Here is a 54,989-nt window from a genome sequence, read left to right as displayed (position 1 = left end):
AGCGCCGCGCCCACCACCTGCTCGACATCGCCCGCGGGTACGCCCAGATAGGTGACGTGGCGAACGCCGGCGAGATGCTGCTGCTCGGTGATCGACTCGCCCCGTCGGAGATCCGCTGCCGGCCGATCGCGCACGAGGTGATGTCCGACATCCTCCGTCGCACACGTGGTGCGCCGCCTTCTCCGGTAGCGGAGTTGGCTGAGCACATGGGAGTAGGGGTATGAGCGCGGAGCCGGTCTGATGGCCGGTGCAGCGCACAACAGCGGGCACCGCGAGGTGCTCTACGTCATCGCCTGCGGTTCGCCGCTGGCCCGGCACGTCGGTCGTCTGGTCGACCTCGCCCAACAGGACGGTTGGGATGTCTGCGTGGTCACCACGCCGGACGGCGCGAAGTTCGTCGACCAGTCGGCCCTGATCCGGCAGACCGGTCATCCGGTGCGGACGCACTACAAGAACCCCGGTGACCCGGACGTGCTGCCGCCCGCCGACGCCATGATCGTCTGCCCGGCCACCGTCAACACGGTCAACAAATGGGCCGCGGGGATCACCGACACGCTGGCGCTCGGGCTGTTGGTCGAGGCCCAGGGCAAGGGCGTCCCCATCGTGGCGGTGCCGTACACCAACGCGGCGATGGCCTGCCACCCGGCGTTCCGTGCCGGGGTGGCCCGGTTGGCCGAGTGGGGCGTCACGGTGCTCTTCGGCGACGATGTGATCGCTCTGCACCCGCCCGGAACGGGGGAACAGCACCTGCACGCCTTCCCCTGGGCGATGCCGCTGGCCGCATTGCCGACCGTCTCCTGGAGCGCCGCCTAGCGCGTCCGGCAGATCTTCCACCCGACGCGGCCGGGCCGGGTGTCACCGCCCGGCCGCCCCGACGCCGGTAAGCTGGCCGGCCGTGAGCACAAGCGGATCCGCCCCCACAGTCAGCGACGTGGTGGCCGCGCTGGAACGGCGCTTTCCGCCGGTCTGGGCGGAGGAGTGGGACCGGGTGGGCCTGGTGCTCGGTGAGCCGGCGGCCCCGGTCCGCCGGGTGCTCTGCGTGGTCGACGTGGTGCCCGAGACGGTCGACGAAGCCCTCGCCGCCGACGCGGACATGATCGTCTCGCATCACCCGCTGCTGTTGCGGGGGGTGTCCTCGGTCGCCGCGACGACCTTCAAGGGGCGGATCATCCACCAGTTGATCCGGGCCGGGGTGGCGCTCTACGCGGCGCACACCAACGCCGACGTGGCCTCCCCGGGCGTCTCCGACGCCCTCGCCGCCCGCTTCGGGCTCACCGGTCTGCGCCCACTTCAACGACCCGCGCCCGGCTCGCCCGCTTACGGCGACGACCGGGGTTTCGGCCGGATCGGCGAACTGCCCCAGCCGATGACCCTCGCCGAGCTGACCCGGCACGCGGCAGCGGTGCTCCCCGTCACGTCCTGGGGAGTTCGCGCGGCGGGGGATCCCGGGCGTATGGTTCGTACCCTCGCCGTCAGCGGCGGGTCGGGGGACAGCTTCCTCGGCGCCGCTACCGCCGCCGGGGTGGATGCGTTCCTCACCGCCGACCTGCGGCACCACCCGGCCGGCGAGCACCTCGCCGCCAGTGGTCCCGCCCTGATCGACGCCGCCCACTGGGCGACCGAACGACCGTGGCTGGACGACCTGGCCGCCTTCCTGCGGGAGGCGCTGGACGTCGAGACGCTGGTGTCCGACCTGGACACCGACCCGTGGACCGTGCACGCCGCCGCACCCGCTGTGGACGACAAGGAGCCCGACCGTGAAGGCTGACCCTCAGGTGCAGCGCCGCCTGCTCGACCTCCAGGCGATCGACACCAACCTCGCCCAGCTCGCGCACCGCCGGCGCTCGCTGCCCGAGCGGGCCGAGCTGGAGTCGCTGGCCCGGGAGCTGTCGTCGATGGAGGACGAGCGGGTCCGCGCCCAGGTGGCGGTGGACGACCTGGACCGGGACATCGCCCGGTTGGAGAAGGACGTCGAGCAGGTCCGGGCCCGCAAGGAGAAGGACGAGAACCGGCTTGCCGCCGGCACCGGCCCGGCCCGCGAGCTGGAGGCGCTCCAGCACGAGCTGGTCTCGCTCAAGCGCCGCCAGGGCGACCTGGAGGACGCCGAGCTGGAGCTGATGGAGCAGCGGGAAACCGCGCAGGGCGTACTGGACGGCGTGGAGCAGCGGCTGGCCGAGACCCGGGACAAGCGGGCCGCGACCGAGCAGCGCCGCGACGAAGCGCTGGCCGAGATCGCCAAGGAGGAGGAGTTCAAGCGGGGCGCCCGTCAGCCGCTCGCCGCCGACCTCCCCAGCGACCTGGTCAACCTGTACGACAAGATTCGCGAGGACACCGGGTTGGGTGCCGCGCTGCTCACCGGGGGCCGCTGCGGCGGGTGCCGCCTGGACCTGTCCGGCGCCGACCTGGCCCGGATCCGCAAGGCCGCCCCCGACGACGTGGTCCGCTGCGAGGACTGCCGACGGATCATGGTCCGCACCAACGAGTCGGGCCTGTAGGTCGTGGCGCCGCGCGTGGTCTCCATGGAGGCCGACGGTGGGTCCCGGGGCAATCCCGGCCCCGCCGGCTACGGCGCGGTGGTCCGCGACCCGGAAACCGGCGAGGTGCTCGCCGAGCGCTCCGAGTCGCTCGGTACGGCCACCAACAACGTCGCCGAGTACCAGGGCCTGATCGCCGGGTTGACCGCCGCCGCCGAGCTGGGTGCCGCCGAGGTGGACGTCCGGATGGACTCCAAGCTGGTGGTCGAGCAGATGTGCGGCCGGTGGCAGATCAAACACCCCGGCCTGCGGCCCCTCGCCGCCCAGGCCGCCGCGCTGGTGGGCCGGTTCACAGCGGTCCGGTTCAGCTGGATCCCGCGCGAGCAGAACCGGCACGCCGACGCCCTCGCCAACGCCGCCATGGACGCCGCCGCGGGTCGTCCCCCGGCGACCGCGGCCCCCGCCCGTCCCGCGACGACGCCGGCCGCCGGCCAGCCCTCGACGACGCCCACCGCCCCGATCGTCGGCAGCGACCCGGCGACCGCGCCGGCCTCCTGGGAGCCACGGCCGACCTTCACCGCCACCCGGCTGATCCTGGTCCGGCACGGCGAGACCCCGTACACCGAGCAGAAGCGCTACTCCGGGCGCGGCGACGTGCCGCTCTCCGAGCGTGGCCGGGCCCAGGCCCGCGCCACCGGCGCCCGGGTGGCCGAGCTGGCCCCGTCCGTCGCGGCCGTGCTCAGTTCACCGTTGTCCCGGTGTACGGCCACCGCGGCGTCGATCGCCCAGGCGCTCGGCGGCGACGTGCCGGTCCGCACCGAGGACGACCTGATCGAGTGCGACTTCGGCCAGTGGGAGGGGCGCACCTTCGCCGAGGTACGCCAGCAGTGGCCGGGGGAGATGGACGCCTGGCTCGCCTCACCCCGGATCGCGCCGCCGGACGGGGAGTCGTTCACCCAGGTCGCTGAACGCGCGCACCGCGTCATCTCGGGGCTGCTCACCGCGTACCCCGGTGAGACCGTGGTGGTCGTCTCGCACGTCTCGCCGATCAAGCTGGTGCTGCGCGACGCCCTCGCGGCCGGTGACGGTTTCCTGCACCGGCTCTTCCTGGACGCAGCCGGCATCTCGGTGCTCGACATGTGGCCCGACGGCGGCGTGGCCGTGCGCACTGTCAACGACACCGCCCACCTCGCCGCGCTCTGATCCGGTCACCCTTCGGCTGGTGGCCCGCGCCGTTCGGCGCAGGCGGCCAGCCGTTCGGCGCAGCACCCTCCGATCGGGCAAGGTGACCGCCATCACAGAGTCGTAGCCTCCGGCCGTTACAGCCAAAGCCTCGACTCCCCGGAGGTGTGTCAGATGACTGCACCCGAACCGGAGGCGCCCACCACGGCGCCGTCCAGGGCGAAGGACCACAGCCCCTGGAACTGGTTGCTCTTCATCCCCATCGTGGTGCCGCTGATCCCGGCGTTCTTCAATGGCGACTCGCCCCGGGTCTTCGGCTTCCCGCGCTTCTACTGGCTGCAACTGGCCTTCATCCTGCTCGGCGTCGGCACCACCACGTTGGTCTACCAGATGACGAAGAAGCGGGGAGGCCGCTGATGTGGCGTGACCATCTCACCGAGATCATCGTCTTCTCCCTGCTGTTCCTCCTGGTCAGCGCGATGGGCTTCGTGGCCGCCCGCTGGCGGGCACCGAAGGACATGGCGCACCTGGACGAGTGGGGGCTGGGCGGGCGCAGCTTCGGCGGCTGGATCACCTGGTTCCTGGTCGGCGGTGACCTCTACACCGCGTACACCTTCGTGGCGGTGCCGGCGTTGATGTTCGGTGCCGGCGCGGCCGGGTTCTTCGCCGTGCCGTACACCATCGTCATCTACCCGCTGGTCTTCCTGGTGCTGGTGCGGCTCTGGTCGGTGTCGCACCGGCACGGGTTCGTCACGCCGGCCGACTTCGTCCGCAACCGGTTCGACTCGCCGGTGCTGGCGCTGCTGATCGCGATCACCGGCATCGTCGCCACCATGCCGTACATCGCGTTGCAGCTGATCGGCATCGAGGCGGTCCTCAAGACGATGGGCGTCACCGGCGACAACGCGCTGGCCCGGCACCTGCCGATCATCATCGCGTTCGCCATCCTGGCCGCCTACACGTACCAGTCGGGGTTGCGCGCGCCCGCGCTGATCGCGTTCGTCAAGGACAGCCTGATCTACATCGTGATCCTGGTGGCGGTCGTCTACCTGCCGTACAAGCTGGGCGGCTGGGGTGACATCTTCGCCGCCGCGGACGCGAAGTTCGACGCCTCGCCGAACCCGAACGACGGCATCCTGCTCAACGGCAACAACCAGCTCCAGTACGTGACGCTGGCGCTCGGCTCGGCGTTGGCGCTCTTCCTCTACCCGCACAGCATCACCGGTGTGCTGGCCAGCCGGAACCGCGACGTGATCAAGCGGAACATGTCGGCGCTGCCCGCGTACAGCCTGCTGCTCGGGTTGATCGCCCTGCTCGGCTACATGGCCATCGCGGCCGGGGTGAAGCCGCTGCCCGGGGCGTCTGCCGGCAGCGTGGACAACAACACCATCGTGCCGCTGTTGTTCGACCAGCAGTTCCCGGACTGGTTCGCCGGTGTCGCGTACGCGGCGATCGGCATCGGCGCGCTGGTGCCCGCGGCGATCATGTCGATCGCGGCGGCGAACCTGTTCACGCGCAACATCTACAAGGAGTACCTGAAGCGGGACGCCTCCCCGGCCCAGGAGGCGACCGTCTCGAAGATCACCTCACTGGTGGTGAAGGTCGGCGCGGTGGCCTGCATCGTCTTCCTCGACCCGCAGTTCTCCATCGACCTCCAACTGATCGGTGGCGTGATCATCCTGCAGACGCTGCCGGCGGTGGCGCTGGGCCTCTACACCCGCTGGTTCCACCGCACCGGCCTGATCGTCGGCTGGGTAGCCGGCATGGGGTTGGGCATGTGGATGCTTTACCAGGTGGCCAGCCCGACCCGGAAGCACTTCGGCGGCTCCGCGTTCCCGCTGTCGGAGTTCGGGTTCGACACCACCCGGACGATCTACGTCGGCATCGTGGCGGTGGCGGTCAACCTGGCCGTGGCGGCGCTGGTGACGCTGGCGCTGCGGGCCGCGAAGGTCGAGGAAGGAGTCGACGGTACCGAGCCGGACGACTACTTCGCCGACGAGGGCGACCCCCGGGTCACCCCGGGCACCGACCGCGACGCCGACTCGGCCCGCGAGCCAGTCGCCTGACCTCAGGTACGAACGCCCGGGCGCCGACGTGTGTCGGAGCCCGGGCGTATCTGTGTCCCGCGTGCTCTCCCGCGTGCTCTCCCGCGTGCTCTCCCGCGTGCTCTCCCGCGTCGATCTTGCAGTTGTGGTGCCCGGTTGGCGTTGATTAATGCCGATTGGTCGCTACCGAAACCGCAAGATCGACGAAGCTGGAGCGGGGTGGGGCTGGGGTGGGGGTGGGGGTGGGGATGTGGTGGGGTTTGGCGGGGTTAGCGGGGGCGGTTGCGGTTTATCAGGGCCTGGTTGAGGCGGCCCAACAGGGCTGCCAGGGTGGAGCGGTCCTCGGGGGTCCAGTCGGACAGCATGTCGCCGTAGAGCCGGGTGCGGGCGGCCTGGACGGCGGCCATCCGCTGGAGACCAGCCGGGGTGGGGGAGATGACAGTGCCGCGCCCGTCGGACGGGTCCGGGGTACGGGTGATCAGGCCGTCCCGCTGAAGCGCGGAGACCTGCCGGGTGACTGTCGAGCCGTCCAGGTTGAGTCGGGCGGCGAGCGCCGAGACGTTCTGCGGGCCGGCGTCGGCCAGGTGGCGCAGGATCACGTACGCGGCCCGGTCCAGCACCCGGTGCTCGGCCGTGCCGGTGGCCCGCCGGGTGGCCTCGCCGAAGCGCATCAGCAGGGCCACCTCGGTCTCGATCCGGCCGAGGGTGCTCTCGTCGTGGTCGTCGCTCATAGCTGTATGATACAGAATAAGTACCTGTACGATACAGCTATCTGAGGAGTCGGAGTGGATCGGCGTTCCGAACCGAACCGCAGTGCCATCTACGCCACCACGCTGGTGGCCTTCCTCGCCATCGCCGGCATCGCCGTCGTCGACCCGATCCTGCCGGCCATCGGCGAGGCGATCGGCGTCACCGCCTGGCAGGTCGAGCTGCTGTTCACCGCGTACATCGCGGTCATGGCCCTTGGCATGATCCCGGCGACGCTGGCCAGCGGCCGGTTCGGTTTCAAGCCGGTGCTCGTCACCGGCGTCTCCGTGGTCGGCCTCGCCGCCATCCTCGCCTCGTTCAGCGACAACATCGTGCAGCTCTCCGTGCTGCGCGGCGTCTGGGGGCTGGGCAACGCGATGTTCTTCGCCACCGCCATGGTGGTGCTGGTCAACCTGGCCGTCGACCGAGAATGGGTGGTCGGCCTCTTCGAGACCGCCCTGGGCCTCGGCTTCGCCGTCGGACCGCTCATCGGTGGCCTGCTCGGCGAGGTCAGCTGGCGGCTGCCGTTCTTCGTCTGCGGCGTCTTCATGGTCCTCGCCCTCGGCGTGGCCTCCCGCAAACTCCGCGAACCCACAAACCGGCAGGCCCCGGTACGCATCGGCCAGATCTTCGCCACCTACCGCCGACCGGCGTTCATCGCCCTCTGCGTGGTCACCGCCGCGTACAACTTCGTGTTCTTCGTGGTGCTCGGCTACACGCCGCTCTTCCTCGGCCTGGACGTCATCCCGCTGGGGCTCGCGTTCACCGGCTGGGGTCTCGGCCTGGCCGCCGGCATCATGGTGATCGGCCACCGGCTGGCCCACCGCATCGGCGCGGTACAGACCGTCGGCGTGGCCATCGCCGGCCTCCTGGTCTGCATGGTCCTCTTCGCCACCTCCACCAGCACCGCCGAGGCGCTCGTGGTGCTGGTGCTCGCCGGGCTCTGCATGGGGCTGGCCAACGCCAACCTCACCGACCTGGCACTCGGCCTCGGCTCCAGCGACCGGCGCGTCGCCACCGGCGCGTTCAACCTGGTCCGCTGGGGCGCCGCCGCGCCGGCACCGATCATCTCCGGCAAGCTCGCCGAGCAGTCGCTGGCGCTGCCGTTCTGGGTCGGCTTCGGGGTGCTCGCCGTCGGCGTGGTCGTCTACCTGGCCTTCGCGCACCTGATGGCCGCCGGCTACGGCGAGCGGGTGCTCTGGTCCCGCTGGAACCGCGCCGCCGCGAGTGCCGAAAACACGGCCGAGGAGCCGGTAGGCGAGGCGTACTGACCGCGCCGGCCCCGCGCTCTGCCGCGCCGCGCCGCGCCGCGCCGGCCAAGATCCGCACAGTTTCGGGGAAACTGCTGCCTCGCTGCCGGTTGAGGCAGCACTTTGCCTGAAGTTGAGTGGATCTTGGCCGGGGCGCCGGGGCGCCGGGGCGCCGGGCGTCAGGGCGCCGGGGCCGGGCGCGGGGCATTGAGCGTTGGGTGTCGGCGTGCGGGGGTGCCGGCGGGCGGGGTCAGTTCAGGGCGCGCCAGAGCAGGTAGAGGCCGATCGTCGTGCCGAACACCACGATCACCGTCTTGAGCACCACCGACGGCAGCCGACGGACGAGTCGGGCGCCCGCGTACCCCCCAATCAGGGTGGCCGGCGCGACCACCGCGACGGCCGCCCAGTTCAACGGGCCGAACAGGGCGAACACCACGAGCGTCGTCAACCCCACCAAAGCGGAGAGCAGATTCTTGATTGCGCTCACCCGGGCCAGGGTCGCGTCCAGCACCAGGGCCAGCCCGGCCACCAGCATCACCCCGAGCGCCGCACCGAAGTAACCGCCGTACACCGCACCCAGCGCGACCATCGCCTGGACCGTGACCGTCCGTCGGCGTGGCGACAGGTCCCGGGGGTGGCCGACCAGCCGGCGCAGCGGATCCTGGAAGGCCAGGACCGCTGTCGCGCCGAGGACCAGAAACGGTACGACCAACTCGAACGCGCGGGCCGGAGTGGCCAGCAGCAGCAACGCCCCGAGAATCGTGCCCGCGATGGTGGTGGGCACCAGCGTGGCCAGCGCGCGGGGGCGTGGCAGGTCCTGCCGGCTGCCCGCCACGCTCGCCAGGTAGCCGGGGAACACGGCGACGGAGTTGCTGACGTTCGCCGGCACCGGGGGCAACCCGATCGCGATCATCGCCGGAAAGGTGATCAGCGAACCGCCACCGGCCACCGCGTTGACAGTGCCAGCGGCGAGCCCGGCGGCGAGCAGCAGCGCGGCGTGGGAGAGATCCATAGCCCCACGAGGCTAGTACGCGCGCCGAACCTGTCGTGAGCTGGCCGGCGAGGCGGAACAGGCAGCGGTATACCGGTCGTATACTCCGGTCGTGGATACCACGATCAAAGTCGACACCGAGGTACGCGACCGCTTGGCGCTCCTGGCGAACGAACGTGGAACGACAATGCGGGACCTCGTCGCCCAGCTCAGCCAGGCGGCACTCACCGCCGACGAACTGCGCGACCGCGCTGCGCGCGCGGAGCAGTACGTCCGACTCAAGATCGCTTCCGACCTCTGCGCCGACGACCTCACCCGGGGCGAGGACGTCTGGGCGGCCGTCGAGGCTGGCAATGTCCCGGAATCTCTAGCCAAAGATGGCCGGCGGGCGGCGTGACCGAGGCCGCGGTCATTCTCGACCACACGGCGCTGCTCGCGCTCGGTGCCGGCAACTCGGCGCTCTCCGGGCTCGTGGTCACCGCACACAGGGGAGCGGGGCGGCACGTCCAGGTGCCGGCGCTCTGCCTTGCCGCGGCCACCTCCGCCCGCCCGGCCCTGGGAGAGCACATCGGTGCACTACCAGCGCTAGAGGTCGTCGAGCTGGGCTACGCGACCGCTCTGCTGGTGGGGCGCCTGCTGCGTCAAGGTGTGGACTGGCAGCTAGCCCATGCCGCCGCGCTGGGACGTCCCGACGCCGAGTGGCCCACCGGGCGTCCGGTCCTCACCGAGTTGCCGAAGGCGTACGCCGGAACCGGTGTCGTGACGATCAGCGTGAACTGACCGGTCGCTACCCAATGTCCGTCTCCACGCGCGCTGCCGTGCGGGCCGGGTCTGTCGAAGGCCCGACTGCGGGGCAGGTCTGCGCGGGCACCCGCCTGCGGGGCGGCAATAGGCGCGCGAGCGGCGTCGTTAGGATGACAGGGCGACGGACGAGTCGACCGGGCGGCCGCGTCGGCGGGCTTCGGCCCGCCGCCGAGGAACGTCCGGACTCCACAGGGCAGGGTGGTTGTTAACGGCAACCCGGGGCGACCCGCGGGAAAGTGCCACAGAAAACAGACCGCCGACCCCAACGGGGACGGTAAGGGTGAAACGGTGGGGTAAGAGCCCACCAGCACCCCGGGTGACCGGGGTGGCTCGGTAAACCCCACCCGGAGCAAGGCCAAGCAAGGGCCGTCACCGCAAGATGACGACCCGGCGCAGACGCTTGAGGGCTGCCCGCCCGATGTCTGCGGGTAGGCCGCTGGAGCCTGCCGGCAACGGTAGGCCGAGATGGATGGCCGCCGCCGGCGCAAACCCCTCGGGGTACGCGTCGCGCACAGAATCCGGCGTACAGGTCGACTCGTCCGTCGCCCACCAGCTCAGAGCTGTGATCAAGGGTCTGAGCTGGTCGTTTATTGGGTGCCGCTGGTTGACCTTAGTCATCGTTGGGTGGCATTTGACGGCCTGGCCACGGCCTGAGACGGCCTGGAGACGGCCTGAGCGAGGGCTCACTCGACCTCGAACTCGGTCCGGCGTATCGCTTCGTTTTGAGGTCCGTGGGTGAACGTGCAGATCCTGCCCGATGCCGCCGCGCGGCTGGTCCGGGGCGTCGGCCGGACTGCCCGGCGCGGTCCACGACCTCACCGCTGCCCGCACCCACGGCCTGATCGAGGGGCTAACCAGCGCGAACGTGTTGACCTTCGCAGACAAGGACTACCAAGGCGCCTGCGGCACCGTCTGGACCCCATTCAAACGGGGCCGCACCGGCCATCCTCGTCCTCAAGCCACCGAAGACACACCCGCTACCACGATGAAATGGCACATTACGCCCGCTCCACCTTCAACTCGAAGTACAGGTAGAGGGCGTAGTGGTATCCGGAGGGGACGTGGCCGTCCATGCGGTCGAAGCCGAGAAGCTGACCCTCGTTGGTGAAAATCGATGCACCAAGGTTCAACGGGCCCATGCTGGAGGTACCGAAATGGTTGTTGTACAACTTAACGCTTGAGGGATTCGGGAAGACCTCTACCTCTGTTGCGGCCAGAAATACCCCACAGGACCAAATTTGTGATGGCTGAGCGTTGGATGACGTGAGGAATCCGCAATACTGCGCCGCTCCGGCCGAGTCGCCTTCTGGTTGGCCACCAACATTTTCCGGAAGTTGCGCATGGGCAGTAACGCCACGCAGGTCGGCGGCTTCCAGATAGTCCGCGCCCGCCGCGTTCAGATACATTCTGAATACGTAGGTGCGGCCGGGTTTCAACTCCCCAGATCGTTGCCAGCCACCATCTTCCTTGTGGGCAGCGTCCTTGAAGGCAAAAAAGACCCTCTCATCTCCCACATTGGGATTGTCGGCGATCGAATTCATGACGGGATGGTCAGCCGGCTCGCTGTTGGTGTACATAGTTCTTTCCGGCCCCCAGGCGGCGCTGACTCCCGCTGGCGCGCTGTCGCGCTCGGTCACTGACGGGCCATGTCCGCCCCCGCCAGGCGGCGTCTGCGGAAACCGGGCCAGTGGAGTGGTAAATACTTTCTCGAGAGGGTAGGCGACAAAAGCGATGCTGCAGGCAAAGACTGTGATGGCGAGTCCGGCAGCCGCAACCGGCTCGCTTCCCCTCTTCCGGATCAACAGATAGGCGGAGACGGATGCGGCGCCGCCCACGGCAAGCCCGACCAAGGCGACCACGATGTACGGCACGGAAACACTCTGACACGCCATTCCTTTGTCAGCCACCCCCGTTGGAGGCTGATGGGCCCATCCAAACAGGCATCTATTGAGCCAAGTGGTGGCGACACCGACGGCGAGCCGGGTGTAGGTGTCAGCGTTGCGCAGGTGGGCCAGGCCCAGGTGTCTCACCCCGGACCGCAACTTGGACATCGGGCCGGCCGAGGCCGATGTCGTCGCTCCGCTCTTCTTCGCCGTCCCGGCCGCCACGAGCGTCGAGAGCGTCGAGGCGCTGGGACCGTGGCTGGCCCGCGTCGAGCCGGGCACGTAGACATCTTCCCGTGCGGTGGTGTCGCCAGTGTGGCCAGTGCAAACGGGGTGAGGCCACTGATCGGGCGGATGATGAAGTGATCACGCGGCGGACTTCGTTGGCGGTCAGCTTGATCAGCCCGGTGTGCCCCGGGTCGTCGTCGGCTTCGCCTATGGCGGCGCCGCGCCGGATGGCGAACCCTACCCAACGCGCCGAGGGCGTCATCACGACGATGAAGCCCTCAGTCAGCGGGTGCATGGCGCGGAGACTACTCCGACATACTGCTCTCTCGTGAATACCTTTTGGACCGTGTTCGTGGCGCTGTTGACCGGTGGTGGTCTTACGGTCGTCGGAGGCTTTGTTCAGGCCTGGCTGACGAGCAGGGATGCGACTGCGCGCGACGATCGGCGGCACCTGCACGAGCTGGACATGGCCCGAGAGCAGCGGCACCATCAGCGGATTGAGAATGCGTACGAGGAACTCCTGCTGCTGGTGGAGACCATTGGGCAGTGGGCGTCGATGATTCGGCCCTTGGTGACGATCGAGGGTGACCCCAGGCCGCAGTTGCCGCCACTGCCTGAGCAAGCGCGGGTGGAGGCATTGGTTCGCGCGTACGGCTCGCAGAAGGTCAGGGACCGGCTGTTTGCCTGGCGGCAGGTCATCGATCAGCTGATTGAAGCCGATTTTCAGATCCAGGCCGCCGAACGGTCGATTGAGAGGCAAGGTCACACAAGCATCGATGACGGGGCTGAGCGGATGAAGATCGGAACTCAGCTGCGACCCGCCGAGCGAGCGCGGCGCAATGAGCTTGCTGAGGAGATTGCAGCTGAGCTGCGGGCACCCTTCTCTTAGCGGCTAGCCACTCGGTGCACTCGACGGGCAGGGTTCCACGCCCGCCGCCCAAGCCGGAGGCGCTTCCCGGTCCCCTTGCACCACCGCACGGGCGGGACAGCTTGCGGTTGGACTTGGAGCGGTGGTGTCCTTGCGGTCGCACACCCAGTAGTCAGGTTCAGAGGTTGGTTGCAACTGCCACCAGGGGTGATGAGAACGCTGTAGCGCGGGTACGAAGCCTGGTCGGCGATACCTCCTGGCCGGCTCGCCCGCCGAGAAACCGCCATAGTCCGCCTTGGACTTGGAGCCCTGGCGACTCCGTGAGCAAGTGTCGGGTGAACGAAACACCTGCTCAGGGCATGTCTGCATTCGGATCCGGCGTATGGATCGACTTGTTTATCGGCCACAGGCCAGGCGCGCGGTGCTCTGCGCTTGGTTCAGGGCCGCTCGGCAACTTGGGCGACGAACGCGGCCCAGGCGACGGGGGCGAAGGTCAGTGCCGGTCCGGCGACGTTCTTCGAGTCCCGTACGGCTACAACACCGGGCAGGTTGCTTGCCACCTCGACGCAGTTCCCACCGCTCGCGCCGCTGCGGGTGGACTTGCGCCACCGGGCGTTACTGAGGTCCATGATGGCTCTCAACTTCCTTCAGCAGGTCGATGGACTGCCGGCGCGGTAGAGCCTCGTTCCGGACGCTCTCCCACCTGGCCTGAAGCGTAGCTACCTCATCGTCCTTGTCAACGACGTCCCCGCCAAGCTGATTTTCGAGGTGTCCCACCCACACTCCGTCGTCTAACCGAGCCAGCGCGAATGGGCCGGACAGTCCGACGTGTAGGCCGCTGCCGATCGGGATGACGTGGACGTGAACGTGCGGAAGCTCGGCCATCGCGACCAGGTGAGCGACCTGCTGGGCCATGATTCCGCCCAGACCATCACCCGTGCGCCGGATCGCGGCTTCGTCCAGCACGGCGACGAACTGTGGCCGGCGCTCGCCGGTCAGGATCGCCTGCCGGCTCATACGCCCCTGCACCCGCTGCTCAACCTCGTCGTCGGTGAGGCTCTCGACTGTTCGCAGGACGGTACGGGCGTAGTGCTCCACCTGTAGTAGGCCGGGAATCAGGTTGGGCTCGAAGTAGCGAAGCTGTGTCGCTTCGCGCTCTGCGTCCAGCCAGGGCAGGAACCACGACGGTGCGCCGAACTTCGTCGCCAGGCGTTCGAAGAGTCCGCCGTTGTTCAACGCCCGGTCAGCGCCCTTGATGAAGTCGATCGTCAGCGCTCGCGTGCCGCTCTCTACGGCGCTGACGTGTGAGGCGCTGAAGCCCGCAGCGCGGCCGAACGACTCTTGCGTCATCCCGGACGCTCCACGAGCGCGGCGGATCTCGCCAACGATGAACGCCGATAGCGGCCCCGGTACGTCAGCCATTCAACGCCCCTCAACTCGAAGATCGACTACCCGAGGTGCCACACATCGGAGCCGTGTTAGGCCAGGTCACCCCGGACCCCGGAAGCACCTTCCGAGCGTAGTGGTCTCCACAGCAGAGTGTCACCAGGCGGCGCGGCTGGCAGGCCCTCGAGATCCGGTGGTCGCGTTCGTAGCGGGGCCGCTCCCGACGGGCGAGCACTCACGGGAGCGGCCCCTTCCCAACGGCACCAAGGGGGAGCCCGTGCCCGACTACAAGCCCGAGAAGATCGGGACGATGAAGGCCGGCGACGTGATCCTCTTGACCACTGCGGCCAGCGTGCAGTTCCTGCGCCCGATCTTTGTGCGCGTCATCCGCGAGCTGCCCGAGCGGCACACGTACGACGGGTGGGTCTGGATTGAGGGTTACCAGCTGAACGCGGCGGGCGACGCAGTCGCGCGGCGCGAGCTGTACGTCATGCGCGCGGGCGTGCGGTTGCAAGCCCTGCCCGTCACACCGACCAGGCCGGCCAAACGCCGCCGACGTCCGGTGCGGGTCGGATGACCAGCCGTCCTCACCCACACCTGCCGATGCGCCCGGCGTGGCTGTGCCGCAACTGCGCCGCGCCCTGGCCATGTGGCCCGGCTCAGCTCGCACTCATAACCGAGTTCTACGGTCATTCGATCGCGCTGGCGTTCTACCTGGCCGCGTCGATGCAGGAGGCGATCGACGACGTTTACGGCCTGGGGCTGCGCCCGAACCCGGCCGCGATGCACGCCAGGTTCCTCGGCTGGCTGTCGCTGGCCCGCCGGCCACACCGGTAGCCAGGAAAAGAACCGGCCGGGTGGGTCGCCCCCACCCGGCCGGCAACCGGATCCCTGAAACGTCAGTGCTTCTTGAACACCGGCATGGTGTCCAGTGTGGTGGTGATGTTCTGCGTGGTACCGCCCCGGTACGTCTTCCCGGTGAAGATGTCGGTCCAGCTGTTGCCCGGCGGGAACCACACCGACGTCGTGGCGGTGGTGCCGGGCGTCGTCACCGGTGCGACCAGGTAGTCCGGGCCGTAGAGGTACTGGGAACCGGCGGTGGCGTACGCGGCCTGCTCATTGGGGTACGCCAGGTACATCGAGCGGACGATGGGAGTACCCGTGCGGGTGGCCTCCTTGGCGGCGGCGTAGGTGTACGGCTGCAGTTCCTTCCGCAGGTTCAGGAACTTCTTGGCCGACGCGTTCGCCTCCGGGCCGTACTGCCAGGGCAGCCGGTCGCTGTGGTTGGAGTGCAGCCGGTCGATCGGCTGGAACGTGCCGAACTGCACCCACCGGGCGTAGAGGTCGTCGGGCAGCTTGGTGCTGCCCGGCTCGGTGCCCGGCTCCTGGAGGCCGCCGGTGTGCCCGCCGATGTCGTGGCTGACAGCGGCCAGCCCGGTCGCGGCCGACTCGCCCGGCGTGTAGCCGACCTCCATCCGCAGGGTCGACCAGTCGGAGGTGGTGTCGCCGGTGAAGTGCAGCGTGGTGCGCTTGTCGGCCCATGGTCCGGTCGACACCGGGGTCGGGCTGCTGTAGCCGCCGGCCTGCAACGAGCCGTACGCCCGGGAGAAGGCGAAGCCGGTCTTGTCGGCGTAGTGCTGGTTGATCCACGCGTCGGCGGTCACCCCGGCGAGCGAGGACTTCGTGTTGTCGCAGCACCAGTCCAGCCACCACAGGTCCGGGCCCTTGGTGCCCTTCGGCAGCATCCCGTCGTGGAGCTGCATGTACGCAGTGAGCTGGTCCGGGTCGCCGAAGTCGAACGCGTAGCAGTCGGCGCCACCGTTGCAGCCGACGCGCTGGAGCTTGCCCTTCGCGGTGGCCTGCGCCTGCGCGAACTTCGGGTCCGAGCCGAGGATGCTCGGGTGGATGTTGATGCCGGTGTGCAGGCCCTGCTTCCTGGCCCAGTCGAAGAACGCCTTCGGGTCGGGAACCCGGGTGGGGTCGATGCTCCAGCCGTTCCACTTGTCCGGCGCCTTGACGTCGGTGTCGAGGACGAGCACATCCAGCGGCACACCCTCGGCCTTGGCCCGGGTCACCAGCTCCTGGAACTCGGTGGCGGTGCGGTCGTAGTACTCGGAGTACCACACCCCGTACGCCCACTTCGGCAGCAGCTTCGTGGGCCCGGTGAGGGTCGACAGGTCCTTCAGAGCACCGGTGAAGTCCTGCCCGTACGCGAAGACGTAGCCGTCCTGCTCGGGGGCGGGCCGCGGCTTGGTGTTGCTCAGGGCCGAGGCCGAGTCGTCGAGCAGGTACCAGCCGTCCTGGTAGAGCAGGCCCGGAGCGGTGAGGGCGGAACCGGTCACGCCGTCCAGGCCCCGACGGTAGCCGCCGAGCGGTGCGTGCGGGGCGAGCAGCGGGGACCCCTTGCTCGTGACGGCGACCGTGTCGACGTTGACGTTGCAGCTGGCGTCCGTGGGGCACCCCAGCGTCACGGTGTTGGTGCCGCGGTCGAGGTGGACCGGGACGGAAACGGTGTTCCAGTAGTCCCACCCGCTGGTCGGCGGAAGGGTCGCCGTGACCGGTGCCGCCGTTCCCGCAGTGACCGACATGGTGCGCGTCTGGCTCGGCTGGGCGCCGGCCTGGCTGTTGGCGTAGCGGATCTGCACCTGGTAGTCACCGGCGGACGGAACATCCGTCACGGTGAGCGTGTCGGCGGAGCTGGTGCTCTCCAGGCCGGCCAGGAATCCCGTACCGGAAGCGCCGTTGTGGTCGTTCGCGGGCCTCGCGCCGCCGGTCAGCGCGCCGGTCTCGGCCTCTCCCAGCGTGCCGAACCGCAGGGGTTGCGGCTGGGGCGGGGTCGGCGCCGGGAACGAGTCACCCGGGTTGACCACCGCGAGGCTGTCGACGTTCACGTTGCCGGAGTCGTTGGGACCCCGTACGGCGCTGATCTCGTGCCGGCCAGCGGTGAGGTCGACCGGCACGTTGGCCAGGCCCCAGGTGTCCCAGTTCGCGGTGGGCGGCAGCGTCAGCGTGTGGCCGGCGTCGCCGTCGACCTGAACAGTCAGGGTGCGGTCCACGTTCTGACCGTCGCCGCCGGTGCTGTTGGCGTAGCGGACGGCGAGCTGCTTCGTGCCGCCCTCGGGAGCATCCAGCGCGAACGTGACCGAGTCGCCGGACGAGGCGAAGCCGGCCGCGAAGCCGCGTCCGGTGAATCCCCGGTGGTCGGTGGCCACGCCAAGGCCGTTCAACTGGAGCGATTCGGCCTCGCAGAGCGCGCCGAACGCGCAGGCCGGGGCGGTGTGACCGGCCCAGGGCTGGCCCTGCACGGTCTGCTTGCCGGTCTTGAGCTGCACTGTGAGGTTGTCGGCGGTGAAGGCGCCCGAGCCGACCTGGTAGCGCAACGTCATCGCACCGGTGTCGAGGGTGAGCCAGCCGTGATCGACGCGCTTGGTGAAACGAGTACGGGGGAAATCATCGCGCCCGATGACGTTGAACGTGGCGGCGTCGGTGAACGTGCCGTCCTTCTGGTACTCGGTGCGGATCACTGTCGGGGACAGCACCTCAAAACGTGCGTTGCCCGACCGTACGGCTCCGTCTTGCGCCCGGTGGCGGCTGGCCTGGGCCGGCGCGGACGGAGCGAGCGCCAGCCCCGTGATGAGAATGCCGACTGCGGCGGCTGCTGTCGCGCTGCGGCGCTGTGAGTTCCGATAGAGCAAGATGCGCTCCTCGTCTCAAATGGAGGAAATGAGTCGATGACAACGCTGTCACTCGCTCGAAACGCATGTCAACGGGCCTCGGAGGGTGTCCCTTCTCTCTTTCGTCACCTGCCGTACTCGTCCGACAGGCGTCGCTGCACACGGTGACGAAGACGGGTCGCCAGGTAGGTGACTACCGCACGGCCACCAGCTCAGACGTACGGGGTCCAGGGCTCGGGCTGTTCGGCGTCCCAGCCCAGCTTGTCGAGTGCGCGCAGGACCGCGCCCGCGCGGGGAGTCCAGAAGAGCAGGATCTGATCGCGTCCCTCGACGTCGAAGGAGACGGCGGTCGCCGGCAGCGGGATCCGTCGGTGAAACGGATGGTGCGCCAGCGCGGCCACGGTGTCGGCCGGCACTGCACCGTGAGCCAGGTTGAGCGTGTCCAAGCGGTACAGCCAGGCACCGTCAGACGTCCCGGTGAAGCGGTAGTTGATGTGCCAGCGCAGCCATTCGCCGTGAGCGGCGCGGCCCGTGCCGGCAGGCCGAACGACACCGGTACGGCGTTACGCCGGGTTGCCTCGGCTCCGCCCGCGCGAACGTTTGGTCCACGACGTGCGAACCCGCTCCTCTGTCGTTGACACGTACCCGGAAACAGGTTCGGCTGGTTGTCGGATTGGGGCCCTCGCTGGTCGTCTGGTTGGTGGAGGCGCATTACCCGCCTCGTCCCGTTGACCGCCGTTGGAGGAACGATGAAGTACGTGCTGATGTTCGTCGACACGCCACAGTTCGCCGCCGACCTGGCCGCGATGGATGAGCCCGAGCGGAACCGGGCCTACGCCCGCGTGCAGCAGTGGTTCGCCGACCACCACGACAAGATCACCCATCATGCCTACCTGATGCCGCCGGACACCGCCACCACCCTGCGGTTGGACCGGGGCGAGCCGCTGATTTCCGATGGTCCGTTCGTGGAAGGCAAGGAGATCGTCAGCGGCTACGCCGAAATCGAGGTGGCCGACATTGACGAGGCACTGCGAATCGCCAAGTCCTGGCCAGCCTGCCCGGTGGTGGAGATTCGCCCCATCGTCGGATGAGCCAACCGACGTACGCCGAACTGGCCCGCGTGGTACGCGATCACGCGGGCCAACTCGCCGCGTCCCTGGTGCATCTGGTCGGTGATTTCAGCGCCGCTGAAGACCTCGTCCAGGACGCCATCGAGGCCGCGCTGACCCACTGGCCGGTCGAAGGGATTCCTGACCGGCCGGCGGCCTGGATGTACACGGTGGCCCGTCGCCGCGGTTTGGATCAGATCCGCCGCGAGCAGCGCCACCGCCGGAAGCTGGCACTGGTGGCGTGGCCGGTCGAGCCGCCGCCAGACGACCGACTTCGGCTGATCTTCACCTGCTGTCATCCGGCTCTGCCTCGGGCCGCCCAGGTCGCCCTCACCTTGCGGGTGGTGTGCGGCCTGACCACCGCGCAGATCGCCCGAGCGTTCCTCGTCCCGGAGAGCACCGTCGGGCAGCGCATCACCCGCGCCAAACGGAAGATCAGCGACGCGACCATCCCGTACCGGATCCCGTCGGCGGACGATCTCGGTCCCCGGCTCACCGAGGTCCTTGCGGTGATCTACCTGCTCTTCAACGAGGGCTACCTGTCCACGGGCGGCGACCAGGCCCACTCCCGCGACCTGGCCGACGACGCCGAGTTTCTTGCCGCACTGCTGCATCAGCTCATGCCCACCGAACCGGAGGTCGCCGGTCTGCTCGCGCTCATCCGGCTGCACCGAGCCCGAACCAGCGCCCGCTTCGACCGGGACGATGGGATCGTCCAGCTCCAGCACCAGGACCGATCTTTCTGGAACCGCCGCGCCATCGCCGCCGCCGGCCGGCTGATCGCCCAGGCGGCAGCGCAGAAGGAACCAGGCCAGTACCAGCTGCAAGCCGCCATCGTCGCCTGCCATGCCGAGGCCACCAGGTGGGACGAGACCGACTGGACCCAGATCACCGTGCTCTACGACCTTCTGCTGCGCCTGGCACCATCACCGGTCACGCGGCTCCACCGGGCAATCGCGCTTCGCTACGTCAGCGGACCGTCAGTCGCGCTCACCGAAGTCGACGCCCTGGCCGGTGAACTGAATGACTACCACCTGTTCCACGCCACCCGAGCCGAACTGCTCCGCGACCTCGGCGACGCCAGCCAGGCCAGGACCGCCGACGAACGCGCCCTCGCCCTAGCCACCAACCCGGCCGAACGCTCCCTCCTGCGACACCGCCTCAACTGGGCCTGAACTGGTACGCCGTCGCGTGCCGGCGCACACCGCTTGTCGCGGTGGCCGCTTGACCTCGTGCTGGACGATGAGCTGGTGAAGGTACGGCGACCGTACTTCGACCGTCTTGTCCTGTTGGTGTTCGGGATACTGCTGCTCACCGGAGCTGTCGGTATCGCGTACGCGATGATGGACATCGCCTGGGTCGGCCTGTTCCTGAGCGCGGCGGCTGTGGCGTTCGGCCTGGCAACAGGTGGCCGGCTGGCGCGGGGCGCGGTGTTGCCGTTCCGCGTCGATGTCGACTCGGACGGCTTGTCAATGCGGATTCCGAAGCTCAAGCGCCACCTGCTGTGGGATGAGGTTGCCGCTGTCGTGCTCGCCGACGCTCCCGCGACCGCCGACCGACGCACGCTACGGCGTCCACGTCTGCTCCTGGTGCCTGCGGCCGGGGTGAGCCTGGGCGTCCCGCTGCCCGAGAAGAGCCCGGTGGACGGCCAGGCGGCCACCGAACTGTTCGAGCTTGCTGAGGTGGCCTACGGGGAGGACCAGCTCGCGCGGGACCTGGCGGTGCTGGCGGGTGAGCGCTTCCACCATCTGTGCCGGCAACCGATCCAGCCGACCAGCGGGGTTCCCCTGCGGCGCTTTCCGGACGAGCCCGACGGTGCCCGGCTCAAGCGGTGGCTGGACCGGCGCAGGGCCCTGCTGTTCGTCGGCTGGTATCTGCTCGTCCTCGTCCCGTCGCTGTCGCTCACCGTCGTTGCGACACAGCACAACGAGCTGCTCGGCGGCATCGTGCTGGTCGTCTCCCTGGTGGTGGTCGGCATCGTCACCACAGTTGTTCGGCACTTCACCGAGAGTTGCCGGGACCTGGTCGACATCGAAGCGATGATCGACGGCGCTGACCTGTTAATCGGCGCTGACCTGGTAATCGATGCTGATCCGGCAGCGCCCCGGATCAGCCTGGTTTCCGGGGTCGTCACGGTGCTGCAACCGGATCAGCTGAAGGGTTTTGGCGATGCGTGGGTGCTGGCCCGCTCGGCAGACGAGGAGCCCCCGGTTCCTCTGCTGCTCCTCGGTGATCCCCGCACCGGACTGCTCCGTGGCCGGGATGACCTGCGTGCGCTGGAGGCGGTCCTGAGTGGCTCTGCCGACGAACGGGACCGCGCCGCGGGTCGGCAACTCGACGAACTGGCGTCGCGCGCGCCGGCACCGGTCGCGTCGCCCACCATGCCCTCGGCGGGAGCCCTGCCAGCCCGTGCCCACGCCACAGCCCTGTGGCAGGCGTCAAAGGGGGTGGGACGTGCTGTCGTGCTGCTCGGCGTCGTGGTCACGGTGGTGATCGCGGGCGGCTGGGTGGTCGAGGAAACGGCCGTCGTGGGGCCTGCCCTGATCATCACGGCCGTCGGCATGTTCGGCATGTGGATCTTTTACGGGGTGTACCGCGTACTGGTGCTGCTCAGGGCGCTACTGACGATTGTCGCGTGCGCGTTCCGCTGAGCCGGATTCCTGGCGCACCGCGAGGCTGACGGGTTGTGGTGTGACGACGTGTCGCGGCGGCTCGGTCAGCAGCGGGGGCGGTCGAGCGGAGCGGCGGCACCCGCGAGCGCTTCGACTGTCGCCGTCGGTGCGGTCGACCCCGCCAGCGTCGGTGCGGGCGCGACGGTGGGGCTCGGCGGGGCCGACGGTGAGCTGCTGGGCGTGGGCAAGGCGCTGGCGAGAGTGGCCGTGCTGCGTTGCACCTGCTTGGTGACCATGCGGATGCCGGTGGCGGTCGCCTGGCGTCCGTACACGTCGGTGACCCTGATGCTGTACGGCCCGGGACCGATCCCGCCCTCGATGGTCCAGTGGTTGTCGCTCTGCCGGGCGGCCTTGCGGAAGGCGCCGCCCGGCCCCTTCGCCTCGACCGAGCGGAGTGGGTTGCCGTGGTTGCCGACCTGCACCGCGAACCAGTACTTCGAGGCGCCGCCCTTCATCCGGAAGGTGAGCCCTCCGTCGAGCGGCGGGTTCACCACCGCCCGGTACGTCACGGGCGCGATGCCCTGCGACCGGTCCGCGATCTTGGTGAACGCCTCGATGGACAGATCGATCTTGCTGGGCCCGCAGCCGCCGCACTGGTCCATCACCATGACCCGGACCCTGCCCTTCGGGCCGCTCACCTCCAGGTAGCTGCCGCAGGCCGCCGATCCGGAGTACTGGGATGCGCCGAGGGCCACGTAGAGCCGGTCCGCCGGAGGGCCCGGGAAGGAGCAGTTGCCGCCGGAGCGGCCCGCGTCGTAGAAGCTGGCCTTTCCCTTGTGGACGGCGTTGCCAGTCGGCGGCGCGGCGCAGGCCGGGGCGGCGCCGCCGCGAACCGCGAGGGTGATGCCCAGGACGGCGGCCAGGGCGGTGACCCCTGCGCCGGCCAACCAGTGCCTGACCCGCCGACTTGACCGGGGCGTGCCGTTGTCGCCGGCCGGGATGTCGTTGTCGGGGGCCGTGCCTGGTGCCGTCACGGCGCCTGATGTTGCCGCACCGTGCTGCGGCAGCGCAAAGCCTTCCCACCGATCGTCACTCGCCGGATCGGCGGGGGCGCAATCCGTTGAGGGCGGTGCTGACGACGAGGTCGGCGTACTCGGTGGTGAGCGGGCCGCTGCGTTGCAGCCAGCGGTTGAGCACCGGCCCCCAGATCATGTCCACCGCCACGCCGAGGTCGATGTCGTCGGCGATCTGACCGGCCTGCTGGGCGCTGCGCAGGCGCTGCCGTTTGGCCTCCTTCAACGGCCCGTCCAACCGTTCGGCGTACGCCGCGGCCAGCTCGGGGTCGAGCGCGATCTCGGTGGCCAGCGCGCGCATCGGTTGCTCGTACCGGGGGTCGTTCATCTCCTCGACCGTCGCGCGCAGCACCACTGTCAGGTCCGCCGCCAGGTCGCCGGTGTCCGGCAGCGTCGGCGGCCCACCTTCGGTGGCCTCGCTGAGCATGAGGAAGGCGTCGAAGATGACAGCGCCCTTCGACGGCCACCAGCGGTAGATGGTCTGCTTGCCGACGCCGGCCCGCGCGGCGATGCCCTCGATGCTGAGCTTCGCGTACCCCGTTTCCTGGAGCAGGTCGAAGGCCGCGGTGAGGATGGCGCGCCGGGAGGTCTCTCTCCGGCGGGCCGTGTTGGGCGTCATGGGTGGAACGATACCAGCACACGAGACGGACCGTCTCGTCTTGACGGCGGCGATGTCGAGGGCTTAGTCTCGGCCCATCACGAGACGGACCGTCTCGTCTTGAAACTGTTGGAGAGCACATGCGTACCTGGTTCATCACCGGTGCCAGCCGCGGCCTCGGCCGCGCCTTCGCCGACGCCGCGCTCGACCGGGGTGACCGGGTGGTCGCCGCCGCCCGGACCATCACCACTGCCGACTTCGACGAGAAGTACGCCGACCGACTGCTGGCCCTGACCCTCGACGTGACCGACCGGGCGGCGGTCATCGCCGCAGTGAACACCGCCGTCGAGCACTTCGGCCGGCTCGACATCGTGGTCAACAACGCCGGCACCCTGTCGATGGGCATGATCGAAGAGTTCACCGAGGCCGAGGCGCGAGCCCAGTTCGAGGTCAACCTCTTCGGCGCGCTCTGGGTCAGTCAGGCCGTGCTGCCGCACCTGCGCGCCCAGCGGTCCGGCCACATCGTGCAGGTCTCCAGCATCGCCGCGCTCGGCGGCTTCCCGAGCACCGGCCTGTACAGCGCGAGCAAGTTCGCCCTGGAGGGCATGAGCGAGGCGCTGGCGATGGAGGCGGCGGCCTTCGACATCACTGTCAGCATGGTGCAGCCGGGCGGATACTGGACCGACCTCTACACCAGCGTGCGCGCCACCACACCGATGGACGCCTACGCGCCACTGCGCGCCGAACTGGAACGGCAGTGGGCGGAAGGCTCCATCGACAGCGAACCGCGGCTGGCCGCCGAGGCGCTGCTGCAACTGGTCGACAGCGACGAGCCGCCGCTGCGGCTCCTGCTCGGCAGCATGGTGTACGACCTGGCGTTCGACATCGCTCGCCGGCGGATGGACACCTGGGCGAGCTGGGAGCAGGTCAGCCGCGCCGCCGAACACGCCGTCGCCGATCCCGGGCGTGCGCATTGATGGGCAGTCGCCACCCGTGCACCCGCAACGTCTCGCCACAATTCCGACCCATGATCATGCCTGAATGCGGTCAGCCTGGGAAACACCTGATCCCCTTGTGAGGCGCGAATCAAGACGGAGAGGAAGCACCCATGGCTGTCAAAACCATGACGCGACCCGGCACCACGGAGATCCGGCCGTTCAAGGTGGAAATCCCCGACGCGGACCTCAAGGCAATGCGTGCCCGCATCGCCGCCACACGTTGGCCCGAAAAGGAAACCGTGCCGGATCAGTCGCAGGGCGTGCAGCTCGCGACAATGCAGGCCCTCGCGCGTTACTGGGAGAAAGAGTACGACTGGCGCAAGGTCGAGGCGCGGCTGAACGCACTACCGCAGTTCATGACCGAGATCGACGGCCTCGACATCCACTTCCTCCACATCCGTTCGAAGCACGAGGACGCCCTGCCGCTCATCGTCACGCACGGGTGGCCGGGTTCGGTGATCGAGCAGATGAAAATCATTGACCCGCTCACCAATCCCACCGCGCACGGGGCGAGTGCCTCGGACGCCTTCCATCTGATCATCCCGTCGATGCCCGGTTACGGCTTTTCCGGGAAGCCGAGCAAGCCCGGCTGGGACCCGCAACACATCGCAAACGCCTGGATCGAATTGATGAGGCGCCTCGGCTATTCGCGGTTCGTGGCGCAGGGCGGCGACTGGGGTGCGCTCATCACGGAGCTGATGGGTGTGCAGGCCCCTCCGGAACTGATCGGCATTCACATCAACATGCCGGGTGTGTACCCGCCCGACATTGATGCGATGCTCCAGTCCGGTATCACCGGTGCGAACAATCCTCTCGGGTCGCTTCCGTCCAACCTCTCCGACGACGAGAGGCGCGCTTGCGAGCAGGCGGACTTTTTCTGGAAGCATTCCAGCTACGCCCTTGAGATGGGACGCGCGCAGACGCTGACCGGATTGGCGGACTCGCCCGTCGCCCTGGCGACGTACATGCTCGACCATGACGCCGCCAGCCTGAAGCTCATTTCCGAGTCCGTCGCCGGGCAGCCCCGAGGGATCACGCCGGAGGACCTCCTCGACAACATCTCGCTCTACTGGCTGACGAACACCGGGGTTTCCTCGGCTCGTCTGTACGCGGAGAACCAACTCTCCTTCTTCGCGGCCAAGGGCGTAACGATCCCGGTTGCCGTGAGCGTGTTCCCCGACGAGCTCTACCAGGCTCCCAAGAGTTGGGCGGAGCAGGCGTATCCCAATCTCATCCACTACAACAGGCTGGACAAGGGCGGGCACTTCGCCGCCTGGGAGCAGCCGCAACTCTTCTCGGAAGAGATGCGGGCCGCCTTCCGGTCGCTGCGCTAGATGGCCGTGCACCTGCCCCCGCTGAACGGGGCGGCCGAGTGGCTCAACTCCGAGCCACTCGGCCCCGCCGACCTGGGTGGTCGCGTCGTCCTGGTCAACTTCTGGACGCTGACCTGCATCAACTGGCTGCGCCAGGAGCCGTACGTGCGTGCCTGGTCGCAGGCCTACCGCGATGACGGGCTGGTCGTCATCGGGGTGCACACCCCGGAGTTCGCGTTCGAGCACGACGTCGACTGGGTGCGGCGGGCGGTCGCGGCCCGCTCGATCGACTACCCGGTGGCGGTCGACAACGACTACGCGATCTGGAGCGCGTTCGACAACCACTACTGGCCGGCGCTCTACTTCGTCGACACCGACGGGGTCATCCGCGACGAACACTTCGGCGAGGGACGCTACGAGCAGTCCGAGCGGATGCTCCAGCAACTGCTCGGCATCGAGCGGGAACCCGTACCCGTCAACGGGCTCGGCCCGGAGGCGGAGGCCGACTGGACCAACCTGCGCACGCCCGAGACGTACCTCGGTTTCAGTCGCGGTGAACACTTCGCGTCGCCGAACGGCCCGGTGCTCGACGAACGCCGCGCCTACCAGGTGCCGGCGAGCCTCGGCCTCAACCAGTGGGCGCTGGCGGGGGAGTGGACGATCGGGTCGGAGAACGTCGTGCTGGACCGGGCCGGCGGCGGCATCGCCTTCCGGTTCCACGCCCGCGACGCGCATCTCGTGCTGGCCCCCGGGGCGGGAGCGTCGATTCCGTTCCGCGTATCGCTCGACGGCGCGGCTCCCGGCCCGTCACGCGGCGTCGACGTCGACGAGGACGGCAACGGCGTACTCCAGGACGGCCGGCTCTACCAGCTCGTCCGCCAGGACGGCGCGGTCCGGGAGCGGACCCTGGAGATCACGTTCGGCGAGCCCGGTGCCGCGGCGTACGCCTTCACCTTCGGCTGACGCGCAGATCGACAGTGTTCACAGTGTCGGAGACCGGTGAATAGCTCTTCACCTGGGCGCCGGGACGCAGACGGCTGTCGGTCGCGTACCGGTCGGCGAGCGCCTTCTCCGCGGCCTCGTCTCCGTCGTCGGCGGCGAGCAGCAACGCGGCGATCTCGTCCACGAGGGTGAGGTCGGCGGTGGCGATGTCCTCGGTCATCGCGCCAAAGCCGTCCCAGAGCAGCAGCTCGTCCTTCTGCCGATGGGCCAGCTCGTGCAGGACGTAGTTGTAGATGAACCAGGCGCCGTGGACCGGCATGTCGGGGGCCACGCCGTAGACGTCGGGATCGATCGTCCCGGCCCGGTACGCCGACCACACCCGCGCTGCCGAGTCGAAGAGCCCTGCCGTCGGGTCGATGTCGTAGCCGTCGAACCGCCAGTCGCCGGCCGGGTCGACCTCCGGGTCGGCCCAGACCCAGCGCTCGCCGTCCCAGTACTCCACCAGCACGTGATCGTGGTGCCAGCCGGGGGTGAAGTAGGAGGCGAAGCCGACCCGGCTGCGGCTGGGAATGCCGTGCTGACGGAGGATCGCGATCGACAGCAGTGTGTGGTCCCGGCAGCAGCCGGCCACCCGGTCAACGGCCGGGCGCTCAGCGCTCAACGGCAGGGGAAAGCGGGACTGGTCGGTGTCGAGGATGCGGTCCACCCAGCGGCGGTTCACCTCGTCCAGCCGGTCGACGGGCAGGTCAACTCCGCCGGCCCGGTAGTGGACGATCACGTTGCGGGCGGTCGCCGCCACTGTGGGGATGTCGGACGCCACGGCGTCGAGGAGCCCGCCGTGCCGACCAGGGTCGCTGTAGGGGGAGTGTCTCCGGTAGTCATTGAGGTCCATGGGGTCAGTGTCCGGTCCGCCACCGTGTCAGGGTCAAGGCGCTTTTTCCGGCTAGTGTCGACTGCTGTGACAACGCCCGAGATCACCATCGCCACCCCGGCGGACCGTGATGCGGTGGTTAATTCGCTGGTCGCCGCATTCGTCAAGGATCCGATCCTGCGGTGCCTCTTCCCGAACGAGGAGACCTATCCGCGGTACGCCGCCGCCTTCTTCGGGCACCTCTTCGACAAACGGGTGCACCAGTCGTCGATCTGGACGATCGGTGGGGGCGCGTCGGTCGCCATCTGGGAGCCACCGGCGGGGTCGCTGACCGGGTCACCGGAGGGCGGGCTCGCCGCTCACTACCCCGCCGACGTGCTGGCCCGGGTGCAGGGCTACGACGACGCCGTGCACGCCGCCCTGCCAACGTTCCCGTTCTGGTATCTCGGTGTCCTGGGCACCCACCCCGACAGTGCCGGACGGGGTTGGGGCCGTGCCGTCATGCGGGCCGGCCTGGCCCGTGCCGCCGCCGAGGGCCTGCCGGCGATCCTGGAGACCAGCAACCCGGGCAACGTCGAGCTGTACCGCCGGGCCGGCTGGGAGGTGGCGGGCTTCCTGCCGGAGCCCGTGCCCACCTGGATCATGCAGCAGCCGCCGCGCTGAGAAGTCACGCGTGACCGCCGGCGACGTGAGGTCGTCAGGCGGCGAAGATACGCGCGTAGATCTCGTCGATGACGTCGTTCTTCGCCAGGCCTTAGTCGCGGGGTCGGTGCGCGGTGTCCCGCGCGAGGCGCCGCTTGGTCGCGGCGTACCGCTCCCGGTCGTGCGGATGCGCGCGCAGCCAGTCGCGGAAGAGCCGGTGCCGGACCGGTTCCGGCGCGCCCTGCGGCCAGACGTGCAGGTTGACGTCCTCGGCGGGGCTGAGAAGCATCCGGTGCCCGTGCCACCAGGGCTCCCGCAGGACGAGTCGGTACCCGAGCCGTTCCAGGGCGGGGAGATAGGTGGCCTCCTCGGCAGTGTCCTCGATGACGAGGTCGACATCGATGACGGGCTTGGCGGCGAGCCCCGGCACCGCCGTCGACCCGATGTGTTCCACGCTGATGATCAGATCACCCAGCGCCTCGGTGAGCGACGACCGGACGGCGATGAACCGGTGCGCCCAGGACCTGTCGTACTCCTCGATGACGACGGACTCCCACGTCCGTGGCGGCTCGCCCACCAGGCCGGCGTCGACCTGTTCGGCGGTGCCGTGGAAGCGCTGTACGACGTCCTGCGGATACTCGGCCACGTCAACCTCCTCGGGAAGCAAAGTCCGCCAGGCTACGACACGACGACCGGTGCTGCCGTACCCGACCGATGCGGGCATCGGATGTCGGGTGGGCGACCCACCCCGCGACCTAGCGTCGGTACTCGAAAGGGAAGGAGGCCCGGGTGCTGGATCGGCTCAACGAGGCCATGTCGTACATCGAGCGCCACCTCGACCAGAAGATCGAGGTGGCCGAGCTGGCGCGGATCGCGCTGACGTCGGAGTACCACTTCCGGCGGCTGTTCTCCGCACTGGCCGGGATGCCGCTGTCGGAGTACATCCGTCGGCGTCGGCTCACCGTCGCCGGTGCGGACGTGCTGGCGGGGGAGCGGACGTTGCTCGACGTCGCTGTGCACTACGGCTACGGCTCGGCGGAGGCGTTCGCCCGGGCGTTCCACGCCGTGCACGGCGTGGGCCCCGGAGAAGCTCGGCGTACGGGGGCAGCGCTGCGCGCCCAGCCCCGGATGTCCTTCCGACTCACAGTCGAAGGGAGCGGCAGCATGGAGTACCGAATCGTCGACAAGGACGCGTTCGCACTGGTGGGGCGCAAGGCCCGGGTCCCGCTGGTGCACGAGGGGATGAACCCGGCGATCGTCGCGTTCATCCACAGCATCGACAAGGAGACGACCGAGCGGATCGAGGCGCTCTCCGATCAGGAGCCGAAGGGGATTGTCAACGTCAGCGACAACCTCGCCGACAGCCGGCAGGAGGGCACCGAGCTGGACTACTGGCACGGGGTGGTGACCGGCGCCGTGCCGCCGGAGGACCTGGACGCGCTGCCGGTGCAGGCCGGATCGTGGGCGGTGTTCACCACCGCCGGTGCGTTTCCACAGGCGGTGCAGTACCTGTGGCGTGACGTGTTCACCCAGTGGTTTCCGTCCAACCCGTACCGCAGCCGACCTGGACCGGAGATCTCCCGGGTCCGGGTGTCGGCGGACGGCACCCAGGCGGACGCCGAGCTGTGGATTCCCGTCGAACGGGTACCCACCCCTATGTAGAGTTCCGATACAGTGGTCGGATGCGGATGACCATTCCGGTCGCGAAGGTGCTCGCGGCGCTGCTCGCCAAACCCGACGAGCAGCGCTACGGGCTCGACCTGATGCGATTGACCGGCCTGCCCAGCGGCACCCTCTACCCGGTGCTGCACCGGTTGCAGGGGGCCGGCTGGCTGGCCGCCGACTGGGAGGCGATCGATCCCGTCGCGGCCGGCCGGCCGGCCCGCCGCTACTACCGACTGACCGCCGTCGGGGTGACGCAGGCCCGCCAGGCGCTCGCCGACCTGCGGGCCGCGATCCCCGACGGTGGCCGTCGCTCGTGGGGCGGCACCGAGCCCACCGGAGCACCAGCGTGGTGACCCGCCGGGCCGCCGAGCTGCTGTTGGAGTTGGCCGCGCGCCGCTGGCCGGCTGAGGTTCGCGACGACCTGCGCCGCGAGTGGGCCGCCGAGCTGCACGTCCTCGCGGAGAGCGGTCGCCGGACGAAGATGGTCGGCTTCGCGGTGAGCCTGGCCGTCAGTCGCGCCGGCGCCCCGATCGTCGATCGCACCCTGATGCGTGGTCGGGCCGGCCGCACCGTCGCCGCACTGCTGCTCTCCCCGATCGCCTGCGTCGGAATCGTGCTCGTCAGTGCGTTCGCCCTCATGCCGATCGAGCGCATGGTGGCCCCGAGTTGGTCCGAGCGGGCGCAGAGACCGCTCTGGTCCGCGTTCACCATCGGGTTGGCGCTGCTGCTGGCGGTGTTCGCCGCGCGCTGGGCCCGGCACACCGCACTCGACGGCTCGCTACGCATCGCGCTCGGCGTGGTGCTTCCCGTCGGTGCGGCCGTCATCCTGTTCATGTACGTCACCAACGCCGAGAGCCTGGCCGGCGCCGTACCCGGTCTGCTGCTCTGGTTGGCCGGCCTGACCCTCGCCCTGTGGGCCGCGGCGAGCCTCGCCGCCCGCGGTCACCTTCGCGCCGCCTGGTGGGTCGGCGTCCTCGGCGCGCTCGCCGCCGCGGACCTCGCGGTGATCCTCGCCGTCGTCGACACGTACCCGGGCGGAATCGGCGCTGGGCCGACGATCGACGCACGGGAGCGCGTCGACCCGATCTCCGCACCGCTGTGGCTCTTCGCCTGCTGGACGAACTGGAACTTCGGTCTGCCCCGACCGATCGACTGGGAGATCTTCCTGATCACCAACCGGGTCCTGGTAGAGCCCATGCTCTACCTGGCCTGCTCGCCCTACGCGCTCGCGTACACCATCCGGGCGGCCCGGTCGGCCCCCGCCGAGACGGTCGCCCTCGCGCCGACCCCGGTGTGAACCTCAGTCGGGTACGTCGTCCCACGTCGTACCCGGCTCCAGGTAACCGGCCAGCTGGTTCTCGCGCAACGCGTAAGCGATGACCAGCAGGGCGTGCTTGTCCAGCTCGGGCAGCCGGTCCAGCGGGAACCACCGCACGGCCAGCGACTCGTCGTCGTTGACGCGAGCGCTGCCGGCCACCAACCGGCAGAGGAACCCCAGGTTCAGGTAATCGCAGCGGTCCCCGTTCGGGTACGTGTGCGGGTGCGACACGGCGCTGGACATCCGCACCGGCGCCACCTGCAGGCCCGTCTCCTCGCGCACCTCGCGGACCAGCGCGGTGGCCGGCTGCTCGCCCGGCTCGACGAAACCGCTGATCACCGACCAGCGCCCGTCGTCGGCGCGCTGGCCGAGCAGCAGCTGGCCGGCGTCGTTGCGGACCACCGCGCTGACGCTCGGCAGCCACAGCAGGTCGTGACCGACGTGCTTGCGCAGCCCCACGATGTAGTCCGGAATCGCCATCCGGCGATCATAGATGTGCCCTACAGCGAGGCTCACCTGCGCATCTCCTGGTGTTCCAGTCCCACGCGTTTCGCCATTTCGCCCCGACGAACGCAATGCGTATCTACTGTGGAGATCGTCGGCGACTTGTGCGATCCGGTGGCGGCCGGCCGGTTCGCGGTGCACAGTGATTCCCATGAGCGACAGCGAACGTGGTGGGCAGTTCTACTGGTGCACCCGGCATCACCGGGTCGAGACGGACGCCAACGTGTGTCCGGCGAAGCACGTTCTCGGTCCGTACGACTCGGCGGCCGACGCGGAGAACGCCCTGCAACGAGTGCAGGAGCGGAACGAGGCGTGGGATGCCGAGGACGCTCGTTGGGCCGGGGACGACAGATAGGCGGCGCGGGACGGCTCGCGCCGAGGTATTTCGTGCTCCGCGAGGACGCACGCGAGAGCACGTCCCCCGAGGAGGGAACCACGATGGCCGAAGCACAGCAGGCCACCAAGCGCCCGGCCGCCCGACGCACCACCGCGAAGAAGACCGCCGCGGCGGAGCGGAACACGGCGGCGAGCCGGACCACCCCCGTGCGCAAGTCCACCACGGCTGCCGCGAAGGCACCGGCCCGCAAGGCCGCCGGCGGGGCGGGCCGCGCCCCGGCCAGGAAGACCACAACGGCGGCCACGAAGGCCCCCGCGAAGAAGGCCACGACCAAGACCCCCGCCGCGGCCAAGAAAGCCCCCGCGAAGGCCTCGACCACCACCCGCAAGACGACCACCGCCGCCAAGCGGGCCCCGGCGTCCACCGCGCGCAAGACCACCACCGCCGCGAAGAAGACCACCGGTACGGCGAAGAAGACGGTGAGCGCGGCGAAGAAGACCACCGCCTCGGCGGCGAAGAAGACCACCACCGCGGCGAAGGCCCCGGCGCGGAAGGTGGCGACCAAGGCGTCCGCCGCCAAGAAGACAGCCACGAAGAAGACGGCCGCGGCGAAGAAGACCGCATCGACCCGCCCCAGCGGCGGCGCGCGCAAGGCTCCGGCCAAGAAGGCCCCGGCCGCGAAGTCGACGGGTACCTCGTCGACCACCGCCCGCAAGGCGGCGGCGAAGAAGGCCCCGGCGAAGAAGACCGTTGCGACCAAGGCGCCGGCCCGCAAGGTGACCGCCCGCAAGACTCAGGCCCGCCCGGTCGCCGCCCGAGCCACCGCCCCCAGGGGGGCCCGCAGCGCCGCCCGCAAGGCGACCGGCTGAGCGCGGAGCATCCCTCATCGGGCGGATTTCCGGCCGGTCACCGGAAGCGGATCACTCGTGGCGCTGTCAGGATTGACCCGTGGTCATCCGACGCGTACTCGCGCCCCGCATCGACTTCGGCGCGTTGCGCCGCGAGCTCGGCCTGCCCGAGGAGTTCCCGGCCGACGCCCAGCGTGAAGCCGACGAGGCGGCTGCGGCACCGCCGCAGCCGCCCGTCGACCGCACCGACATACCGTTCGTCACTGTCGACCCTGCCACCTCGCGGGACCTGGACCAGGCGATGCACCTCAGCCGCCGGCCCGGTGGGGGCTACCGGGTGCGGTACGCGATCGCCGACGTCGCCGCGCACGTCACAGCGGGTGGGGCGTTGGAGGCGGAGACCTGGCGGCGGGGGCAGACCATCTACCTGCCCGACGGCAACGTGCCGCTGCACCCGCACACCCTCAGCGAGGGTGCCGCCAGCCTGCTGCCCGACGACGACCGGGCCGCGGTGGTCTGGACCATCGACCTGGACGCCGACGGCGGCACCGTGGCCGTCGAGCTGGAACGCGCCCTGGTCCGCAGCCGCGCCAAACTCGACTACACAGGGGTGCACGCGGCAGCCGAGTTCGGGCGGCTACCCGACCCGATCGCGCTGCTGCCGGAGATCGGCGACCGACTGACCGCCCGAGGGCTGAGCCGGGGTGCCATCAACCTGCCGCTGCCCGAGCAGGATCTGGAACCCGACGGTGAGGGCTGGCGGCTGGTGCTGCGCGCGCCGGTGCCAATGGAAGAGCACAACGCGCAGATCTCCCTGCTGACCGGGATGGCTGCCGCCGACATCATGCTGGCCGGCCGGGTGGGTCTGCTGCGTACCATGCCGGCGCCCAAACCGGAGGCGGTGCAGCGGCTCCGGGCCGCCGCCGCGCCGCTGGGCGTGCACTGGCCGGACGACGTGGGCCCGGGGCAGGTCATCGCCGGTTTGGACGCCGCCCAGCCGCGCGCCGCCGCGTTCATCGACCAGGCGGCCGAGCTGATGCGCGGTGCCGCGTACACCGCCTTCGACGGGGAGCTGCCGGAGCAGCCGGAGCATGGTGGTGTGGCGGCCGCGTACGCCCACGTCACGGCGCCGTTGCGGCGGCTGGCCGACCGGTACGCCACTGAGGTCTGCCTGGCCCTGCACGCGGGCCAGGCGGTGCCCGACTGGGCCCGCGCCGCGCTGCCCCGGCTGCCCGAGGTGATGGCGAGCACCGACCGGGTCGCCTCGGCGGCCGCTCGTGGCGCCGTCGAGCTGGCCGAGGCGGCGGTGCTGGAGCACCGGGTGGGCGAGACCTTCGAGGCGGCCGTCCTCGACGTCGACGCCCCGCCCAACGGCAAGTCCCGGCCCCGACCGCCCGGTGGCACCGTCGCGCTGGACGCCCCGCCGGTACGCGCCCGCTGTCTCGGCCAACTGCCGCTCGGCGAACGGGTCCGGGTCCGCCTGGTCACCGCCGACCCGGCGGCCCGTACCGTCCTGTTCGAGCTGGCCTGACCGGGCCGCCGCCCAGGCCCTGTTCTCGCCCGCTGGCGCGGTCCCTCACGTGCAGGGGGGATTCTCACAGCGCTCGGCGCTGCTGACGGGCCGAGCGGTTTGCGAGGATGAGGCCATGGCATACGACGCGAGCACGCTGCCCGACGTGTCCGGGCTGACGGTCGGCATCATCGGCGGCACCGGCGACCAGGGGCGGGGCCTCGCCTACCGGTTCGCGCGGGCCGGCCAGACGGTGCTGATCGGATCCCGGTCGGCCGAGCGGGCCGCCGAGTCCGCGGCCGAGATCGCCGCCCTGCCCGGGGTGCCGGCCGGCGGCAGCGTCACCGGTGCGGCCAACGACGAGGTGGCCCGACGCAGCGACGTGGTGATCATCGCGGTGCCGTGGGACGGGCACGCCGCCACCGTCGCCGCCCTCGCCGAGCCGCTCGCCGGCCGGATCGTCGTCGACTGCGTCAACCCGCTCGGCTTCGACAAGCAGGGCCCGTACGCGCTGACCGTCGCCGAGGGCAGCGCCGTGCAGCAGGCCGCCGCGCTGCTGCCCGATTCCCGGGTCTGCGCCGCGTTCAACCACGTCAGCGCCCCGTTGTTGGCCGACCCCGAGGTCGACCGGATCGACCTGGACGTGCTGATCTGCACCGAGGACCGCGAGCTGGTCGACGTCGTCGGCGCGCTGGCCGCCCGGATCCCCGGCATGCGGGGCATCTACGCCGGCCGGTTGCGCAACGCCCACCAGATCGAGGCGTTCACGGCCAACCTGATCGCCATCAACAAGCGCTACAAGGCGCACGCCGGCATCCGCGTCACCGATCTCTGACCCGAGCGGCCTGATCCACTCCGGTTTCATGAAGTCGCGGTGTCCCGGTGCCCGGGACACCGCGATTTTGGCAAACCCGAGTGGATCAGGCCGTACTCGGTGCTAGAAAGTGTGCTCGGCGGCGGGGAACTCGCCGCTGCGGACCTCGTCGGCGAACCGGCGGGTGGCGTCGGTGAGAGCGCCGGCCAGATCCGCGTACCGCTTCACGAAGCGTGGCGCCTTGCCCGTCCGCAGCCCGGCCATGTCCTGCCAGACCAGCACCTGAGCGTCGGTGTCCGGGCCCGCGCCGATGCCCACCGTGGGGATCGGCAGCTCGTGGGTGATCCGCTTGGCCACCTCGCCGGGCACCATCTCCAGCACCACAGCGAACGCTCCCGCCTCCGCCACCGCCCGTGCGTCGGCCAGCACCTCGTCGGCGGCGTCGCCGCGACCCTGCACACGGTAGCCACCAAGGGTGTGCTCGCTCTGCGGCGTGAAACCGATGTGCGCCATCACCGGAATGCCGGCACCGACGATCGCGGCGATCTGCGCGGCGTTGCGGCGGCCACCCTCCAACTTCACCGCGTGACAGCCACCCTCCTTCATGAACCGGACGGCGGTACGCAGCGCCTGGGCCGGACCCTCCTCGTACGAGCCGAACGGCAGGTCACCGACGACCAGCGCCTGCCGGGTCGCCCGCACCACGGCCCGGACCAGCGGAAGCAGCTCGTCGGCGGTGATCGGCAGTGTGGTCTCGTAGCCGAAGACGTTGTTCGCGGCCGAGTCGCCGACCAGCAGCACCGGAACACCGGCCTGGTCGAAGATCGACGCCGTGTACTGGTCGTACGAGGTGAGCATCGGCCACCGCTCGCCGCGCTCCTTGGCGGCCATCAGGTCGCGGGTCCGGACCCGTCGGGTGGCAGGGCCGCCGTACAGCGCGGTCACCTCGTGCGGAGTGGACTCCACCATCTCTGTCTCCCTTCCTCGAGGCCGCCTGCGCGGTCCCCGGGTTCCGTCGCGATCGTCGCACCGCGAGACGGGCTGACGGCAGGGCCCAGTGCAAGATGTCACTCCACCAGCGCGGGGCCGCCCCACCTGGCCACCCGGGACCGCGCCGCGAAGTCACCGCGCGGCGGCGCCGGGCCGCGCCACCGACCCGGCACCCCCAGGGGTACGGCTCAGCCGTGCTCGCGCCACCGGTTGGTGATCGGCAGACGGCGGTCCCGGCCGAACGCCTTCATGGAGATCTTCGTGCCCGGCGCCGACTGCCGTCGCTTGTACTCGGCGGTATCCACCAGCCGCAGCACCTTGTCCACGATTGCCGGGTCGTGACCCGACTCGACCAGCCCGTCGCGGCCGAGGTCGCCGTCGACGTAGCCGATCAGGATCGGGTCCAGGACGTCGTAGTCGGGCAGGCTGTCGCTGTCGAGCTGACCCGGGCTCAGCTCGGCGCTCGGCGGCTTGCCGATCGAGTTCTCCGGGATCGGGGCGGTCTCACCGCGCCGAGCCGCGTCCCTGTTGCGCCACTTCGCGAGCCGCCAGATCAGCGTCTTCCAGACGTCCTTGACCGGGTTGAAGCCGCCCACCGAGTCGCCGTACAGGGTGGAGTAGCCGACCGCCAGTTCACTCTTGTTGCCGGTGGTCAGCACCAGGTGGCCCTCCTGGTTCGACAGCGCCATCAGGATCACGCCACGGACCCGGGCCTGCAGGTTCTCCACTGCCACGCCGGACAGCGACAGGTTGGCCAGGAAACCGTCGACCATCGGCTGGATCGGCTCGACGCGGTAGTCCAGGCCGGTGCGCTTGGCCAGGTCGGCGGCGTCCTCCCGGGAGTGCTCCGAGGAGTGCTGGCTGGGCAGCGACACCCCGACCACCCGGTCCGGTCCGAGCGCGTCGACGGCGAGCGCCGCCACCACCGCCGAGTCGATGCCGCCGGAGAGACCGAGCACCACCGACGGGAACCGGTTCTTGTTGACGTAGTCGCGCAGACCCAGCACCAGCGCCTGCCACACCTCGGCCTCGTCGGCCACCGGCTCGATCAGCCCGCCGGTGGCGGCCGGGCCGGACGGCGTGTGCGGGAGGCCGTCCAGCGTGCTGTGCACGATCCGCATGCCGTCGGCCACCGTCTCGCTGGTCGGCGGGGTGGCGGCGGCCGGCAACTCGACGTCGTGCACGAGCAGGTGTTCGACGAACTGCGGTGCCCGGGTGAGCAGCTCACCGTCGGCGCTGACGATCATCGAGTCGCCCTCGAAGACCAGCTCGTCCTGGCCGCCGGTCATGTTGACGTACGCGATGGCGGCGCCCGCCTCGGCGGCCCGGCGGCGGACCAGCGGCAGCCGGATGTCGTCCTTGTTCAGCTCGTACGGCGAGCCGTTGATGTTGACGACCAGGCCGACGCCGGCCCTCCTGGCGGCGGCGAACGGACCGCCGGCCTGCCACAGGTCCTCGCAGATGGTCAGCGCGACGTCCACGCCGCCGAGCCGCACCACTGTCAGCGCGTCACCGGAGACGAAGTACCGGTCCTCGTCGAAGACCCCGTAGTTGGGCAGGTGGTGCTTGAAGTAGCGGGCGGCCACGACGCCCCGGTGCAACAGCGCGGCGGCGTTGCGGGCACCTCGGCCGGGCTCGGCGTCCCCGCTGACCTGCGGCGGGCCGTCGGCGTCCAGGTAGCCGACCACGACCGGCAACTCGCCGAGACCGTCGGCGGCCAGGTCGGCGGCCAGCCGCTCCACGGCGGCCCGGGACGCGGCGACGAAGGAACGCCGGAAGACGAGGTCCTCGACCGGGTACCCGGTCAGCATCATCTCCGGGAAGAGCACCAGCTGGGCACCGGCATCGGCGGCCTGGCGAGTCCAGCTGCGGACCAGGTCGGCGTTTCCGGCGAGGTCGCCGACGCTCGGGTTGACCTGGGACAGGGCGAGACGCAGGGTGGGCATGCCTTCATCTTGCCCCAGCCTCCGCGTGAGAATCCGTACCCTCCGACGAGATTGCCGCCACCTGCCGCGACGGGCACCCGCGAGGCCGAGGCGGCAGGAGCTCGGCCCTCCCGACGGCGGACGCGGCGGCACGGCGGGGGCCCGCGCTCGCCGGGCGGGACACGACGGGACGGCCGGCGGCAGTTCGCGTAACGTCTGCGTAACCAGGCCCGGGAACACTGGGCGATCAGGTCGGGTACAGCCCGGCCAAGGCGGACAAAAGAGTGTCGCGAGGGGTTGGGGAAGTGGACCGTCAGCAGGAGTTCGTCCTCCGCACGCTGGAAGAGCGGGACATCCGGTTCGTCCGGCTGTGGTTCACCGACGTTCTGGGCACGCTCAAGAGCGTTTCGGTGGCCCCCGCCGAGCTCGAGGCGGCCTTCGAGGAAGGCATCGGCTTCGACGGCTCGGCGATCGAGGGCTTCGCCCGGGTCTTCGAATCGGACATGGTTGCCATGCCCGACCCGACCACCTTCCAGGTCTTCCCCTTCGAAGGCGGGGTCAGCGGCGAGAGCGCCCGGATGTTCTGCGACATCCTGCTGCCCGACGGCGGGCCGTCCTGGGCAGACCCCCGGCACGTGCTGCGCCGCGCGCTGTCCAAGGCAGCCGAGAAGGGCTTCACCTTCTACACCCACCCCGAGATCGAGTTCTTCCTGCTCGAAAATGGTCCGCAGGACGGCTCGTTGCCCACCCCGGTCGACACTGGCGGCTACTTCGAGCACACCACCCACGCCGTGGCCCGGGACTTCCGCCGCCAGGGCGTACTGGCGCTGGAACGGATCGGCATCTCGGTGGAGTTCAGCCACCACGAGGTCGCGCCCGGCCAGCAGGAAATCGACCTGCGCTACGCCGACGCGCTGACCACCGCCGACAACATCATGACCTTCCGGCACGTGGTCAAGGAGGTCGCGCTCTCCACCGGTGTGCAGGCCAGCTTCATGCCGAAGCCGTTCACCGACCAGCCGGGCAGCGGGATGCACACCCACCTGTCGCTGTTCGAGGGCGAGCGCAACGCCTTCCACGACAGCGGCGACCCGATGAAGCTGTCCAAGGTGGCGAAGTCGTTCATCGCCGGTCTGCTGGTGCACGCCCGGGAGTACACGGCGGTCACCAACCAGTGGGTCAACTCGTACAAGCGGCTCTTCCCGCAGCACCTGCCGGACCGGATCACCGAGAGCCCGGCGTACGTCTGCTGGGGTCACCTCAACCGGTCGGCGCTGGTCCGGGTTCCCGCGTACGGCAAGCCCAACTCGGCCCGGGTCGAGGTCCGCTCGCTGGACTCGGCGACCAACCCGTACCTCGCCTTCGCGGTGCTGCTCGGCGCCGGCATGAAGGGCATCGAGGAGGGGTACGAGCTGCCGCCGGGCGCCGAGGACGACGTCTGGTCGCTGACCAGTGCGGAGCGGCGCGCCATGGGCTACGAGGCGCTGCCGGAGAACCTCGCCGAGGCGATCGACGTGATGGCCGGCTCCGAACTGGTCGCCGAGGTGCTCGGTGAGCACGTCTTCGACTTCTTCCTGCGCAACAAGCGGGCCGAGTGGGAGCAGTACCGCCGCGAGGTCACCCCGTACGAGCGGCAGCGCTACCTGGCCCTGTAGACGCAGGGGCTGACGCCGTTGCGCGCTGCCGCTATCGTCTCGATCACCGCGCCGGTACCCTTCCGGGCGGAGAGTCGGGAGGCAAGTCGGTGCTGGAGGATCTGTTCAGCGGTGCCTGGCAGAGCGTCGTGTTCGGGATCGTCGGCGTCGGCCTCATGGCCGCCGGCTTCGGGCTCGTCGACCTGCTCACCCCGGGCCGGCTGCGAGACCTGATCTGGGTCGAGCGCAACGCCAACGCGGGGTTGCTGCTCGCCGCCAACCAGCTCGGCATCGCCGGGATCGTCTTCACCGCGATCCTGACCAGCTACAGCGACTTCGGCAAAGGGCTCGCCTCCACAGTGGTCTTCGGCCTGGTCGGGTTGGCGATCATGGCGCTGGCCTTCGTGGTGCTGGACCTGCTCACCCCCGGCAAGCTCGGCGAGGTCATCTGCTCGCCCGAGCCGCACCCGGCCGCCCGGGTCAGCGCCGCCACCCACTTCGGGGCCGCGCTGATCGTCTGCGCCTGCATCGCCTGAGCCGGCTGTCCGCGTCGCCGTGCGGGCGGTCGCCGGAGGGCGTCGTACCCCGGTCGTAGCGTGCCGAGCATGAACCGCACAGATCGCCTCTACGCGCTGGTCGAGGAGCTGCGGGCGGTGTCACCACGGCCGCGCAGCGCCCGCTGGCTGGCCGCGCGCTTCGAGGTGAGCAGCCGGACCATCGAACGGGACCTCGGCGCGTTGCAGGAGGCCGGGGTGCCGATCTGGGCCGAGCCCGGGCGCACCGGCGGCTACGTCCTGGACCGCGCCCGCACTCTGCCGCCGGTCAACCTGACCGCCGCCGAGGCGGTGGCGATGGCCGTGGCGCTGCACCGGCTCGCCGGCTCGCCGTTCGCAGGGCCGGCCGCCACCGCGCTGCGCAAGCTGGTGGCGGTGCTGCCGGCCGCCGACGCCGCCGAGGCGCACCGCCTCGCCGGCCGGGTGCACCTGATCGGCGACGGGCCGGCCACGCCCGTCCCGGCCACCGTCGCCGACGCGGTCGCCGCGCGGCGGGTGCTACGCATCCGGTACGCCGACCGCGCCGGCGCCGACTCGACCCGTGACGTCGAGCCACTCGGCTACCTCGGCAACTCCCGACACTGGTACCTGGTCGCCTGGTGTCGTCTGCGCGACGAACTGCGGTGCTTCCGCACCGACCGGATCCGGAGCGTCTGGGCGCTGCCCGACGTGGTGGCCCGGGAGCTACGCCTGACGGATCTCGACATCCCGCACGAGCGGGTCCGCCCGCTGAGCCTGGTCTGAAAGGGGCTCGGTGCGGCGGCCGGGTCGGAAACGGGCTTGGTGGGGCGGCCGGGTCTGACACGGGCTCGGCGCGGTGGGCCTGGTCTGTGACCCGTCCGCGGCGCGGCTGGCCCGGTGGGGTCTCGTCGCTGGAAACCCCGCCGGGTGATCCGGAAACACCGACAGGACGCTGTCGCCAACGGCCCCGAGACTGCTCCAGAAGACGGCCGAACGGCCGACACGGAAATTCTGGAGGCAGTAGATGTCCAGGTCCACCACGCCCATCACCTGGTTCGAGATCGGCACCGACCGGCCCGAGGACGCGGAGCGGTTCTACGGGGAGTTGTTCGGCTGGACCTTCGAGGAGCAGGGCTCGACCAACGGCGGGTCCTACCGCGTGACCGGGGCTGGCGGCGACACCGGGATCGGCGGGGCGATCCGGGCGACCGACGGGACGTCGCCGAACTACGCGGTGTTCTACGCCGAAGTCGCCAACGTGGCAGAGACATCCCGACAGGCCGAAGCGGCCGGCGGTCGGGTGCTGGTGCCGGCGCGTACCACACCGAGCGGTCTCACGTTGGTCCACCTACTCGACCCGGCCGGCAACCACCTGGGCGTGTTCACGCCCCCGCCCTCGCAGCCCTGACCCCTTCCAGGGCGGGCCGAAGCCCCGGGCTGGCCCCTCGCTGGATCTGGGTGGGGCTGGATCTGGGTGGGGCTGGATCTGGGTGGGGCTGGCCCTGGTGGGGCTGGCCCTGGTGGGGCTGGCCCTTGGGTGGCCTGGCTCTGGGGCCGTTACCTTGAGCGGGTGTGACGGCAGAGCCGGCCTGGCCGCACGCATCCGCGCGTGTGATCGACTCGGTTTTCATGATGTCGTGGGGTCCGAGCGCGCGGGATACCGCGACTTCCTGGAAACCGAGTGGATCAAGCTGCGGCAGGCCCGAGCCGGCCCCGGCCCAACAGGGCGGCCCCGGCCTGCCCGAGGTGTACCGAGGTCGGCCCGGGCCCGAAAGGGCGGCCCCGGCCTGTCCCGGGCGTACCGAGGCCGCCCCCGGCCTGCCCCGGGGCGTACCGAGACCGGCCGTGGCGCGCTCCGGGGCGCGCCGAGACCGCCCCCGGCATGCCCCGGGGCGCGCCGAGACCGGCCGTGGCCTGTCCCGGGCGTACCGAGGTCCCCTGGCCTGCCCCGGGGCGCGCCGAGACCGGCCGTGGCCTGGCCCGGGGCGCGCCGGGGCCGGGCTCGCCGGGCTACTTGCCGGGCGTACCGGCGCCGTGGTGGCCGCCCGGGCCGCGGTGGCCCCCGGGGCCGGGGAAGACGCCGGCCTCGACGGCCTTGGTGATGGCGTCGGCCTGCTCCTGGGTGAGCTTGCCGTCCTTGACGGCCTGGTTCAGGCGCTGCTTGAGCGCGGCCTGCCGGTCCTCGGCGGACGGGCGCTGCGGCCGGTCGGCCGGCCGGTGCTGCTCGCGGATCTTCTCCAGTGCGGCGGTCACCTTGTCGGTGGGCACGCCCAGCTCCTTGGCGAGCGCCGCGGCGAACTCGCCCTGCCGGTCGGCCTTCGCACCCGGAGCCGCGCCGGGAGCCGGGGCGGTGCTGGTGCTCGTGGTCGGCGTGGGAGTTTCGGCGGCGAACGCGATCGTCGGGGCCGCGATCCCGACGCCGAGGACGCCGGCGGCGGCCAGGCCGGCCAGCAGGTGCTTCCTGCGAATGGTGCGGGACATGCTGTCCTCCAGAGGTTCGGTCATCCTGCGCTGTCAGCACCGACAGTGACCGGGCTGTCTGGGCGGAAGCCGTGGCGACCCTGTCAGCGAGCTGACAATCAGGGCCGGCGGTGAGCGAAATCGGTTGTGTGGTCGCTGGCCGAGCCGTCAGGGTGGACGATCCACCGACGGAAGGACATGCGGCATGACCGTCGAGATTCGGGAGATACCAATCGGGGAGCCGGGCGTCGGGCCGTACGGCATCACGCCTGGCCCGGACGGCGCGCTCTGGCTGACGTTGGCCCACGCCGGCGGCGTCGCCCGGTTGTCGCCCGACGGCGCGGTCCGGACCTACCCGCTGGATCCGCCCGGCGGTCGCCCGTTGATCATCACGGCCGGGCCGGACGGGGCGCTCTGGTTCACCCGCTCGGGAGACGACCGGATCGGCCGGATCACCGTCGGCGGTGAGCAGCGCACCATCGCCCTGCCGGCCGGCACCGGGCCGGGCGGCATCGCGGCTGGGCCCGATGGCGCGCTCTGGTACGCCGGGATGACCTCCGACACCATCGGCCGGGTGGAGACCGACGGCACCCACACCGCATTCCCGCTGCCGGTGACCGGCGGATTCGCCTCGATGATCACTGCTGGCGCGGGCCAGGCTCTCTGGTTCACCCTCAACCAGGCGAACGCGATCGGTCGGATCGACCTCGATGGCAGGGTGACGCTGCATCCGTTACCCACCGTGAAGGCGGGCCCGGTCGGCATCACCCTGGGCGACGACGGCGTCATCTGGTTCGTGGAGATCGCCGCCGGTCAGCTTGGCCGGATCGACCCGGACGGCAAGATCGTCGAGTTTCCGCTGCCGGACCGGGCGGCTCGTCCGCACGCGATCGTGGCCGACCCGGATGGCGGCGCGTGGTTCACCGAGTGGGGTGCCAACCGGATCGGTCATCTCGACGCGACTGGACAGATCGAGGGCTACGCCCTACCCACTCCCAACGCCGAACCGCACGGCATCACCCGCACCCCCACCGGCATCTGGGCCGCCCTGGAAATCGGCGCAGTAGCCCACCTAACCCCACCCACCTAACCCCACCCACCTGCGACCCGGCGACGATCATGAAGTTGTTGCCGCGACACGCCGTGACGAGTGGCAACAACTTCATGACCAACCGCGCCCGAGGGGGCCCGGGGGGCCGGGGCCCGGGCGGGGCGGGGTTAGTGGACTGCGGGGGTTGCGGTGAGGGTGGCGGTGGTGGTGTCGAGGGTGGCGGTTGTGCCCACCGGGACTGTGAGCTGGTTGGGGCCGTGGCCGATGGGGAGGCCGCCGAGGACCGGTACGCCGAGGTCGCCGAGGCGTTCGGTGAGTACGTCGACGATGGTGGTGTCCCAGCCGTCGCCGCAGTCGGTGAACTGCCCCACCGCCACCCCTGCCAGTCCGTCCAGCACGCCGGCCCGGCGCAGGTGGGTGAGCATCCGGTCGACCTTGTACGGGGGTTCCTGCACGTCCTCGATCAACAGCACCGCACCGGTCAGGTCGGGCAGGTCCGGGGTGCCGATCGACGCGGCGATCATGCACAGGTTGCCGCCGAGCAGGGTGCCGGTGGCGCGACCCGGTACGCGTACGCCGAAGGTCTCCTCGGTGGGGACCGCGGTGATCGACACCGGTTCGGTCGTCATCAGCGCCGCGTGCAGGGACTCGGCGGAGCGCAGTGGCGTCCGCTCGTCGCGCCAGGCCGCCCCGGGGCCGTGCACTCCGGCAAGGCGGGCGCCCCGCCACAGTGCGAACTGCAACGAGGTGATGTCCGAGAAGCCGGCCACCACCTTCGGGTCGCGGCGGACGGCGGCCATGTCGATGGCGTCCACGATGCGTTGGGCGCCGTAGCCGCCGCGGGTGCAGATCACTCCGCGCACGTCAGGGTCGGCGAAGGCCGCGTTCAGGTCGGCGGCGCGCAGGTCGTCGGTGCCGGCGAGGTAGCCGTGGCGGGCGTACGCGTTCGGCGCCGGCACCGGGCGCAGGCCCCAGCCGGTGAGCAGTTCCATGCCCCGGGCCACCCGCTCCGGCGAGGTCGGCCCGGACGGCGACACCAGCAGCACCGTGTCACCCGGGCGCAGCACGGGCGGGCGTACGGCGGCGCTGTCCTCGCTGATCACAACCGCAGAGCCTAACGACCCCGACCATTGCCAGGCCGCCACCCAGCGGGCGGACCTGTGCCGGGGCGTGGTGCCGTGCGGCGTACCGGCTAGCCTCGACGGGTGGCAACCGCGCTGGTGATCGAGAACGACCCGACGGACGACGCGCGCCGGCTGGGTGAGTGGCTGACCGAGGCTGGGCTGGAGCTGTGGGTGGTGCGCCCGCACGCCGGCGACGAGCTGCCCGCCGACCTGGAGGGGTACGCGGCGCTGGTGGTGCTCGGCGGCGACCAACAGGCGTACCCGTCGCCGGACGGCTCGCCCGGCGCACAGTGGTTTCCCGCCGTGGAGGGCCTGCTGCGCAAGGCGGTCCGGTACCGGGTACCGACCCTGGCGGTCTGCCTGGGCGCGCAGCTGCTCGCCACCGCGCACGCCGGGTTGGTGGAGCGCAGCCCGTCCGGGCCGGAGATCGGCCCGGGCGTGGTCGGCCGGCGCGACGCCGCCGAGAACGACCCGTTGTTCCGGTACGTGCCGCTGATCCCGGACGTGCTCCAGTGGCACGCCGACGAGATCACCGAGCTGCCTCGGGGCGCGACACTGCTGGCCGCCTCCACCCGCTATCCGCATCAGGCGTTCCGCCTCGGTGACCGGGCGTGGGGTTTGCAGTTCCACATCGAGTGCGACGCCGCGATGATCGCCGACTGGGCCACCGACTCGGCCCAACTCGCCGAGCTGGGCTACGACCCGGAGCTGGTGGTCGCGGCCTGCGCCTCGGTGCTGCCCGACGTCGAGGAGGTCTGGCAACCGTTCGCCGCCCGGTTCGCCGCGCTGGCCCTCGGCGAGCTGGACGACAGTACGACGCGGCGCGGTCTGCCGCTGCTCGGGCACTGATGAGCCGGCCGACCAGGGCACCGGGCCGGCTCGCCCGGTACGGCTTCGGCACCGCCGAAGGCGACGGTGGCGCGCGCGCCGCGGACCTGCTCGGCCCGGAGGGGCTGCGGCTGTGGCGGCCGGCCGAGCAGGAGCCGGTCGACGAGGCCGCCGCGGAGCTGCTCGCCGCGCTGTCCCGGGCCGCCGACCCGGACCTGGCGCTGCGCCAACTGCACCGCATCGTGGAGGCCGAGAGCCGCACCACGGACAGCAGCGCTCGAAGCCGCACCACGGACAGCAGCGCCGGAAGCCCCGCCACGAGCAGCGCCGAATCGCCGCTGCTCGCGGACGTGCACGCCGATCCCGGGCTGCGGCGGCGGCTGATCGCGGTGCTCGGCGCGTCGGCGGCGCTCGGCGACCACCTGGTGGCCCACCCCGAGCACTACCAGGCGCTGCGGACCGCCCCGGACGGGCTCGCCCCGACCGCCGAGGGGCGGCTGGAGCCGGCCGACGGCGGCAACGCGGTGGCGGCGCTGCGGACCGCGTACCGTCTGGCGTTGCTGCGGATCGCGGCGGCCGACCTGACCGGCGGTCGCGGCCTGGAGCAGACGATGGCCGCGCTCTCCGCGTTGGCCGACGCGACGCTCACCGCGGCGTACGAGATCGCGGTCACCGAGCTGGCGGAGGGGACCGAGCGGCCCCGACTCGCGGTCGTGGCGATGGGCAAGTGCGGCGGCGGCGAGCTGAACTACGTCTCCGACGTGGACGTCATCTTCGTCGCCGCCGAGGATGCCGACCTGTCCGCCGCGACGCTGGTGGCGACCCGTCTGATCTACATCTGCGGGCTGGTCGCCTGGCCGGTGGACGCCGCGCTGCGCCCCGAGGGCAGCCGCGGCCCGCTGGTGCGGACCCTCGCCAGCCACCTGGCCTACTACCGGCGGTGGGCGCGCACCTGGGAGTTCCAGGCGCTGCTCAAGGCCCGCCCGGCCGCCGGGGACCTGCCGCTGGCCCAGGAGTGGATCGACCAGCTCGCGCCGCTGGTCTGGCGGGCCGCCGAGCGGCCCGAGGCGGTCGAGGACGTCCGCGCCATGCGCCGCCGGATCATCGACCACATCCCGCCGAAGGAGCTGGAGCGCGAGATCAAGCGCGGTCCGGGCGGGCTGCGCGACATCGAGTTCGCCGTCCAGTTGCTGCAACTCGTGCACGGTCGCGGCGACGAGACGCTGCGCCCGCCCGGCACCGTCCCGGCGTTGCGCGCGCTCGTCGCCGGCGGCTACGTCGGTCGGGCCGACGGCGAGGCCCTGCTGCGCGGCTACCGCTTCCTGCGCAGCGTCGAGCACCGGCTGCAACTCCAGGGCCTGCGTCGTACACACACAGTGCCCGCCGAGCCGGGCGCGCTGCGCTGGCTCGCCGCCGCGCTGGGTTTCACGGCCGCGCCGGGGCGCAGCGCCGTGGAGAGCTTCCGGGCCGAGTGGGTCACCCACGCCACCGAGGTACGCCGACTGCACGCCAAACTGCTCTACCGGCCGCTGCTGGAGTCGGTGGCCCGGGTGCCGGCCGACGGGTTGCGGCTCGCCCCGGAGGCGGCCAGGAACCGCCTGGAGATCCTCGGCTTCGCCGACCCGGCCGGGGCGCTGCGCCACCTCCAGGCGCTCACCGGCGGGGTGAGCCGCACGGCGGCCATCCAGCGCACCTTGCTGCCGGTGCTGCTCAGCGAGTTCGCCGACGCGCCGGAGCCGGACCGGGGGCTGCTCAACTACCGCAAGGTCTCCGACAAGCTGGGCAGCACCCCCTGGTACCTGCGGCTGCTGCGCGACGGCGGCCCGGTCGCCCGTCGGCTGGCCCGGGTCCTCGCGCTGTCCCGGTACGTCGCCGACCTGCTCGCCCGTGACCCCGAGGCGCTGCGGCTGCTGGCCGAGGAGAACGAGCTGGCGCCACGCGCGCCCGAAGTGCTGCGGGAGGGGTTCCTGGCGGCGGCGGCCCGGCACACCGACCCGGTCGAGGCCACCAGCGCGGTGCGCGCGCTGCGACGTCGCGAGCTGGTCCGAGTGGCCTGCGCCGACGTGCTCTGCCGGGCCGGCGCGCTCGCGCCCAGCCCCACCCGGGCGGACGGCGCGAACCGACCCGCCCGCGGGCTGTCCGACATCACCGCTGTCGGTACGGCGCTCGCCGACGTCACCGACGCCACCCTGGCCGCCGCGTTGCGGGCCGCTCAGGCCACCCAGCCGGCACCAGCAGGGCTGCGGTTCGCGGTGATCGGCATGGGCCGGCTCGGCGGGTACGAGTCGAACTACCTCTCCGACGCCGACGTGCTCTTCGTCTACGACCCGCCGCCGGGCACCAGCGAGAGCGCCGCCAGCGCCGCCGCGCACGCCGTCGCCGAGGAACTGCGCCGGCTGCTCGGCGTACCCGCCCCCGACCCGCCGCTGGGCGTCGACGCCGACCTGCGGCCGGAGGGCCGCCAGGGTCCGCTGGTACGCAGCCTCGCCGCGTACGCGCAGTACTACGCCCGCTGGTCGCGCGTGTGGGAGGCGCAGGCTCTGCTGCGCGCCCGGTTCGTCTGTGGCGACGCCGACCTGGGCGCCGAGTTCGAGGCGATGATCGAGCCGGTGCGCTACCCGGCCGACGGGCTGACCCGCGAGCAGGTCGTCGAGATCCGGCGCATCAAGGCCCGGGTGGAGACCGAACGGCTGCCCCGTGGCGCCGACCCGGCCACCCACACCAAGCTGGGGCGCGGTGGGCTCGCCGACGTGGAGTGGGCGGTGCAACTCGTCCAGCTCCGGCACGCCGGCGCGATCCCGGCGCTGCGCGGCACGCGTACCCTCGACGCCCTCGCGGCGGCCGAGCGGGCCGGCCTGATCGACCCGGCGGACGCCGCGGAGATGGCCGCCGGCTGGGCCCTGGCCGCGCAGGTCCGCAACGCGTTGATGCTGGTCCGGGGCCGGGCCGGCGACCAGCTGCCCCGGCACGGGGTGGAGTTGGCAGGGGTGGCCCGGCTGCTTGGCCGCGACGATCCGGGGGAGTTCCTCGACGAGTACCTGCGCACCGGCCGCCGCTCCCGCGCCGCTGCCGAACGGGTCCTCGATGCCTGACGCGTCGCCGCCCCCAACCGGGCGGAGCGTCGCAGGTTGGGCGGCGGCGACCGGGGTGGCCGTGCTGCTCGCCGTCGCGTTCCTCCTCGCGCCGCCGATGGGCACCGACCTCGCTGCCCAGGTGGCCCGTGCCGGGTTCACCGAGCGGTACGGGGCGGCGCCGGTCGACTTCGGCTGGTACGGCGGCGTCAACCAGTACGGCTACAGCCTCTTCACGGCCCGGTTGGGCGCGTTGATCGGGGTGCGTCCGCTGGGGGCGATCGCCGCCGTGGTCGGCGCGGCAGCGCTGGGTTGGCTGTTCACCCGCAACCGGGCCCGCCGACCGCTGCTGGCCGGCGTCCTCGGCGCGGTGGTGCTGGTCGGCAACCTGGCGAGCGGTCGGATCACCTTCGCGGTCGGGCTGGCGTTCGGGCTGCTGGCGCTCTGCGCGGTCAGCGCGGAACGCCCATCGCGCTGGCTCCGGTTGACGCTCGCCGCCGTCTGCGCCGCCCTGGCGACGACGGCCAGCCCGGTCGCCGGCCTGTTCACCGGGCTGGCCGGCGCGGCGCTGCTGCTGAGCGCCCTGCGCACCGGTGACGGGCCGGGCCGCCCCCTGCCCGGAGGCTGGCGAGCCGAGCGACCACTGGCCGAAGGGTTCGTCCTGGCCGTGGCGCCCGCCGTCACGCTCGCCCCGATGGCGTTCGTCTTCGGCAACGGCGGCACCCAGCCGTACTCGGCCGAGTCGATGCGCATCAACGTCGCGCTCGCGGTGCTGGTGGCGGTCGTGCTGCCGCGTCGCCGCCGGGTGCTGCGCGTCGGCGCGGTGCTCACCGTGCTGCTCCTGATCGGGGCGTACTACGTGCCCAGCCCGATCGGTTCCAACGCGCTACGACTGCCGATGCTGTTCGCCCTGCCCGTGCTGGCCGGGTACGCCGCGTTGCCCAGGCCGTGGCTGGCCGGGCTGCTCGCCGCGACCGTCTGGTGGCAGTCCCCGGTGATGATGAGCGACGTGACCCGGGCCGGCGCCCCGGAGAGCGCCGAACGTTTCCACCAACCGCTCGTCGCCGAACTCGACCGGCGGCAGCCGGCCGGACGGGTCGAGGTGGTGCCGCTGCGCGACCACTGGGAGTCCGCGTACCTGCCGCCGACAGTGCCACTGGCGCGGGGTTGGGAACGCCAGGTCGACAGCGACCGCAACACGCTGTTCTACGACGGCACCCTGAGCGCGCAGACGTACGAGCAGTGGTTACGGCACGAGGCGGTGAGCTACGTGGTGCTCGCCCCGGACGCACCCGCCGACCGGTGGGGCCGCGACGAGGCCGCGCTGATCCGCGGCGGCCTGCCGTACCTGCGGGAGGTCTGGCGTGACCCGACCTGGCGGATGTACGCCGTGGTCGATCCGACCCCGCTGGTCGGTGCCCCGGGTCAACTGGTCGCCGCCGACCGGGGCGCGGTCCGGCTGACCGCCACGCCCGGGGACGTGCCGGTCCGGGTGCGCTGGTCGCGCTGGCTCACGTTGAGCGGCCCGGACGGCTGCCTACGACCGGGCGCGGACGGGTGGACCGAGGTGCGGGTCCGCTCCGCGGGCGACTACTCGATCTCCAGTGGGCTGGCACCGGCGCGCCACTGCTGACCGTCCGGGTGCCTGCCGTCGGCACCCGGCCGTGATGCTGGCAGCATGTCCGGCGTGCCTTCCCACCTCGCGCGCTGGACCGGCCTGGCCGGCTCGATGCTGCTCGCGCTCTCCGCTTTCCTCGGCGGCGCTTTTCCCAGCGGCCCCCTGCGCAGCACCCCGGTCAGCATCTGGCAGGGGCCCAACGGCCCGCTGATCCTCGCCGCCTGGGTGGTCGGCACCGGCCTGATGGCGTACGCCTGGTGGGCGCTGCGCGACGGAGGGCCCTCGACGCGGTGGGCGCTGGTCACCGTCGGGCTCTGGCTGCTGCCGCTGCTGATCGCACCGCCCTTCGGCAGTCGGGACGTGTACGCGTACGCCTGCCAGGGCGCCAGCTTCGTCGGCGGCATCAGCCCGTACGAGCAGGGCGTCTCCGCGCTGCCCTGCCCCTGGCTGGACACGGTCTCGGTCATCTGGCGCGACACCCCGGCGCCGTACGGGCCGCTGTTCGTGCTCATCGCGGGCGCCGTGGTGAAGGCCACCGGTTCGCTGACCGCCAGCATCGTGCTGTTCCGTGCGCTGTCGCTGGTCGGCGTGGCCCTCACCGCGTGGGCCCTGCCGGCGCTTGCCCGTCGGGCCGGTGTGCCGGCGAAGCGGGCGGTGTGGCTGGCGTTGGGTTCCCCGCTGGTCGCCGCGCACCTGATCGGTGGCCCCCACAACGACGTGCTGATGCTCGCCGCGCTGGTCGGAGGGCTGGCCGTGGTGGCGGCGCACCCGGGCCGGCGCGGAATGCTGCTGGTCGGCGGGCTGCTCCTCGGAGTCGCGGTGGCGATCAAGGTGACCGCCGTGGTGGTGGTGCCGTTCGCCGCGCTGGCGGCCACCGCCGGGCCGTACCGGATCCGCACGCTGATCCGCGACGGCGGCTGGGTGGTCGGCGGCACTGTCGTCACAGTGGTCGGCGTGACAGTCGTCGGTGGGCTGGACTTCGGTTGGGTCGGCGGGCTGTCCCAGGGCGGCGCCGCCATCGCCTGGACCTCCCCGTCGACCGCGGTGGGGCAGACGGTCGGGTACGTCGCGGCGCTGTTCGGTGCTCACATCGACGCGCTGCCGGTCACCCGCGGGATCGCCGTGGTCCTCCTGGCCGTACTGCTCGTCTGGCTCTGGTGGCGGGCCCGCACCCGCGACCCGCTGTACCACGCCGGCCTCGCGCTCGCCCTCACCGTCGCGCTCGCCCCCGTCGTGCACCCCTGGTACTGGACCTGGCCGCTGTTCGTGCTGGCGGCCACAGCCCAGCGCACCCGATGGTTCACAGTGGTCGCCCTGGTCGCGTCCTTCCTGGTGCTGCCCAACGGCACCGGGCTGCCCCGGTACACCAAGACGGTCGGGGCACCACTGATGACGCTGTTGGTGATCGTGCTGGTCATCCGGTTGGTACGGTCGGCTCGAGCGGCCCGTCAGCCGGTCGCCGCCGATTGAGGGAAGGTGCGCCGGTGACCGCTCCCGGCGCGCCTGTTCCGCCGCCGCCTGTGTCGTTGGCGGCATTGGGTGCCCGGTACGCGGGTCTGGTCGGCGCGGTCCTGCTCGCCGTGGCCGGCTACCTCGGCGGGGCGCTGCCCGACGCCCCGCTGGGCGTGACACCGGCGTCGATCTGGCGAACCCCGGACGGCCCGGCGACGCTGATCTGCTGGCTGGCCGGCACCGTGCTGCTGGTCGGGGCCTGGTGGTCGCTGCGCGAGGGTGCGCCGTCTACCCGTTGGGCGTACGTCACCGCCGGGCTGTGGGCGCTACCGCTGCTGGTCGCGCCACCGCTGGGCAGCCGGGACGTCTACTCGTACGCCTGCCAGGGCTGGACGTACGCCCACGGCGTCGACCCGTACACAGTGGGTGTGGCGGCGGCGGGCTGCCCCTGGCTGGACACGGTGGCGCCGATCTGGCGGGACACGCCGGCACCGTACGGGCCGGTGTTCGTCCTGCTCGCGGCCCTCGCCGTCGGCCTCGGCGGCGGGCTCACCGGGACCATCGTGGCGCTGCGCGTGATCGCCGTGGCGGGGCTGCTGCTGGCCGCGCTCTGCCTGCCCGGTCTGGCGCGGGCGGCCGGGGTGCCGTCCCGGCGGGCGGTCTGGTTGGCGCTGGCCGGTTCGCTGGTCGGCGTACACCTGGTGGCCGGCGCGCACAACGACGCCGTGATGCTGGGGCTGCTGCTGTGTGGGCTGCTGGTCGTGGTCCGTCGACCGGGCCGGCCGGCGGCGCTCCTGCTGGCCGGAGCGCTGCTCGGGCTGGCGGTCACGGTGAAGGCCAGCGCCGTGGTGGTGGTGCCGTTCGCCGTGCTGGCCGGGATGCCCGACCGATACACAGTACGGGCGTTGCTGCGCCACTGTGGTTGGCTGGCCGGAGGGCTGCTCGCCGCGCTGCTGGTCACCTCGGCGGTCTCCGGCCTCGGCTTCGGCTGGGTGGGCGGGCTGACCCACAGTGGCGACTCGGAGCAGTGGACGTCACCACCCACCGCCGTGGGCTTCGTGGTCGACTACGCCGGCGCGCTGGTCGGCCGGGACCCGCAGGCGGTGCCGGTGGTCCGGGCGGTCGCGCTGCTGCTGCTCGTCGGGGTGCTGGTGGTGCTCTGGTGGCGGGCCTGGCGTGTGCTGCGCGGGCTGAACGAGGTCGCGGCTGCCAAGGTGGGGTGTCCTCGGGTGGCGCGGTCCCGGGTGGCGCTGCACGGCGCGGCGTTGGCGCTGGTCGCCACGGTCGTCCTGTCCCCGGTCTTCCACCCCTGGTACGCGACCTGGCCGCTGGCGTTGCTGGCGCTCACCGCCGCCCGTACGACGTGGTTCGTGCTGCCCACCGCGGCGGCAGCCTTCCTCGCCCTGCCCGACGGCACCAACCTGGCCCGCGTCACCAAGGCACCCGGTGCACTGGCGATGACCGCCCTGCTCCTGACCGTGCTCGTACGCACCGCCCGCCGCGGCAGTCGTTGATCATGAGGTTGACGGGGGCAATCCGGACGGAACGCCCTGCCCGCCTCGTGATCATCATCGTTGTGCGGGAAACGCCCCGCCCGCGCCGATCTTGCAGTTTCGGTCGCCGATATGCGCGGAATACCCTCTTATGTCGCGACAGTAAACGCAAGATCGCGGAAGAGGGGCAGTCCACCCTCGTCGATCATGGAGTTATGGTGCCTGGTTTGGTGCTGTTCGGGCACTTTGTCACCCACCACAATCCCATGATCGACGGGAAACGCGGGGTTGACGAACAGCCACTCCGTCTGACGCAACGCTGTTGACATCCAGGATCGAGCACGATCTCGAGGTGGCGTGGGGCGCCAGGCGCTGAGTGTTAGGGGGTGTGGTCAGGCTCTTGCGCCGCAGGTGGGGCAGGGTTGACCTGAGGGCTGGGGGGTGGCGGTCCGGCGGGAGCGGAAAAGGACGGTCAGGAGCAGGACGGCAGGACCGGTGAGCGCGACAGCGACAGCGGTCACGGCCAGTTCCGTGAAGGTGACGGCGCCGTGCATCGGCCCGATGCCGCTAGCCAGGCGGGGCACCGCCAGGAAGCCGGCGGGGGTGAGCAGCGTGACGAGCGCCCAGCCGCCGCGAGCGTCGCCGCCCATCGCCAGACCTGTCGCCAGCAGGGCCCCGACGGCCAGCAACAGCCCGCCGGTCGCGGGCAGGACCGCCAACGCGGGACCGTAGTAGCCGTCAATATCCGAGAACCCCACCAGGAATTCCGCCGCCGCCAGCGCCAACAGCGCGGACAGCAGCGGTGCGAGGCGGAACGCCGCCGGAGGTCGGTTGGGCACGGCCAGCCCCAGCAGGCCCAGGACCAGCTGCGGCAGGAGCACGTACAGCGGCGGTCGGGGTGCGTCGAGCGCCGCGGCAACCGGTGGCAGCGCCAGCGTGAGCAGGAGCGCGAGGGTGATGGCCCACCGGGCGACCCGGCTCGGCGCGACGGCGATCACCACCGCCGCCAACAGCCACGCCGCCCACGTGACGACACCGAGCGACACGAACGGGCCGACGTGGGGGACGCCCCACCCGACGGGCGGTGGATGCAGCTCCGCCGTAGCCCAGACACCGGCGAGAGCGGTCGCGGTGACCACTGCCAACAGCGCCGCGAGGCGTACCCCGGGGATCAGGTCGGTGACGCCCGTGGCCCGCAGCCGCTGGCGGAGGCCGCCGCGCACCAGGTCCGCGGCGTCCGCCGGCGTCGGCCAGCGTTGGTCAGGGGCGGCCAGGTCGAGGTAGGTACCGACGATTTCGGCGCCGCGGGCGCGCCGGTAGTCAGCGGGGTACGCGCGCAGCAGCCGGAGGTAGCGGCGTTCCAGGTCGGTCATGCCAGCCCGCCGGCCGTGCGTGGGGTGATCGGGAGGGCGGCCCGAGTCCGCTTGGACAGCCGAGTGGTGGCGGCTTCGACGTTGCGGCGAAGGCGCTCGGTCTCGGCGCTCAACGTGGTTTCGCCGCCGGGGGAGAGGCGGTAGTAGCGGCGCAGTCGGCCGTCCACCACCTCTTCCCGGTCGACCTCGACGAGGCCGGCGTCGACCAGTCGGTCGAGCGCCCCATAGAGCGTCCCAGGGCGTAGCGACACCCGGTTGTCGGAGAGAGCGGCGACCTCACCGATCAGCCCGTAGCCGTGCATCGGCTGGGCGGCCAGCGCGGTGAGGATCAGGAAGGTCGGTTCGCGCAGCGGTGTGTCCACGCGAGCAATATATCGGACGCGAAGGTATATCGGGGGGCGGCACAACGCGGGCCGGGCCGGGCCCGCGGTGAGCGAAGCCGGCCCGGCCGGTGTTCGAGCGACTGCTCAGCAGTCGTCGTGCATCTGACTGCTCAGCAGTCGTAGTACATGGCGAACTCGTGCGGGGTCGGGCGCAGACGCACCGGGTCGACCTCGTTGGCGCGCTTCCAGTCGACCCAGGTGGAGATCAGGTCGGGGGTGAAGACGCCACCGTCGAGCAGGTAGTCGTGGTCGGCCTCCAGCGAGTCGAGCACTGCCGACAGTGAGCCCGGCACCTGCTTGACGTCGCCCCATTCCTCCGGCGGGAGGTCGTAGAGGTCCTTGTCGATCGGCGTCGGTGGTTCGATCTTGCTCTTGATGCCGTCGAG

The 54,989-nt window shown here is 71.0% G+C and carries 56 protein-coding genes, 1 other RNA gene and 2 pseudogenes (1 of these 59 running past the window's edge); 40 read left to right on the top strand and 19 right to left on the bottom strand.

Annotated elements, in window-relative coordinates; genetic code table 11:
* The 7 genes from ACIA47_RS25290 to mctP form a co-directional block, all read left to right on the top strand.
* Positions 1-224: the final stretch of a helix-turn-helix domain-containing protein gene (locus ACIA47_RS25290; protein WP_203126270.1), read on the top strand. The gene continues 1,006 nt to the left of window position 1, outside the view; only the last 224 of its 1,230 coding nucleotides appear in the window; its start codon lies beyond the left edge, outside the window; its stop codon occupies positions 222-224.
* A gap of 16 nt (positions 225-240) precedes the next feature.
* Complete coding sequence (locus ACIA47_RS25285; RefSeq protein WP_203126268.1) at positions 241-813, top strand: flavoprotein; 573 nt, start codon at positions 241-243, stop codon at positions 811-813.
* Positions 814-895: 82 nt separating this feature from the next.
* On the top strand, positions 896-1,768 hold the full coding sequence (locus ACIA47_RS25280) for a Nif3-like dinuclear metal center hexameric protein (protein WP_396711008.1): 873 nt from the start codon (positions 896-898) through the stop codon (positions 1,766-1,768).
* Positions 1,758-2,495, top strand: coding sequence for a zinc ribbon domain-containing protein (locus ACIA47_RS25275; RefSeq protein WP_112582614.1), 738 nt, complete (start codon positions 1,758-1,760; stop codon positions 2,493-2,495). The genes ACIA47_RS25280 and ACIA47_RS25275 overlap by 11 nt, the downstream gene beginning before the upstream one ends.
* A gap of 3 nt (positions 2,496-2,498) precedes the next feature.
* Entirely contained in the window at positions 2,499-3,677 is a 1,179-nt protein-coding gene (locus ACIA47_RS25270) for a bifunctional RNase H/acid phosphatase (RefSeq protein ID WP_396711007.1), read from the top strand.
* Positions 3,678-3,830: 153 nt separating this feature from the next.
* The gene (locus ACIA47_RS25265; protein WP_112582616.1) at positions 3,831-4,073 is read left to right on the top strand and encodes a DUF3311 domain-containing protein; all 243 of its coding nucleotides are present in this window, start codon (positions 3,831-3,833) and stop codon (positions 4,071-4,073) included.
* Entirely contained in the window at positions 4,073-5,722 is a 1,650-nt protein-coding gene (gene mctP, locus ACIA47_RS25260) for a monocarboxylate uptake permease MctP (protein WP_203126261.1), read from the top strand. Before ACIA47_RS25265 ends, mctP begins: the two co-directional genes overlap by 1 nt.
* 248 nt (positions 5,723-5,970) lie before the next feature.
* Here mctP and ACIA47_RS25255 read toward each other — a convergent pair whose 3' ends face one another.
* A complete protein-coding gene (locus tag ACIA47_RS25255) occupies positions 5,971-6,432 on the bottom strand; it encodes a MarR family winged helix-turn-helix transcriptional regulator (protein ID WP_396711006.1) in 462 nt (153 codons plus the stop codon).
* Positions 6,433-6,486: 54 nt separating this feature from the next.
* Between ACIA47_RS25255 and ACIA47_RS25250 the strand changes: the two genes are divergently transcribed.
* A complete protein-coding gene (locus ACIA47_RS25250; RefSeq protein ID WP_396711005.1) occupies positions 6,487-7,719 on the top strand; it encodes an MFS transporter in 1,233 nt (410 codons plus the stop codon).
* Positions 7,720-7,948: 229 nt separating this feature from the next.
* Here ACIA47_RS25250 and ACIA47_RS25245 read toward each other — a convergent pair whose 3' ends face one another.
* Entirely contained in the window at positions 7,949-8,710 is a 762-nt protein-coding gene (locus ACIA47_RS25245; RefSeq protein WP_396711004.1) for a sulfite exporter TauE/SafE family protein, read from the bottom strand.
* 91 nt (positions 8,711-8,801) lie between these two features.
* On the opposite strand from ACIA47_RS25245, the gene ACIA47_RS25240 reads away from it, so the two are divergent.
* The 4 genes and pseudogenes from ACIA47_RS25240 to ACIA47_RS25225 form a co-directional block, all read left to right on the top strand.
* Positions 8,802-9,086 carry a hypothetical protein gene (locus ACIA47_RS25240; RefSeq protein ID WP_396711003.1) on the top strand — a complete coding sequence of 95 codons (285 nt, stop codon included), beginning with the start codon at positions 8,802-8,804 and terminating at the stop codon, positions 9,084-9,086.
* Entirely contained in the window at positions 9,083-9,469 is a 387-nt protein-coding gene (locus tag ACIA47_RS25235; protein ID WP_396711002.1) for a hypothetical protein, read from the top strand. The genes ACIA47_RS25240 and ACIA47_RS25235 overlap by 4 nt, the downstream gene beginning before the upstream one ends.
* A gap of 150 nt (positions 9,470-9,619) precedes the next feature.
* Positions 9,620-10,035, top strand: an RNA gene (gene rnpB, locus ACIA47_RS25230) — RNase P RNA component class A.
* A gap of 193 nt (positions 10,036-10,228) precedes the next feature.
* Positions 10,229-10,430 (top strand): annotated as a pseudogene (locus ACIA47_RS25225) (IS5/IS1182 family transposase); the annotation flags it as partial.
* A gap of 61 nt (positions 10,431-10,491) precedes the next feature.
* Here ACIA47_RS25225 and ACIA47_RS25220 read toward each other — a convergent pair.
* A complete protein-coding gene (locus ACIA47_RS25220) occupies positions 10,492-11,364 on the bottom strand; it encodes a hypothetical protein (RefSeq protein WP_396711001.1) in 873 nt (290 codons plus the stop codon).
* Positions 11,365-11,536: 172 nt separating this feature from the next.
* On the opposite strand from ACIA47_RS25220, the gene ACIA47_RS25215 reads away from it, so the two are divergent.
* Together ACIA47_RS25215 and ACIA47_RS25210 are read left to right on the top strand one after the other, a co-directional pair.
* Positions 11,537-11,662, top strand: coding sequence for a hypothetical protein (locus ACIA47_RS25215; RefSeq protein WP_396711120.1), 126 nt, complete (start codon positions 11,537-11,539; stop codon positions 11,660-11,662).
* A gap of 288 nt (positions 11,663-11,950) precedes the next feature.
* Positions 11,951-12,493: a hypothetical protein gene (locus ACIA47_RS25210; protein WP_396711000.1), complete on the top strand. Its 543-nt coding sequence runs from the start codon at positions 11,951-11,953 to the stop codon at positions 12,491-12,493.
* A 416-nt stretch (positions 12,494-12,909) separates the two neighbouring features.
* Here ACIA47_RS25210 and ACIA47_RS25205 read toward each other — a convergent pair whose 3' ends face one another.
* Both ACIA47_RS25205 and ACIA47_RS25200 read right to left on the bottom strand, forming a co-directional pair.
* Positions 12,910-13,101, bottom strand: coding sequence for a DUF397 domain-containing protein (locus tag ACIA47_RS25205; RefSeq protein ID WP_396710999.1), 192 nt, complete (start codon positions 13,099-13,101; stop codon positions 12,910-12,912).
* Entirely contained in the window at positions 13,088-13,894 is an 807-nt protein-coding gene (locus ACIA47_RS25200; RefSeq protein WP_396710998.1) for a helix-turn-helix domain-containing protein, read from the bottom strand. Before ACIA47_RS25200 ends, ACIA47_RS25205 begins: the two co-directional genes overlap by 14 nt.
* Before the next feature lie 241 nt (positions 13,895-14,135).
* Here ACIA47_RS25200 and ACIA47_RS25195 point away from each other — a divergent pair, with 241 nt between their 5' ends.
* Together ACIA47_RS25195 and ACIA47_RS25190 are read left to right on the top strand one after the other, a co-directional pair.
* The gene (locus tag ACIA47_RS25195; protein ID WP_396710997.1) at positions 14,136-14,435 is read left to right on the top strand and encodes a hypothetical protein; all 300 of its coding nucleotides are present in this window, start codon (positions 14,136-14,138) and stop codon (positions 14,433-14,435) included.
* Positions 14,432-14,695 carry a hypothetical protein gene (locus tag ACIA47_RS25190; protein WP_396710996.1) on the top strand — a complete coding sequence of 88 codons (264 nt, stop codon included), beginning with the start codon at positions 14,432-14,434 and terminating at the stop codon, positions 14,693-14,695. Before ACIA47_RS25195 ends, ACIA47_RS25190 begins: the two co-directional genes overlap by 4 nt.
* Positions 14,696-14,757: 62 nt before the next feature.
* Here ACIA47_RS25190 and ACIA47_RS25185 read toward each other — a convergent pair whose 3' ends face one another.
* Together ACIA47_RS25185 and ACIA47_RS25180 are read right to left on the bottom strand one after the other, a co-directional pair.
* A complete protein-coding gene (locus ACIA47_RS25185; RefSeq protein ID WP_396710995.1) occupies positions 14,758-17,382 on the bottom strand; it encodes a TIM-barrel domain-containing protein in 2,625 nt (874 codons plus the stop codon).
* A gap of 362 nt (positions 17,383-17,744) precedes the next feature.
* Positions 17,745-17,948 (bottom strand): hypothetical protein, encoded by a 204-nt coding sequence (locus ACIA47_RS25180; protein ID WP_396710994.1) that lies wholly within the window; start codon positions 17,946-17,948, stop codon positions 17,745-17,747.
* Between the two features lie 333 nt (positions 17,949-18,281).
* Here ACIA47_RS25180 and ACIA47_RS25175 point away from each other — a divergent pair, with 333 nt between their 5' ends.
* From ACIA47_RS25175 to ACIA47_RS25165, 3 genes are all read left to right on the top strand, one after another.
* The gene (locus tag ACIA47_RS25175) at positions 18,282-18,623 is read left to right on the top strand and encodes a YciI family protein (protein WP_203122129.1); all 342 of its coding nucleotides are present in this window, start codon (positions 18,282-18,284) and stop codon (positions 18,621-18,623) included.
* Positions 18,620-19,816 (top strand): RNA polymerase sigma factor, encoded by a 1,197-nt coding sequence (locus ACIA47_RS25170; protein ID WP_396710993.1) that lies wholly within the window; start codon positions 18,620-18,622, stop codon positions 19,814-19,816. Before ACIA47_RS25175 ends, ACIA47_RS25170 begins: the two co-directional genes overlap by 4 nt.
* Positions 19,817-20,026: 210 nt before the next feature.
* Positions 20,027-21,292, top strand: coding sequence for a hypothetical protein (locus tag ACIA47_RS25165; RefSeq protein ID WP_396710992.1), 1,266 nt, complete (start codon positions 20,027-20,029; stop codon positions 21,290-21,292).
* Positions 21,293-21,357: 65 nt separating this feature from the next.
* Here the strand turns inward: ACIA47_RS25165 and ACIA47_RS25160 are convergent, their stop codons facing one another.
* The gene (locus tag ACIA47_RS25160) at positions 21,358-22,287 is read right to left on the bottom strand and encodes an expansin EXLX1 family cellulose-binding protein (protein ID WP_396710991.1); all 930 of its coding nucleotides are present in this window, start codon (positions 22,285-22,287) and stop codon (positions 21,358-21,360) included.
* Between the two features lie 55 nt (positions 22,288-22,342).
* On the bottom strand, positions 22,343-22,945 hold the full coding sequence (locus ACIA47_RS25155; RefSeq protein ID WP_203122123.1) for a TetR/AcrR family transcriptional regulator: 603 nt from the start codon (positions 22,943-22,945) through the stop codon (positions 22,343-22,345).
* A gap of 119 nt (positions 22,946-23,064) precedes the next feature.
* On the opposite strand from ACIA47_RS25155, the gene ACIA47_RS25150 reads away from it, so the two are divergent.
* From ACIA47_RS25150 to ACIA47_RS25140, 3 genes are all read left to right on the top strand, one after another.
* Positions 23,065-23,901 carry an SDR family oxidoreductase gene (locus ACIA47_RS25150; RefSeq protein ID WP_396710990.1) on the top strand — a complete coding sequence of 279 codons (837 nt, stop codon included), beginning with the start codon at positions 23,065-23,067 and terminating at the stop codon, positions 23,899-23,901.
* 131 nt (positions 23,902-24,032) lie between these two features.
* On the top strand, positions 24,033-25,256 hold the full coding sequence (locus tag ACIA47_RS25145) for an epoxide hydrolase (RefSeq protein WP_203122119.1): 1,224 nt from the start codon (positions 24,033-24,035) through the stop codon (positions 25,254-25,256).
* Positions 25,257-26,198 (top strand): redoxin family protein, encoded by a 942-nt coding sequence (locus ACIA47_RS25140; RefSeq protein ID WP_203122116.1) that lies wholly within the window; start codon positions 25,257-25,259, stop codon positions 26,196-26,198.
* Here ACIA47_RS25140 and ACIA47_RS25135 read toward each other — a convergent pair.
* Positions 26,185-27,069 carry a transglutaminase domain-containing protein gene (locus tag ACIA47_RS25135; protein ID WP_396710989.1) on the bottom strand — a complete coding sequence of 295 codons (885 nt, stop codon included), beginning with the start codon at positions 27,067-27,069 and terminating at the stop codon, positions 26,185-26,187. The two genes, ACIA47_RS25140 and ACIA47_RS25135, sit on opposite strands and share 14 nt — an antisense overlap.
* A gap of 66 nt (positions 27,070-27,135) precedes the next feature.
* Between ACIA47_RS25135 and ACIA47_RS25130 the strand changes: the two genes are divergently transcribed.
* Complete coding sequence (locus tag ACIA47_RS25130; RefSeq protein WP_396710988.1) at positions 27,136-27,711, top strand: GNAT family N-acetyltransferase; 576 nt, start codon at positions 27,136-27,138, stop codon at positions 27,709-27,711.
* 91 nt (positions 27,712-27,802) lie between these two features.
* On the opposite strand, the gene ACIA47_RS25125 is transcribed toward ACIA47_RS25130, so the two are convergent.
* Positions 27,803-28,336, bottom strand: a complete 534-nt coding sequence (locus ACIA47_RS25125; RefSeq protein WP_396710987.1) for a GrpB family protein — start codon at positions 28,334-28,336, stop codon at positions 27,803-27,805.
* A 143-nt stretch (positions 28,337-28,479) separates the two neighbouring features.
* Between ACIA47_RS25125 and ACIA47_RS25120 the strand changes: the two genes are divergently transcribed.
* From ACIA47_RS25120 to ACIA47_RS25110, 3 genes are read left to right on the top strand one after another with little or no spacing between them, the layout of a single operon-like run.
* A complete protein-coding gene (locus tag ACIA47_RS25120) occupies positions 28,480-29,352 on the top strand; it encodes a GyrI-like domain-containing protein (RefSeq protein ID WP_396710986.1) in 873 nt (290 codons plus the stop codon).
* A gap of 20 nt (positions 29,353-29,372) precedes the next feature.
* Positions 29,373-29,708: a PadR family transcriptional regulator gene (locus ACIA47_RS25115; protein ID WP_396710985.1), complete on the top strand. Its 336-nt coding sequence runs from the start codon at positions 29,373-29,375 to the stop codon at positions 29,706-29,708.
* Positions 29,702-30,652, top strand: a complete 951-nt coding sequence (locus tag ACIA47_RS25110) for a hypothetical protein (RefSeq protein WP_396710984.1) — start codon at positions 29,702-29,704, stop codon at positions 30,650-30,652. The genes ACIA47_RS25115 and ACIA47_RS25110 overlap by 7 nt, the downstream gene beginning before the upstream one ends.
* Positions 30,653-30,655: 3 nt before the next feature.
* Here the strand turns inward: ACIA47_RS25110 and ACIA47_RS25105 are convergent, their stop codons facing one another.
* Entirely contained in the window at positions 30,656-31,153 is a 498-nt protein-coding gene (locus tag ACIA47_RS25105; protein WP_396710983.1) for an NUDIX hydrolase, read from the bottom strand.
* Positions 31,154-31,328: 175 nt separating this feature from the next.
* On the opposite strand from ACIA47_RS25105, the gene ACIA47_RS25100 reads away from it, so the two are divergent.
* The 4 genes from ACIA47_RS25100 to npdG all read left to right on the top strand — a co-directional run bounded on the left by ACIA47_RS25100 (position 31,329) and on the right by npdG (position 34,707).
* Positions 31,329-31,532: a hypothetical protein gene (locus ACIA47_RS25100; protein WP_030330129.1), complete on the top strand. Its 204-nt coding sequence runs from the start codon at positions 31,329-31,331 to the stop codon at positions 31,530-31,532.
* An 83-nt stretch (positions 31,533-31,615) separates the two neighbouring features.
* Positions 31,616-32,383 (top strand): histone, encoded by a 768-nt coding sequence (locus ACIA47_RS25095; RefSeq protein ID WP_396710982.1) that lies wholly within the window; start codon positions 31,616-31,618, stop codon positions 32,381-32,383.
* A gap of 79 nt (positions 32,384-32,462) precedes the next feature.
* Positions 32,463-33,893 carry an RNB domain-containing ribonuclease gene (locus ACIA47_RS25090; RefSeq protein ID WP_396710981.1) on the top strand — a complete coding sequence of 477 codons (1,431 nt, stop codon included), beginning with the start codon at positions 32,463-32,465 and terminating at the stop codon, positions 33,891-33,893.
* 115 nt (positions 33,894-34,008) lie between these two features.
* On the top strand, positions 34,009-34,707 hold the full coding sequence (gene npdG / locus ACIA47_RS25085; RefSeq protein ID WP_357353920.1) for an NADPH-dependent F420 reductase: 699 nt from the start codon (positions 34,009-34,011) through the stop codon (positions 34,705-34,707).
* A 102-nt stretch (positions 34,708-34,809) separates the two neighbouring features.
* Here the strand turns inward: npdG and panB are convergent, their stop codons facing one another.
* Together panB and ACIA47_RS25075 are read right to left on the bottom strand one after the other, a co-directional pair.
* Positions 34,810-35,655 carry a 3-methyl-2-oxobutanoate hydroxymethyltransferase gene (gene panB, locus ACIA47_RS25080; protein ID WP_396710980.1) on the bottom strand — a complete coding sequence of 282 codons (846 nt, stop codon included), beginning with the start codon at positions 35,653-35,655 and terminating at the stop codon, positions 34,810-34,812.
* Positions 35,656-35,864: 209 nt separating this feature from the next.
* Positions 35,865-37,622: an NAD+ synthase gene (locus tag ACIA47_RS25075; protein WP_396710979.1), complete on the bottom strand. Its 1,758-nt coding sequence runs from the start codon at positions 37,620-37,622 to the stop codon at positions 35,865-35,867.
* A 284-nt stretch (positions 37,623-37,906) separates the two neighbouring features.
* Between ACIA47_RS25075 and glnA the strand changes: the two genes are divergently transcribed.
* From glnA to ACIA47_RS25055, 4 genes are all read left to right on the top strand, one after another.
* Positions 37,907-39,256: a type I glutamate--ammonia ligase gene (gene glnA, locus ACIA47_RS25070; RefSeq protein ID WP_396710978.1), complete on the top strand. Its 1,350-nt coding sequence runs from the start codon at positions 37,907-37,909 to the stop codon at positions 39,254-39,256.
* An 89-nt stretch (positions 39,257-39,345) separates the two neighbouring features.
* Positions 39,346-39,771, top strand: a complete 426-nt coding sequence (locus ACIA47_RS25065; RefSeq protein ID WP_112582646.1) for a DUF350 domain-containing protein — start codon at positions 39,346-39,348, stop codon at positions 39,769-39,771.
* A 69-nt stretch (positions 39,772-39,840) separates the two neighbouring features.
* On the top strand, positions 39,841-40,533 hold the full coding sequence (locus ACIA47_RS25060; protein ID WP_396710977.1) for a helix-turn-helix transcriptional regulator: 693 nt from the start codon (positions 39,841-39,843) through the stop codon (positions 40,531-40,533).
* A 241-nt stretch (positions 40,534-40,774) separates the two neighbouring features.
* The gene (locus ACIA47_RS25055; protein ID WP_396710976.1) at positions 40,775-41,158 is read left to right on the top strand and encodes a VOC family protein; all 384 of its coding nucleotides are present in this window, start codon (positions 40,775-40,777) and stop codon (positions 41,156-41,158) included.
* Between the two features lie 602 nt (positions 41,159-41,760).
* Here ACIA47_RS25055 and ACIA47_RS25050 read toward each other — a convergent pair.
* A complete protein-coding gene (locus tag ACIA47_RS25050; RefSeq protein WP_396710975.1) occupies positions 41,761-42,231 on the bottom strand; it encodes a hypothetical protein in 471 nt (156 codons plus the stop codon).
* A 184-nt stretch (positions 42,232-42,415) separates the two neighbouring features.
* On the opposite strand from ACIA47_RS25050, the gene ACIA47_RS25045 reads away from it, so the two are divergent.
* Positions 42,416-43,300, top strand: a complete 885-nt coding sequence (locus tag ACIA47_RS25045; protein ID WP_396710974.1) for a virginiamycin B lyase — start codon at positions 42,416-42,418, stop codon at positions 43,298-43,300.
* A 128-nt stretch (positions 43,301-43,428) separates the two neighbouring features.
* Here the strand turns inward: ACIA47_RS25045 and ACIA47_RS25040 are convergent, their stop codons facing one another.
* Complete coding sequence (locus ACIA47_RS25040; RefSeq protein WP_396710973.1) at positions 43,429-44,364, bottom strand: LD-carboxypeptidase; 936 nt, start codon at positions 44,362-44,364, stop codon at positions 43,429-43,431.
* A gap of 102 nt (positions 44,365-44,466) precedes the next feature.
* Here ACIA47_RS25040 and ACIA47_RS25035 point away from each other — a divergent pair, with 102 nt between their 5' ends.
* The 5 genes from ACIA47_RS25035 to mptB (ACIA47_RS25015) are packed head-to-tail and all read left to right on the top strand — an operon-like array spanning position 44,467 to position 52,868.
* A complete protein-coding gene (locus ACIA47_RS25035) occupies positions 44,467-45,234 on the top strand; it encodes a type 1 glutamine amidotransferase (protein WP_396710972.1) in 768 nt (255 codons plus the stop codon).
* On the top strand, positions 45,234-48,305 hold the full coding sequence (locus ACIA47_RS25030; protein WP_396710971.1) for a bifunctional [glutamine synthetase] adenylyltransferase/[glutamine synthetase]-adenylyl-L-tyrosine phosphorylase: 3,072 nt from the start codon (positions 45,234-45,236) through the stop codon (positions 48,303-48,305). Before ACIA47_RS25035 ends, ACIA47_RS25030 begins: the two co-directional genes overlap by 1 nt.
* Positions 48,298-49,917, top strand: coding sequence for a hypothetical protein (locus ACIA47_RS25025; RefSeq protein WP_396710970.1), 1,620 nt, complete (start codon positions 48,298-48,300; stop codon positions 49,915-49,917). Before ACIA47_RS25030 ends, ACIA47_RS25025 begins: the two co-directional genes overlap by 8 nt.
* 45 nt (positions 49,918-49,962) lie before the next feature.
* On the top strand, positions 49,963-51,372 hold the full coding sequence (mptB, locus tag ACIA47_RS25020; protein WP_396710969.1) for a polyprenol phosphomannose-dependent alpha 1,6 mannosyltransferase MptB: 1,410 nt from the start codon (positions 49,963-49,965) through the stop codon (positions 51,370-51,372).
* 14 nt (positions 51,373-51,386) lie between these two features.
* Entirely contained in the window at positions 51,387-52,868 is a 1,482-nt protein-coding gene (gene mptB / locus ACIA47_RS25015; protein WP_396710968.1) for a polyprenol phosphomannose-dependent alpha 1,6 mannosyltransferase MptB, read from the top strand.
* Between the two features lie 371 nt (positions 52,869-53,239).
* Here mptB (ACIA47_RS25015) and ACIA47_RS25010 read toward each other — a convergent pair whose 3' ends face one another.
* The 3 genes and pseudogenes from ACIA47_RS25010 to ACIA47_RS25000 all read right to left on the bottom strand — a co-directional run.
* The gene (locus ACIA47_RS25010; RefSeq protein ID WP_396710967.1) at positions 53,240-54,220 is read right to left on the bottom strand and encodes a hypothetical protein; all 981 of its coding nucleotides are present in this window, start codon (positions 54,218-54,220) and stop codon (positions 53,240-53,242) included.
* Positions 54,217-54,582, bottom strand: coding sequence for a PadR family transcriptional regulator (locus ACIA47_RS25005; RefSeq protein ID WP_396710966.1), 366 nt, complete (start codon positions 54,580-54,582; stop codon positions 54,217-54,219). The genes ACIA47_RS25010 and ACIA47_RS25005 overlap by 4 nt, the downstream gene beginning before the upstream one ends.
* 131 nt (positions 54,583-54,713) lie before the next feature.
* Positions 54,714-54,989 (bottom strand): annotated as a pseudogene (locus tag ACIA47_RS25000) (type I glutamate--ammonia ligase); the annotation flags it as partial.

This window comes from Micromonospora sp. NPDC051227 (assembly GCF_044455385.1).
Taxonomy (GTDB): domain Bacteria; phylum Actinomycetota; class Actinomycetes; order Mycobacteriales; family Micromonosporaceae; genus Micromonospora.
Note: the sequence above shows the minus strand (reverse complement) of the source record. Positions and strands in the feature narration are given on the sequence as shown.

What these genes read in the sequence shown, in the direction of transcription:
- mptB (WP_396710969.1), top strand. Translation starts at nt 49,963, where the DNA reads ATGTCCGGCGTGCCTTCCCACCTCGCGCGCTGGACCGGCCTGGCCGGC.
- mctP (WP_203126261.1), top strand. Translation starts at nt 4,073, where the DNA reads ATGTGGCGTGACCATCTCACCGAGATCATCGTCTTCTCCCTGCTGTTC.
- ACIA47_RS25030 (WP_396710971.1), top strand. Translation starts at nt 45,234, where the DNA reads ATGAGCCGGCCGACCAGGGCACCGGGCCGGCTCGCCCGGTACGGCTTC.
- ACIA47_RS25285 (WP_203126268.1), top strand. Translation starts at nt 241, where the DNA reads ATGGCCGGTGCAGCGCACAACAGCGGGCACCGCGAGGTGCTCTACGTC.
- ACIA47_RS25025 (WP_396710970.1), top strand. Translation starts at nt 48,298, where the DNA reads ATGCCTGACGCGTCGCCGCCCCCAACCGGGCGGAGCGTCGCAGGTTGG.
- ACIA47_RS25045 (WP_396710974.1), top strand. Translation starts at nt 42,416, where the DNA reads ATGACCGTCGAGATTCGGGAGATACCAATCGGGGAGCCGGGCGTCGGG.
- ACIA47_RS25105 (WP_396710983.1), bottom strand. Translation starts at nt 31,153, where the DNA reads ATGGCGATTCCGGACTACATCGTGGGGCTGCGCAAGCACGTCGGTCAC.
- ACIA47_RS25170 (WP_396710993.1), top strand. Translation starts at nt 18,620, where the DNA reads ATGAGCCAACCGACGTACGCCGAACTGGCCCGCGTGGTACGCGATCAC.
- ACIA47_RS25175 (WP_203122129.1), top strand. Translation starts at nt 18,282, where the DNA reads ATGAAGTACGTGCTGATGTTCGTCGACACGCCACAGTTCGCCGCCGAC.
- ACIA47_RS25115 (WP_396710985.1), top strand. Translation starts at nt 29,373, where the DNA reads ATGCGGATGACCATTCCGGTCGCGAAGGTGCTCGCGGCGCTGCTCGCC.
- ACIA47_RS25145 (WP_203122119.1), top strand. Translation starts at nt 24,033, where the DNA reads ATGGCTGTCAAAACCATGACGCGACCCGGCACCACGGAGATCCGGCCG.
- ACIA47_RS25075 (WP_396710979.1), bottom strand. Translation starts at nt 37,622, where the DNA reads ATGCCCACCCTGCGTCTCGCCCTGTCCCAGGTCAACCCGAGCGTCGGC.
- ACIA47_RS25205 (WP_396710999.1), bottom strand. Translation starts at nt 13,101, where the DNA reads ATGGACCTCAGTAACGCCCGGTGGCGCAAGTCCACCCGCAGCGGCGCG.
- ACIA47_RS25245 (WP_396711004.1), bottom strand. Translation starts at nt 8,710, where the DNA reads ATGGATCTCTCCCACGCCGCGCTGCTGCTCGCCGCCGGGCTCGCCGCT.
- ACIA47_RS25095 (WP_396710982.1), top strand. Translation starts at nt 31,616, where the DNA reads ATGGCCGAAGCACAGCAGGCCACCAAGCGCCCGGCCGCCCGACGCACC.
- ACIA47_RS25050 (WP_396710975.1), bottom strand. Translation starts at nt 42,231, where the DNA reads ATGTCCCGCACCATTCGCAGGAAGCACCTGCTGGCCGGCCTGGCCGCC.
- ACIA47_RS25190 (WP_396710996.1), top strand. Translation starts at nt 14,432, where the DNA reads ATGACCAGCCGTCCTCACCCACACCTGCCGATGCGCCCGGCGTGGCTG.
- ACIA47_RS25135 (WP_396710989.1), bottom strand. Translation starts at nt 27,069, where the DNA reads ATGGACCTCAATGACTACCGGAGACACTCCCCCTACAGCGACCCTGGT.
- ACIA47_RS25060 (WP_396710977.1), top strand. Translation starts at nt 39,841, where the DNA reads ATGAACCGCACAGATCGCCTCTACGCGCTGGTCGAGGAGCTGCGGGCG.
- panB (WP_396710980.1), bottom strand. Translation starts at nt 35,655, where the DNA reads ATGGTGGAGTCCACTCCGCACGAGGTGACCGCGCTGTACGGCGGCCCT.
- ACIA47_RS25055 (WP_396710976.1), top strand. Translation starts at nt 40,775, where the DNA reads ATGTCCAGGTCCACCACGCCCATCACCTGGTTCGAGATCGGCACCGAC.
- ACIA47_RS25100 (WP_030330129.1), top strand. Translation starts at nt 31,329, where the DNA reads ATGAGCGACAGCGAACGTGGTGGGCAGTTCTACTGGTGCACCCGGCAT.
- ACIA47_RS25200 (WP_396710998.1), bottom strand. Translation starts at nt 13,894, where the DNA reads ATGGCTGACGTACCGGGGCCGCTATCGGCGTTCATCGTTGGCGAGATC.
- ACIA47_RS25155 (WP_203122123.1), bottom strand. Translation starts at nt 22,945, where the DNA reads ATGACGCCCAACACGGCCCGCCGGAGAGAGACCTCCCGGCGCGCCATC.
- ACIA47_RS25140 (WP_203122116.1), top strand. Translation starts at nt 25,257, where the DNA reads ATGGCCGTGCACCTGCCCCCGCTGAACGGGGCGGCCGAGTGGCTCAAC.
- ACIA47_RS25010 (WP_396710967.1), bottom strand. Translation starts at nt 54,220, where the DNA reads ATGACCGACCTGGAACGCCGCTACCTCCGGCTGCTGCGCGCGTACCCC.
- ACIA47_RS25265 (WP_112582616.1), top strand. Translation starts at nt 3,831, where the DNA reads ATGACTGCACCCGAACCGGAGGCGCCCACCACGGCGCCGTCCAGGGCG.
- npdG (WP_357353920.1), top strand. Translation starts at nt 34,009, where the DNA reads ATGGCATACGACGCGAGCACGCTGCCCGACGTGTCCGGGCTGACGGTC.
- ACIA47_RS25150 (WP_396710990.1), top strand. Translation starts at nt 23,065, where the DNA reads ATGCGTACCTGGTTCATCACCGGTGCCAGCCGCGGCCTCGGCCGCGCC.
- ACIA47_RS25255 (WP_396711006.1), bottom strand. Translation starts at nt 6,432, where the DNA reads ATGAGCGACGACCACGACGAGAGCACCCTCGGCCGGATCGAGACCGAG.